At 62.7% G+C, this 46,039-nt stretch carries 38 protein-coding genes, 6 tRNA genes and 1 pseudogene; 12 read left to right on the top strand and 33 right to left on the bottom strand.

The window, feature by feature from the left end; genetic code table 11:
• The first annotated feature begins 250 nt into the window (after window positions 1-250).
• Window positions 251-796, top strand: a complete 546-nt coding sequence (locus FQ664_RS10285; protein WP_144171819.1) for a cytochrome b — start codon at window positions 251-253, stop codon at window positions 794-796.
• Here FQ664_RS10285 and FQ664_RS10280 read toward each other — a convergent pair.
• The 3 genes from FQ664_RS10280 to FQ664_RS28230 form a co-directional block, all read right to left on the bottom strand.
• Window positions 787-1,677 (bottom strand): 1-aminocyclopropane-1-carboxylate deaminase/D-cysteine desulfhydrase, encoded by an 891-nt coding sequence (locus tag FQ664_RS10280; protein ID WP_144171818.1) that lies wholly within the window; start codon window positions 1,675-1,677, stop codon window positions 787-789. The two genes, FQ664_RS10285 and FQ664_RS10280, sit on opposite strands and share 10 nt — an antisense overlap.
• Window positions 1,678-1,829: 152 nt before the next feature.
• Complete coding sequence (locus FQ664_RS10275; RefSeq protein WP_144171817.1) at window positions 1,830-3,866, bottom strand: NADPH-dependent 2,4-dienoyl-CoA reductase; 2,037 nt, start codon at window positions 3,864-3,866, stop codon at window positions 1,830-1,832.
• An 81-nt stretch (window positions 3,867-3,947) separates the two neighbouring features.
• A complete protein-coding gene (locus FQ664_RS28230) occupies window positions 3,948-4,331 on the bottom strand; it encodes a hypothetical protein (RefSeq protein ID WP_178090978.1) in 384 nt (127 codons plus the stop codon).
• Window positions 4,332-4,385: 54 nt separating this feature from the next.
• Between FQ664_RS28230 and FQ664_RS10265 the strand changes: the two are divergent.
• The 3 genes and pseudogenes from FQ664_RS10265 to FQ664_RS10255 all read left to right on the top strand — a co-directional run.
• A pseudogene (locus tag FQ664_RS10265) lies at window positions 4,386-4,535 on the top strand (helix-turn-helix domain-containing protein); the annotation flags it as partial.
• A gap of 168 nt (window positions 4,536-4,703) precedes the next feature.
• Window positions 4,704-5,822, top strand: a complete 1,119-nt coding sequence (locus tag FQ664_RS10260; RefSeq protein WP_144171816.1) for a nitrilase-related carbon-nitrogen hydrolase — start codon at window positions 4,704-4,706, stop codon at window positions 5,820-5,822.
• A gap of 4 nt (window positions 5,823-5,826) precedes the next feature.
• Window positions 5,827-6,867: an AraC family transcriptional regulator gene (locus FQ664_RS10255; RefSeq protein ID WP_144171815.1), complete on the top strand. Its 1,041-nt coding sequence runs from the start codon at window positions 5,827-5,829 to the stop codon at window positions 6,865-6,867.
• 298 nt (window positions 6,868-7,165) lie between these two features.
• Here FQ664_RS10255 and FQ664_RS10250 read toward each other — a convergent pair whose 3' ends face one another.
• Both FQ664_RS10250 and FQ664_RS10245 read right to left on the bottom strand, forming a co-directional pair.
• Window positions 7,166-8,068, bottom strand: a complete 903-nt coding sequence (locus FQ664_RS10250) for a carbohydrate kinase family protein (RefSeq protein WP_144171814.1) — start codon at window positions 8,066-8,068, stop codon at window positions 7,166-7,168.
• 132 nt (window positions 8,069-8,200) lie between these two features.
• Entirely contained in the window at window positions 8,201-9,763 is a 1,563-nt protein-coding gene (locus FQ664_RS10245) for a carbohydrate porin (protein ID WP_144171813.1), read from the bottom strand.
• Between the two features lie 166 nt (window positions 9,764-9,929).
• Here FQ664_RS10245 and FQ664_RS10240 point away from each other — a divergent pair, with 166 nt between their 5' ends.
• The 6 genes from FQ664_RS10240 to FQ664_RS10215 all read left to right on the top strand — a co-directional run bounded on the left by FQ664_RS10240 (window position 9,930) and on the right by FQ664_RS10215 (window position 16,767).
• Complete coding sequence (locus tag FQ664_RS10240) at window positions 9,930-11,204, top strand: ABC transporter substrate-binding protein (RefSeq protein WP_144171821.1); 1,275 nt, start codon at window positions 9,930-9,932, stop codon at window positions 11,202-11,204.
• A 21-nt stretch (window positions 11,205-11,225) separates the two neighbouring features.
• Entirely contained in the window at window positions 11,226-12,188 is a 963-nt protein-coding gene (locus FQ664_RS10235; protein WP_144171812.1) for a carbohydrate ABC transporter permease, read from the top strand.
• Window positions 12,185-13,027, top strand: a complete 843-nt coding sequence (locus FQ664_RS10230) for a carbohydrate ABC transporter permease (RefSeq protein ID WP_144171811.1) — start codon at window positions 12,185-12,187, stop codon at window positions 13,025-13,027. Before FQ664_RS10235 ends, FQ664_RS10230 begins: the two co-directional genes overlap by 4 nt.
• A 27-nt stretch (window positions 13,028-13,054) precedes the next feature.
• On the top strand, window positions 13,055-14,200 hold the full coding sequence (locus FQ664_RS10225; protein ID WP_144171810.1) for an ABC transporter ATP-binding protein: 1,146 nt from the start codon (window positions 13,055-13,057) through the stop codon (window positions 14,198-14,200).
• A complete protein-coding gene (locus FQ664_RS10220) occupies window positions 14,197-15,699 on the top strand; it encodes a glycoside hydrolase family 32 protein (protein ID WP_178090977.1) in 1,503 nt (500 codons plus the stop codon). The genes FQ664_RS10225 and FQ664_RS10220 overlap by 4 nt, the downstream gene beginning before the upstream one ends.
• 75 nt (window positions 15,700-15,774) lie before the next feature.
• The gene (locus FQ664_RS10215) at window positions 15,775-16,767 is read left to right on the top strand and encodes a LacI family DNA-binding transcriptional regulator (RefSeq protein ID WP_144171809.1); all 993 of its coding nucleotides are present in this window, start codon (window positions 15,775-15,777) and stop codon (window positions 16,765-16,767) included.
• A gap of 393 nt (window positions 16,768-17,160) precedes the next feature.
• Here the strand turns inward: FQ664_RS10215 and FQ664_RS10210 are convergent, their stop codons facing one another.
• The 21 genes from FQ664_RS10210 to leuC all read right to left on the bottom strand — a co-directional run bounded on the left by FQ664_RS10210 (window position 17,161) and on the right by leuC (window position 37,600).
• Window positions 17,161-17,985 (bottom strand): DUF2242 domain-containing protein, encoded by an 825-nt coding sequence (locus FQ664_RS10210; protein ID WP_144171808.1) that lies wholly within the window; start codon window positions 17,983-17,985, stop codon window positions 17,161-17,163.
• 280 nt (window positions 17,986-18,265) lie between these two features.
• Window positions 18,266-18,339, bottom strand: a tRNA-Asp gene (locus FQ664_RS10200).
• A gap of 220 nt (window positions 18,340-18,559) precedes the next feature.
• A tRNA-Asp gene (locus FQ664_RS10190) sits at window positions 18,560-18,633 on the bottom strand.
• A gap of 178 nt (window positions 18,634-18,811) precedes the next feature.
• Window positions 18,812-18,885: transfer RNA gene (locus FQ664_RS10180), tRNA-Asp, on the bottom strand.
• 66 nt (window positions 18,886-18,951) lie between these two features.
• A tRNA-Val gene (locus FQ664_RS10175) sits at window positions 18,952-19,027 on the bottom strand.
• Between the two features lie 240 nt (window positions 19,028-19,267).
• Window positions 19,268-20,041, bottom strand: coding sequence for an SDR family oxidoreductase (locus tag FQ664_RS10170; RefSeq protein WP_144171807.1), 774 nt, complete (start codon window positions 20,039-20,041; stop codon window positions 19,268-19,270).
• Window positions 20,038-21,249 carry an O-succinylhomoserine sulfhydrylase gene (locus FQ664_RS10165; RefSeq protein WP_144171806.1) on the bottom strand — a complete coding sequence of 404 codons (1,212 nt, stop codon included), beginning with the start codon at window positions 21,247-21,249 and terminating at the stop codon, window positions 20,038-20,040. The genes FQ664_RS10170 and FQ664_RS10165 overlap by 4 nt, the downstream gene beginning before the upstream one ends.
• A gap of 16 nt (window positions 21,250-21,265) precedes the next feature.
• Window positions 21,266-22,771: an amidophosphoribosyltransferase gene (gene purF / locus FQ664_RS10160; RefSeq protein ID WP_144171805.1), complete on the bottom strand. Its 1,506-nt coding sequence runs from the start codon at window positions 22,769-22,771 to the stop codon at window positions 21,266-21,268.
• A 42-nt stretch (window positions 22,772-22,813) separates the two neighbouring features.
• On the bottom strand, window positions 22,814-23,371 hold the full coding sequence (locus FQ664_RS10155; protein ID WP_013971612.1) for a CvpA family protein: 558 nt from the start codon (window positions 23,369-23,371) through the stop codon (window positions 22,814-22,816).
• A gap of 200 nt (window positions 23,372-23,571) precedes the next feature.
• Window positions 23,572-24,225 (bottom strand): SPOR domain-containing protein, encoded by a 654-nt coding sequence (locus tag FQ664_RS10150; protein WP_144171804.1) that lies wholly within the window; start codon window positions 24,223-24,225, stop codon window positions 23,572-23,574.
• A complete protein-coding gene (gene folC, locus FQ664_RS10145; protein ID WP_144171803.1) occupies window positions 24,209-25,516 on the bottom strand; it encodes a bifunctional tetrahydrofolate synthase/dihydrofolate synthase in 1,308 nt (435 codons plus the stop codon). Before folC ends, FQ664_RS10150 begins: the two co-directional genes overlap by 17 nt.
• The gene (gene accD, locus FQ664_RS10140) at window positions 25,516-26,409 is read right to left on the bottom strand and encodes an acetyl-CoA carboxylase, carboxyltransferase subunit beta (protein ID WP_144171802.1); all 894 of its coding nucleotides are present in this window, start codon (window positions 26,407-26,409) and stop codon (window positions 25,516-25,518) included. Before accD ends, folC begins: the two co-directional genes overlap by 1 nt.
• A gap of 216 nt (window positions 26,410-26,625) precedes the next feature.
• Entirely contained in the window at window positions 26,626-27,246 is a 621-nt protein-coding gene (locus FQ664_RS10135) for a phosphoribosylanthranilate isomerase (protein WP_144171801.1), read from the bottom strand.
• A 61-nt stretch (window positions 27,247-27,307) separates the two neighbouring features.
• The gene (truA, locus tag FQ664_RS10130) at window positions 27,308-28,165 is read right to left on the bottom strand and encodes a tRNA pseudouridine(38-40) synthase TruA (RefSeq protein ID WP_144171800.1); all 858 of its coding nucleotides are present in this window, start codon (window positions 28,163-28,165) and stop codon (window positions 27,308-27,310) included.
• A gap of 194 nt (window positions 28,166-28,359) precedes the next feature.
• On the bottom strand, window positions 28,360-31,008 hold the full coding sequence (locus FQ664_RS10125; RefSeq protein WP_144171799.1) for a motility hub landmark protein FimV: 2,649 nt from the start codon (window positions 31,006-31,008) through the stop codon (window positions 28,360-28,362).
• A 71-nt stretch (window positions 31,009-31,079) separates the two neighbouring features.
• On the bottom strand, window positions 31,080-32,084 hold the full coding sequence (locus FQ664_RS10120; protein WP_144171798.1) for an aspartate-semialdehyde dehydrogenase: 1,005 nt from the start codon (window positions 32,082-32,084) through the stop codon (window positions 31,080-31,082).
• A gap of 215 nt (window positions 32,085-32,299) precedes the next feature.
• Entirely contained in the window at window positions 32,300-33,412 is a 1,113-nt protein-coding gene (gene asd / locus FQ664_RS10115) for an aspartate-semialdehyde dehydrogenase (protein ID WP_003260268.1), read from the bottom strand.
• A 63-nt stretch (window positions 33,413-33,475) separates the two neighbouring features.
• Complete coding sequence (leuB, locus tag FQ664_RS10110; RefSeq protein ID WP_144171797.1) at window positions 33,476-34,558, bottom strand: 3-isopropylmalate dehydrogenase; 1,083 nt, start codon at window positions 34,556-34,558, stop codon at window positions 33,476-33,478.
• Window positions 34,559-34,612: 54 nt separating this feature from the next.
• On the bottom strand, window positions 34,613-35,377 hold the full coding sequence (locus FQ664_RS10105; RefSeq protein ID WP_144171796.1) for a class I SAM-dependent methyltransferase: 765 nt from the start codon (window positions 35,375-35,377) through the stop codon (window positions 34,613-34,615).
• Between the two features lie 148 nt (window positions 35,378-35,525).
• A complete protein-coding gene (leuD, locus tag FQ664_RS10100; RefSeq protein ID WP_054901139.1) occupies window positions 35,526-36,170 on the bottom strand; it encodes a 3-isopropylmalate dehydratase small subunit in 645 nt (214 codons plus the stop codon).
• Window positions 36,167-37,600: a 3-isopropylmalate dehydratase large subunit gene (gene leuC / locus FQ664_RS10095; protein ID WP_144171795.1), complete on the bottom strand. Its 1,434-nt coding sequence runs from the start codon at window positions 37,598-37,600 to the stop codon at window positions 36,167-36,169. The genes leuD and leuC overlap by 4 nt, the downstream gene beginning before the upstream one ends.
• Window positions 37,601-37,730: 130 nt before the next feature.
• Here leuC and FQ664_RS10090 point away from each other — a divergent pair, with 130 nt between their 5' ends.
• The gene (locus FQ664_RS10090) at window positions 37,731-38,609 is read left to right on the top strand and encodes a LysR family transcriptional regulator (RefSeq protein ID WP_144171794.1); all 879 of its coding nucleotides are present in this window, start codon (window positions 37,731-37,733) and stop codon (window positions 38,607-38,609) included.
• Between the two features lie 62 nt (window positions 38,610-38,671).
• The gene (locus FQ664_RS10085; protein WP_144171793.1) at window positions 38,672-41,968 is read left to right on the top strand and encodes a bifunctional diguanylate cyclase/phosphodiesterase; all 3,297 of its coding nucleotides are present in this window, start codon (window positions 38,672-38,674) and stop codon (window positions 41,966-41,968) included.
• 94 nt (window positions 41,969-42,062) lie between these two features.
• Here FQ664_RS10085 and FQ664_RS10080 read toward each other — a convergent pair whose 3' ends face one another.
• The 7 genes from FQ664_RS10080 to FQ664_RS10050 form a co-directional block, all read right to left on the bottom strand.
• Complete coding sequence (locus tag FQ664_RS10080; RefSeq protein WP_063913790.1) at window positions 42,063-42,506, bottom strand: Hsp20 family protein; 444 nt, start codon at window positions 42,504-42,506, stop codon at window positions 42,063-42,065.
• 234 nt (window positions 42,507-42,740) lie between these two features.
• Window positions 42,741-43,712 carry a tRNA dihydrouridine synthase gene (locus FQ664_RS10075; RefSeq protein ID WP_144171792.1) on the bottom strand — a complete coding sequence of 324 codons (972 nt, stop codon included), beginning with the start codon at window positions 43,710-43,712 and terminating at the stop codon, window positions 42,741-42,743.
• Between the two features lie 51 nt (window positions 43,713-43,763).
• On the bottom strand, window positions 43,764-44,198 hold the full coding sequence (locus FQ664_RS10070) for an acyl-CoA thioesterase (protein WP_144171791.1): 435 nt from the start codon (window positions 44,196-44,198) through the stop codon (window positions 43,764-43,766).
• Between the two features lie 82 nt (window positions 44,199-44,280).
• Window positions 44,281-45,114 carry an alpha/beta fold hydrolase gene (locus FQ664_RS10065; protein WP_144171790.1) on the bottom strand — a complete coding sequence of 278 codons (834 nt, stop codon included), beginning with the start codon at window positions 45,112-45,114 and terminating at the stop codon, window positions 44,281-44,283.
• 15 nt (window positions 45,115-45,129) lie between these two features.
• Complete coding sequence (locus FQ664_RS10060; protein ID WP_144171789.1) at window positions 45,130-45,669, bottom strand: TetR/AcrR family transcriptional regulator; 540 nt, start codon at window positions 45,667-45,669, stop codon at window positions 45,130-45,132.
• 176 nt (window positions 45,670-45,845) lie between these two features.
• A tRNA-Glu gene (locus FQ664_RS10055) sits at window positions 45,846-45,921 on the bottom strand.
• Between the two features lie 42 nt (window positions 45,922-45,963).
• A tRNA-Ala gene (locus tag FQ664_RS10050) sits at window positions 45,964-46,039 on the bottom strand.

Genomic DNA, 46,039 nt, shown 5'->3' with positions numbered 1-46,039 from the left:
GCCCTGATGAAAAATCAGGACGAATATGTCACCAAAGGCGGGAAACTGGCTTGCTGAAAACCATAGAATCTCCCACAGGTTCCACGCAGCACTGAAGGCTGTGCAGTCCCTGCGGGTTTACCCGCGAAGAGGCCATGCAGACAACACAATTTTCACAGACCCAGCGCAAAGATTCGTTCCCCGGTAGCCAATACAGTACTACCTGAGCGCCAGCAAGAGCGCCATTCCGACCTGATGACGAGGACCGATCATGGTTTCATCCACCCCCGCGACCCATTACGCGCGCCTGTCCATCGCCCTGCACTGGCTGATGCTGGTGCTACTGGCCGCTGTCTATGCCCTTATCGAACTGCGTGGCCTGTTCCCCAAGGACAGCGTCGAACGCAACCTGATGAAGGACCTGCACTTCATGCTCGGGCTCAGCGTGTTCGTACTGGTCTGGCTGCGCCTGGCCATCCGCCTGAGCCGCCCGACCCCTCCCATCGTGCCCAAACCTGCGGCCTGGCAGACCGGCTTCGCGCACCTGATGCACCTGGCGCTGTACCTGCTAATGATCATCCTGCCGCTGGCCGGCTGGCTGATCCTCAGCGCCGCCGACAAACCGGTGCCGTTCTTCGGCCTGGAGCTGCCGCACCTGATCGGCCCGAACCCGGACCAGGCCAAGTTCATCAAAGGCTGGCATGAACGCATCGGCAGCTGGGGCTACTGGCTGATCGGCCTGCATGCACTGGCCGGGCTGTATCACCACTATGTAAAACGCGACAACACGCTGCTGCGCATGCTGCCCTACAAGTAACCGCGCCGGCCCTGCAGGCCGCCACTGTGCACGACGATCAGGCGGGTGCCGGGCGCGAACAGCCCGGCCTCGACCTGCTCACGCAGAGCTAGCAGGGCCTTGCCGGTGTACAGGGCTTCGAGCGGCACGCCGGTGTGCCGCTCGCAGTCGGCGATGAACGCCAGCAGCTCGTCATCGAATTTGCCGAAACCGCCACGGCAGGCTTCGTGAAGCTGGTAGCCGCGCGTACCCACCAGTTCCGTTACCGCTTGCGCTACCCCGTGAGCACCCGGGACGGCCAATGCGCCATGTACGACATGCCCACCCTCCTCGGCCACCACCAGGCCGGCCAAGGTAGTCCCCGTTCCGGCGGCCAGCCACCAGGCGTCGTAGTCGCCCCAGCCAAGTGCTGCGATTTGTGCGCGAGCCTGCTCCATGATCAGGGCGCAGCCTTGCGCACCGGCCAGCCCGCCGCCGCCTTCGGGAATACAGTGCCAACCCGGGTAGCGCGCCTGCCAGGGCTCCCAGAAACCTGGCTGGTTGCGCGCGCGGTAGCGGCCATAGCCCAGCCAGTGCAGCTCCATGCCCATTGCCTGCAGGTCACGCACGGTTGGCGTGTCCTGGGCATGGCCACGCAGCAGGCCGGCGGTGGCGAAGCCGAAGCGCTTGCCGGCGGCGGCCAGGGCGTGCAGGTGGTTGGAATGGTTGCCGCCGAGACTAATCAGGCCCGCGGCGTTGCTGGCCTTGGCGTGCTGCAGGTGATGGCGCAGCTTGAACCACTTGTTGCCGCTGATCAGCGGGTCGATCAGGTCCAGGCGCAGGATGGCGGCTTCGACCTGGGCTTGTTGCAGCCAGGGCAGGTTCAGGGGTTGCAGCGGGGCTTGAGGGAGGTCAAAGAACATGGTGCGAGTTTACCAGTGAACCCCTGGGGCTGCTTTGCAGCCCATCGCCGGCAAGCCGGGCTCCCACAAGTACAGCGTAATGCTTGAGGTTTGCGCTGTACCTGTGGGAGCCCGGCTTGCCGGCGATGGGCCGCACAGCGGCCCCGGTGACCTCAGAGCTCAGCCGCCAATCTCGAACCCTGGTTGATCGCCCGCTTGGCATCCAGCTCCGCCGCCACATCGGCCCCACCAATCAGGTGCACCGACTGCCCCGCCGCCACCAGCCCGTCCTGCAGCTCACGCAGCGGCTCCTGCCCGGCGCAGATCACCACGTTGTCCACCGCCAGCACCTGCGGCTCGCCATCGGCCACGCGAATGTGCAGGCCAGCATCGTCGATGCCCAGGTACTCGACGCTGTTGAGCATCTGCACCCGCTTGTTCTTCAACCCGGTACGGTGAATCCAGCCGGTAGTCTTGCCCAGGCCGTCACCCACCTTGGATTTCTTGCGCTGCAACAGGTACACCTGCCGCGCCGGGGCATGCGGCTCAGCCTTGATCCCGGCCACGCCACCACGTGCTCGCAGATGGGTATCGATGCCCCACTCCTGCCAGAACGCCTCACGGTCCTGGCTGGTGGCCACGCCCTGATGCACCAGGTACTCGGAAACGTCAAAACCGATGCCACCCGCGCCTATCACTGCGACAGCCTTGCCTACCGGCTTGCGCTCGAGCAGCACGTCCAGGTAGCTGAGCACCTTGGCATGCTCGACACCGGGGATGGCAGGTGTGCGCGGGGCGATACCGGTGGCCAGGATGATCTCGTCGTAGCCACCGTCCAACAGGGCCTGCACATCGACCCAGGTGTTCAGGCGCAGGTTCACCCCCGTGCTTTTGACCTTGTTGCGGAAGTAACGCAGGGTTTCATGGAACTCTTCCTTGCCTGGCACCCGCTTGGCCACATTGAACTGCCCGCCGATCTCGCTGGCGGCATCGAACAGGGTCACCGTGTGGCCGCGCTCTGCTGCAACCGTGGCAGCGGCCAGACCGGCCGGGCCGGCACCGACCACGGCTATGCGTTTCACGGCACGCACGGGCAGGTAGTTGAGCTCGGTCTCGTGACAGGCGCGCGGGTTGACCAGGCAACTGGTCAGCTTGCCGCCGAAGGTATGGTCCAGGCAGGCCTGGTTGCAGCCGATGCAGGTGTTGATCTCGTCGCCGCGGCCGGCAGCGGCCTTGTTGACGAAGTCCGGGTCGGCGAGGAACGGCCGGGCCATCGAGACCATGTCGGCATCGCCCTCGGCCAGCACCGCCTCGGCCACTTCCGGGGTGTTGATGCGGTTGGTGGTGATCAGTGGAATGTTCACCACGCCACGCAGCTTGGCGGTGACCTTGCTGAACGCCGCGCGCGGCACCTTGGTGGCAATGGTCGGGATACGCGCTTCGTGCCAGCCGATGCCGGTGTTGATCAGGGTCGCACCGGCCTGCTCGATGGCCTTGGCCAGCAGCTCGATTTCGTCCCAGCTGCTGCCGCCCTCGACCAGATCGAGCATCGACAGGCGGAAGATGATGATGAAGTTCGGCCCTACCGCGCCACGTACCCGGCTGACGATTTCCACCGCCAGACGCATGCGGTTTTCGTAGCTGCCGCCCCAACGGTCGGTGCGGTGGTTGGTGTGGGCGGCGAGGAACTGGTTGATGAAGTAGCCTTCCGAACCCATGATCTCGACGCCGTCGTAACCGGCGCGCTGGGCCAGCACCGCGCAGTTGACGAAGTCGGCGATCTGCTTCTCGATACCCGCCTCATCCAGCTCCCTGGGCTTGAATGGGTTGATCGGCGCCTGGATCGCGCTGGGCGCCACCTGGCGTGGGCTGTAGGCATAGCGCCCGGCATGCAGGATCTGCAGGCAGATCTTGCCACCGGCGGCGTGTACCGCCTCGGTAACGATGCGGTGCTTGTCGGCCTCTTCCTCGGTGCTGAGTTTGGCCGCACCGGAGTACACCCCGCCTTCATCGTTTGGCGCAATGCCGCCGGTGACCATCAAGCCGACGCCACCGCGGGCGCGCTCGGCAAAGTAGGCCGCCATGCGCTCGAAACCGCCCGGGCGCTCTTCGAGGCCGGTGTGCATCGAGCCCATCAGGGTGCGGTTGCGCAAGGTGGTGAAGCCCAGGTCCAGCGGGGCGAGCAGGTGCGGGTAGCGGTCGGCGGCCATGGAAAGGTCCCCAGGTGGCATATTCACGGGATGCGGGTGCCTCACCGGTCGGCAGGCCCCGTCGTTTGTCTGCCTGCGACATTAAACAGCCGTTTGAACGGGCTCAATGATCGAAACTGACAAGTTATTGATCCTGGCGCACAGCGAGACCACCCGAGGACTCGCGAATGCTTGGCCCCGCAGGTTCCAGCTGGGCATGTTCTCCTGGGTGCGAGCGAGAAGATGCCGGTAACCGGCAGCACGAGTGAAATCGGCAAGATGCCAGAGACGCCCGTTCGCTCCCCAAGTGCCATCGGCGATGTCGACCAACTGTATCGAAGTCATCAGCATTCTCCCGTCATCCTTCCCGACGCATTGTTCGATGGCCTGGTGCAGGCCCAACACGTAGTCCTTGCGCATCTGTTCATCGAGGACGCCGGCAGGCACCTTTACCATGACGATGCAGGGAATGGCGTGGGCGTGCATGTTCACCCCGCCACATAGCCAATCACCGCTTCGCACCTCCTCGATGAGCACCTGCAGTTGCACAAGGCCAGGGCGCTGCTCGAGTCTGGCGAATTTTCGGTCGAAGCGGTCTCGGCGCAGGTCGGCTACCAGGACCCGACGGCTCTCCGGCGCTTGATGCGCCGCCTGCTGAACGCGCCCCCGCGACAGTTGCGCCAGAGCTGAGCGGGAACCGCAGCGGACGCTGCAGACCCAGATAGTGCTTTGGTATGATCAAAAACGCGAGTTTGCAAAAACAGTACAACAAGGATTCCCAAGCTGATGAACAGGGCCGCACTATGCCCCTGAGGGTCTTCATGGCAACTTCATTTTTATTCGATAGTTGAAGGCTTCATGCGAAAACTCCTGGCAAGCGCCCTGGCGCTGGTGATGATCGCCGCCCTCTGCGGCTACGGTTTCTGGACCCAGCAGCGCCCGGAAGGTCATTACCTGTCCGACCTGCGCATCGAACTGGCGCTGAACCATGGCGTGCCGGGCGAGCACGGCAACCTGCTTGGCGTCGAACCGCTGCTCTACCCAGGCGACTACCAGAACCTTCAACGCCTGCACCGCAAGCTCGCGGCCTACCTGGAACAGGCCCGTACCCAGGGTCTGGTGGGCCCGCGCACGGTGGTGGTGCTACCCGAGCACATTGGTACCTGGCTGTGGGCGCGCGGCGAAAAGAACGAGCTGTACCAGGTCACGCAAAGCCGTGAAGCCCTGCAATGGCTGGAGCTGAGCAACCCGCTGCGCTATGGCCTGGCCATGCTCAGTGCCGACGGCGACGACTGGCGCGCCGACGCGCACCTGCGCATGAAGGCCGAGCAGATGGCTGCAGACTACCAGCAACTGTTCGGTGGCCTGGCCAAGGAGTTCAACGTCACCCTGGTGGCTGGCTCCATCGTGCTGCCCGCCCCTTATGTGAAACAGGGCGTACTGCATGCCGGCAGCGGCCCACTGTTCAACAGCAGCATGGTGTTCGCCGGCGACGGCTCGCTGCTGGGCCAGCCACAGCGTCAACAGTTCCCCGACAGCGAAATGCGCCGCTATGTCCACGATGGCCGCCAGCACCCGCTGCAGGTATTGCAAACCCCTGCCGGGCGCCTGGGCGTGCTGGTGGGCAGTGACAGCTGGTACCCGGAAAACCACCAGCAACTGGCCCAACAGGCGGTACAACTGGTCGCCAACCCGGTGTTCCTCAGCGGCAAGGGCAGCTGGCAGGCGCCCTGGCGTGGCAATCGCCACCAGGACGCCAGCGCCGGGCTGGCCTTGCAGCGCGGCGAAGTCAGCGAACAGGCCGCCTGGCAACGCCTGACCGAAGCGGCCGGGGCCGGCGTCAGCAGCATGAGCGTGTTCATGCGTGGGCAGTTCTGGGAACAGGGCAGCGACGGCCAGGGCTTTGCCCACCACGCGGGTGAATTGCTGGCGGGTACCCCCAGCCCTGGCGCCCGCCTGCTGAACCTGTGGCTGTAAGCCCATGGCCCGCCCCCGCGTGCGCCTGGGCGACCTGTCGGTTGGCTTTGTCCAGCCGCTGACCGAAGCCCTGCGCGAACTGGGCCATGACCCCGAGCCGCTGCTGCGCCGCTATGGCCTGGATGCGGCGCGCCTGGGCGAAGCCGGCGCGCGCTTGTCGATCCCGCGCTACATGCACCTAGGTCACGCCGCCATCGAAATGTGCGACGAAGCCGCGCTGGGCCTGCACATTGGGCACCTGAGCCGCCTGGCGCATGCCGGACTTGCCGGGGTCACTGCGGCCCAGGCGCCCACCGTGGGCGAGGCTGCGCGCACCCTGCTGCGCTTCGAGCCGCTATATGCATCCAATTACCGTGGCCATTCCAGCTTCCACGAAGATGCCCAGGGCGCCTGGCTGCGCTTTTACTCCATCAGTCCCTACAATGCCTACAACCGCTTTGTCGTCGATTCACTGCTCGCTGGCTGGCTGGCCCAACTGGCCGACCTTGCCGGTACAACGGTGCAGGCCGAACGCCTGGAAATCGAATTTGCCGCCCCCGCCTACGCCGCGCATTACCAGCTGTTGTGCAGCGCACCCGTGCAATTTGCCGCCGAAAGCAATCAGCTGCGCCTGAGCCGCGCCACGCTGCAGTTGGCCAACCCCAGGCATTGCCCAAGCACCTGGCACCACCTGCTGCGGTTGTGCGAGGCGGAGATGCTGCAACGCACGCGGGTACGCAGCCTGGGTGAGCGCATCACCCACCTGCTGGGCCCGTTGCTCAACGGCGGCCGTGAGCCGGACCTGGAAGAAGTGGCGCTGCACCTGCAACTTCCGACCTGGACCTTGCGCCGCAAGCTGGCCGAGGAAGGCACACGTTTTCGCGACCTGCTCAACGAAACACGGCGCGACCTGGCCGAGACCTATATCCGCGATACGGAACTGGCCTTTGGCGAGATTGCCTATCTGCTGGGGTTTGCGTCGGCCGAGGCCTTCCAGCGCGCCTTCAAGCGCTGGACGGGCCTTACACCGGGGGAGTTTCGCCGCAGCCAGCGGCGGGTAGGCTAAAGCTCGGTGGCATCGTCAGCCGGTTCCGGGGTGTCCAGTTCATAAGCCTGGAATTCGAGAAGTTCTTCCTGATACTCATCCATGCCCTGCGTCCTCTTTTCTCAATGATCTTTATCAGTGTCGCCGTCAACCTAAGCCGGTGGGATGAAGGAATGATGACAAGCTAAGGATCCGCTGCGTAGCAACGGTCAGGAATGAACTGGCGCTTGATCACCCGGAACGGGGACTCGACCTTGGCGCGTGCCTGACCTGATCCATCTCGGTCATGGACAATTCCTAGCGGAACTCTTCTTCAGAGTTACCTTGACCGCGTCAGTAAACCTGCTACTTCAGCTAGTGCAGGTGCATGGGCTCCGGCATAACGGCACGATATGGATGCGCAGGCCGCTGAAAATCGCAGGCGCTCCTTCAAGTCTGCGATCCCCAGCATCTCCGCAGCCAGCCAACCTGCCATACAAGCGTCTCCTGCTCCCACTGTGTCTTCCACTTCCACGGCAATAGCTGGCTGTTCGAGTTGGCTGTCCGGGGTGTGGAGAATCATGCCGTGCTCCCCTCGGGTAAAAAGGATCTGCGCCTGAGAATTCAGAGCTCGCAGCTCATCCATTGCCTGGCATTCGGTCAGCCCTGGATAAATATGCCGGAGGTCTTCGTCGGAAAGCTTGATCCTGTCAGCAAGGGTGGTCATCGTAATGAAGGTCTGCTCCCGATAATGGCGATCCATTAACGTGCGCCAATTGGGATCATAGCTAATCCGTTTACCGGCCCCCTTGGCCTCCTGAGCGATTTTAACCAATCTGCCTGCGAGTGGTTGTCGAGCCAGACTGATGCAACTGAAGTGGCACAGCTCTGCCTGGTTGACCCATCCTTCGGGCATCTGATCCGGATCGAAAAAAAGATCGGTATCTCCCGCAAAATAGTAACGTGGAGGACGGCTCGACAGAACAATGGCGACCAAAGGATCTCGATCTACCCGTTGGATGAAGTTCATATCCAGCCCTGCAGCTTTCGACTGCGAGACTATCTCGTCACCCATTGAATCTTTGCTCACTGCCCCGGCAAAAGCGCTGCTAACCCCCAAGCGGCTTAGTGCTCGTGCAACGTTCCAAGGAGCTCCACCCGGGTAGCCCCTCCACTCGCCAGGGGTGCCTTGGACAAGGTCCGTCAGGGCTTCGCCAAATACTACTGCGCGAGGCAATACCATCGTCATTTCCTCAGTTTTTATCGTAAGGATAATTGCAGGCTGATCAGCTTTGACCAGTAAACCATTACTCAATATGCAGGGTGAAAAGCCGGGTTCAATAGGTGAAAGCGTGGTGGCCGACGCGTTTAAATATTAGAACCAGGTTTCCATCTGTATGCCGTATTGCCATACACCGCCGGCGTTGAAGTCCGTCTTGCCGAAGTTGTCTGTGGCGCTGTATCTGTCCAGATCCGAAGACCAGTTCATAAAACTTGCGAACACTCGCAATTCGGGACGTGTGAGAAGGTCTCCAACGTCAGGTTTGAATGTCGGGGCAACGGTGAATTTCCAGAAATTACCGTCGACCGCATTGCGTTGCATATAGCCCTTGGGATCGAGGTCCATGGTTTGCCAGCTCATTTCGTAGGCCATCTCGAAATTGCTGTTGATTTCATTGGCCAAGCGAACGTTCAGGGTCATCCAACGGTAGTCGTCACCCTTGACGTACCTGTCCTTGCTCTGTTCAGCCAGCACGCTGGGACCGATGCGCCAGCCAGATGCAATGGGTGTCTCGCCGTAAAGCGCCAGACGCAAAGCGCGGGCCTCATCGATTAGTTCACCATCCGAGCCGATGTTCTTGACCTCTGCCCCCAGACCTTGCCCATAGAGCAGTGCCGTTTTGAAGAAGCCTTCCCTGCCGAGAAAGTTTTTCTGGTGGTTGGCCAGCATACTGTGCAAACCTGAATCCGCAGGCGTCAAACCCGCTTCATTGCTGCGGATGCCAATATCATTTTTCTTTGAGCCAATGGCATTGAACATCCACTGCCACTGACCATTATCAAAGAACTGGTTAGAGGTCAGGATGTAGCTTTCCACATCGGCGTTGATACCGCCTTCACTGAAATCACCGTAGTTACGCCCGATCAAGGAATAATTCGAGCGCCAATTCTTGTTCATCTGCATGTCGTAGACGCCGCCCCCGGTGCCAGCCAGATAGACGACGTCCGAGTCCAGCCAGTGAATGTCGAAGTTATCCCTGTCGAATCGCTTGCCGGCCCACAGGGTGGCGTTCTCAAACACTGAATTACCCTTGAACGCAGCGAGATGGTCGAGTTCGGTAAATACCTGACGCACGTTCAGGTTACTTTCATCGGCCGTCCAGTCGTTGGAGCTTTCCACGCCATCGGCAATGGAAACCGTGAATTTGGAACGGGTGCCGTTTTGCGCATAGGCTTCTTTCGAGAGGTCTATGCGCATGTAGGTGTCGTCTTCGTTACCAAGTCGCCCGACGGCCCCGCCAACCGAACCGGCAGGGGTTGTATAAGGGCCACCACGACCGCCGCCAAGTCCATCGTTGATCAGCAGTCCGGAACGGGCGTAGCCCTTGAAGCTGAAGCCGTCAGTGAAGTGCCCGCTGCTGCGCTGCTTCTCCATGCTTTGCTGACGGGCTTCTAGTGTTGCCAGCCGGGCATCCAACGTGGGCGCTGCAGTCGCTGTCGAAGTAGACACAGGCTGCAAGGTGGGAGTTGCAAGTTTGAGCTGCTGCAGTTCCCTGGCGAGTGCCTGGGTCTGCTGTTCGGCTGCGGCTGCACGCCTTTCCGCTGCACTGGCACGGGCTTCAAACGCAGCCATGCGTTCTTCCAGAGTCGCGGCCTCAGAGGTCGCAGCCGATGTGCCGAGCACACCTGCAAGTAGCCAGCTTGATGCTTTCTGCATGGGGATTCCTATCTTGTTTTTATTGTTCGCTCCTGCGACCAGCCCCTTCGACGTGCGCTTCCAATTAACGCGTTCGACGAAAAAAAGGATGCCTCATCGCAAAGAGGCTGCTACATTCGACGATGTTAACGTTAACTTTTCTAAAAACAAAAATAAAGGGTCCTCAATGAAACAGCTGAAATCTCTCCTTCCAGCAGCACTCATCACCCTATGCACCGGACTGCCATCTGCCTCGATCGCAGCAAATTTGACGATTTCGTGCGGCGCGGTGGGGGCGGAGCTAGCACTGTGCAAGGAGGCTGTCGAAGCGTGGTCGAAACAGACCGGCAATAACGTCGAGGTGGTTTCCACGCCTAATTCGGCGACCGAGAGGCTGTCGTTCTACCAACAGATCCTCAGTGCGCAGTCCACCGACATCGACATCATCCAAATCGATATGGTGTGGCCGGGGATGCTGGCCAAACACCTGGTGGATCTGCGCGAGGTGCTTCCTGCTAACGCTACCCAAGGCTACTTCCAGGCACAGGTGGATAGCGCCACGGTGAACGGGCGGCTGGTGACGATGCCATGGTTCACCGACTCGGGCCTGCTGTATTACCGCAAAGACTTGCTCGAGAAATACAACCAGCAGGTTCCCCAGACCTGGGAGGAAATGACCGCTACCGCCCGGTATATTCAACAGGCCGAGCGTACTGCCGGAAACGCCAATGCCTGGGGTTACATCTTTCAGGGACGCGCCTACGAGGGCCTGACGTGTAACGCGCTGGAGTGGATCAGCAGCCAACCGGAAGGCGGACTGGTCAACCCTCGCGGTGACATCGTGGTCAACACTCAGGCCTCAAGGGCGGCTTTGAGCCTGGCAAAAAGCTGGGTGGGGGACATCTCCCCGCGAGGCGTACTCAACTACACCGAGGAAGAAGGACGTGGCGTATTCCAATCGGGAAATGCGTTGTTCATGCGTAACTGGCCTTATGTCTGGGCCTTGGTACAAAGCCCGGACAGCGCCGTTAAAGACAAGGTCGGGGTCGCCCCCCTGCCCCGTGGCGGCATAACCGGCACCCATGCCTCCACGCTCGGTGGGTGGGGCCTGGCAGTATCGCGTTACAGCGCCAATCCAAAACTTGCCGCAGAGTTGGTGAGCTACTTGAGCAGTGCCCAGCAGCAGAAACATCGTGCTCTGGTCGGCGCCTACAACCCGGTTATCGAGTCGCTGTATCAAGATCCCGACCTGCTCGCGGCAATGCCTTATTACAGTCAGTTGCACAGCATTCTCAACGATGGGGTGATGCGCCCCGCCTCGATAACTGCCGCTCGCTATCCACGGGTCTCCAATGCGTTCTTCGATCGAGTGCATGGCGTGCTGGCGGGTGAGCAGCCTGTCGATCAGGCGCTGACCGAACTGGAAAGTGAACTCACTCGTATCAAGCGTCGGAGCTGGTAAGCCACAAGGAAGGAAATCACCATGCCTGTCTCTACTACCCATGCCCCCCGTGAACAGCACCTGTTCACCCGGGAAACGCCTGTACAGCGCCGCCGAATACGCGCCGCCTGGCTGTTCCTGACACCGATGTTGCTGTGCCTGGCCCTGGTGGCGGCCTGGCCGCTACTGCGCACATTCTGGTTCAGCCTGACTGACGCCAATCTGGCGGACACCAGTGACGGTTCCTTCGTAGGCCTGAGCAATTATCTGTTCCACAACGGCTCCAACTGGTCCGGCATCCTGGTTGATCCCCAATGGTGGAACGCTGTTCGCAACACCTTGCACTTCACCGTGGTCTCGGTAGGACTGGAAGTCATCCTGGGGCTACTGGTGGCGTTGCTGTTGAACATCAAGTTCAGCGGCCGTTCCTTGGTGCGTGCGTTGATTCTGATTCCTTGGGCGATTCCTACCATTGTCTCGGCAAAGATCTGGTCGTGGATGCTCAACGACCAGTTCGGCATCATCAATCACCTGATGCTGAGCGTCGGCCTGATTGACGCCCCCCTGGCCTGGACGGCCGATGCAGATCTGTCGATGTGGGCGGTGATCATCGTCGATGTCTGGAAGACCGTCCCGTTCGTCACGCTGCTGATGCTGGCGGCATTGCAGATGTTGCCAAGCGATTGCTACGAAGCAGCCAGGGTCGATGGCATTCACCCGCTGAAGGTGTTCTGGCGAGTCACGCTGCCTCTGTTGATGCCTGCATTGTTGGTGGCAGCGATCTTCCGCATCCTCGATTCCCTGCGAGTGTTCGACGTGATCTATGTGCTGACCTCGAATTCTTCGAGCACCATGAGCATGTCAGTCTATGCCCGCCAACACCTGGTGGAGTTCCAGGATGTCGGTTATGGCAGCGCGGCCTCGACCCTGCTGTTTCTGGTCGTTGCGGTAATCGCCATGCTTTATCTCTACCTCGGACGCCGTCAAATGGAGGTGCGGTCATGAGCCTGCGCCTACTCAAGAAAACGCTGCTACGTCTCGGGTTCTGGTGCCTGATCGGGGTTTTGCTGCTGTATGCGGTCTTCCCTTTCTACTACGCCATCGTGACTTCGCTTAAGCCGTCTGGTGCCTTGTTCGAGGTGAGCTACTGGCTCGAAAGCCCCGACTTCTCCAATTACGCAGCGATACTCCACCAAGCCTCATTCCTGCGAGCGATCGGTAACTCGCTGGTGGTTGCGCTGTGCGTGGTGACCCTGGCGCTGTTCCTCAGCGTGAGCGCCGCCTATGCCTTGGGAAGGGTGAAATTCCGTGGGCGTGGCACGGTATTGATGATGGTGCTCGGCGTGTCGATGTTTCCCCAGGTTGCCGTACTGTCGGGGCTGTTCGAAGTGATACGCGCCCTGGGCCTGTACAACACGTCTTGGGCATTGATCCTGAGCTACACGATTTTCACTCTACCGTTCACCGTCTGGGTGCTGACCACGTTCATGGGCCAACTGCCACATGAACTGGAAGAAGCGGCAATCATGGATGGCGCTTCGCCCTGGGTAACGCTTTCCCGGGTGCTGTTGCCGCTGCTATGGCCTGCACTGGTCACCACCGGTTTGTTGGCTTTTATTGCGGCGTGGAACGAATTCCTGTTTGCCTTGACCTTCACCCTCACTGACACGCAACGCACGGTGCCGGTCGCCATCGCCTTGATTTCCGGCGGTAGCCCCCATGAACTGCCGTGGGGGCTGTTGATGGCCGCATCGGTGCTGGTCACTGTCCCTCTGGTGATTCTGGTGCTGATCTTCCAGCGCCGAATCGTATCTGGTCTCACTGCCGGCGCGTTAAAGGGTTGATGCCCAACAAATACAAGGAAGAGCATCATGATCAAATTGAAACTGGACAACGTGAACAAACAACTGGGCGGCATGCAGATACTTCGCGACGTCAACCTGGAGATCGCTGCGGGGGAATTCGTAGTGTTCGTTGGCCCTTCGGGCTGCGGAAAGTCGACCCTGCTACGACTGATCGCCGGACTGGATGCAATCTGCGAGGGTAACCTGCTGATCGACGGGAAACGGGTCAACGACCTGGAACCGCGCGAGCGCGGCGTCGGCATGGTGTTTCAGTCTTATGCGCTGTATCCGCACATGAGCGTCTACGACAACATCAGCTTTGGCCTCAAACTGGCCAAGACAGAAAAGAGCACCCTACGCGAACGCGTGATGAAAACAGCGCAAATCCTTCAATTGGACAAACTGCTGCAACGCAAACCAAAGGAACTGTCCGGAGGACAGCGTCAGCGTGTAGCAATGGGCAGAGCCATGGCGCGGGAGCCGGACATTTTGTTGTTCGATGAGCCCCTTTCCAATCTGGATGCCTCCTTACGAGTGCAGATGCGCAACGAAATCGCCCGGCTGCATGATCGACTGGGCTCGACCATGATCTACGTCACCCACGACCAAGTGGAAGCGATGACCCTTGCCGACAAAATTGTTGTACTCAATGGCGGTCATGTAGAGCAGATCGGCTCACCACGCGAACTCTATGAACGGCCAGCGAGCCGCTTTGTCGCCGGCTTTCTCGGTTCGCCGAAAATGAACTTTCTGGCAGCACGCCTGTATACCCCGGGTGAAACCAGCCTGGTCGATACCCCCGTTCTGGGTATGATCTCCCTACCCTTCGACAGCTCACACCTGGCACCAGGCGCGCTACTGAGCGTTGGGGTTCGCCCAGAGCACGTTTCGCTCAAAGCGGCAGGAGGAGCGGTCGGGATCGTCGTGACCGGGGTCGAATACCTTGGCAGTGAAACGTATGTGCACCTGGAAACAGGCCAGGAGGAGCCACTGATCTGTCGTTGCGAGGTCAGTGCCGGATGGCAGGCGGGCGATCGGGTCGAAATGCAGCTGGACATCGACAACCTGCACCTGTTCGACATCGACGGCACAGTCCTGGAGCGTCATCCACAAGCCATTGAAAGCCTTCCGAATGAAGTCTCTCTGCGCTCAGACCGAGTACAGGCCCTATGACCTTGTCTTCGAACAACATGAGCGATCCAATGCCGTCTCCCCTTGACCTTGCGCAACAGGCACTGAGTGACGGTCTGTCTCGTGTCATCCAGGATTATCGGCCCGGTTATCATATCGCCCCCCCTGCAGGCTGGATGAATGACCCTAACGGGGTCGTGTACTTCCGTGGCGAATATCACGTTTTCTATCAGCATTACCCCTTCGAAGCGAAATGGGGCCCAATGTATTGGGGGCACGCCAAGAGCGCCGATCTGGTTCATTGGCAGCACCTGCCCATTGCACTGGCACCCGGCGATGACTTCGACCGTGATGGATGTTTTTCCGGTAGTGCTGTGGTGTACGGGGATACCCTCGCACTGATCTACACCGGACACACCTGGCTGGGGGAAGTGGGTGATGAACGTTCGATCCGCCAAGTACAGTGCCTGGCCACCAGTACCGACGGCATCCGGTTCGTCAAGCAAGGGGCCGTCATCGAGACCGCGCCGCACGACGCGATAATGCACTTTCGTGACCCCAAGGTATGGAAAGAGGATGACTATTGGTACCTCATTGCCGGCGCACGTCTGGGCGATAGGCCGCTGCTCCCACTGTACCGCTCTACAGACCTGTTCACCTGGGAGTTCCTCGATTACGTGTCCAGTGGCAGCGAGGGCGATGGCTACATGTGGGAGTGCCCGGATCTGTTCCGACTGAATGGACGCGATGTGCTGCTGTACTCCCCCCAAGGCATGCAACCCCAAGGCTATGAACGGCTCAACAAGTACCAGACCGGTTATCGAGTGGGCCGACTCAACAACGAGTGGCACTTCACTGGCGGGCCTTTTATCGAGCTGGACAACGGCCACGATTTCTATGCAGCGCAAACGTTGATAGCTGCCGATGGTCGACGACTTTTGTGGGCCTGGCTCGACATGTGGGAAAGCCCCATGCCGAGCAGACCCCATCACTGGTGCGGCATGCTCGGTTTACCGCGCGAACTTGAACTGCGCGCAGACCGTCTGTGCGTGTATCCGGCACGGGAGCTCAGCGCTCTACGCAAGGCGCCATTAGCGAGTACACCATGGTGGGATGAGTCGGGAACCCGGTGGGTGCCACAAGTGAATGGCGATATGCTCGAAATCCATGTGCACCTGGATTTGCTCGGCTGCACCGATGGGCATTTGGGAATCGCCTTGCGCTGCAGCGACGATGGCCGTGAAGAAACCCTGCTCTACTATGATGCGTCGCTACGTCGTCTGGTGCTTGACCGCAGCCACTCGGGTGCGCAGGTCACAGGTCAGCGCAGCGTGGCGATAGACGCATGGCAGGAGCGACTCGAATTGCGCGTATTCCTGGATCGCTCGTCCATTGAGGTGTTCGACGAAAGCGGGTGCTTTAGCCTCAGCAGTCGCCTTTATCCACAGCCCGACAGTCTGGGGGTGAAGCTCTTTGCAAGCGGGAACGGCGGGCGTGTCTCCATTCCCAGAGCATGGCCTCTCGCCTCTGGATGGCTATGAGCAGCATCATTCGGATCGCAAAAAGCGAAGGTCATGTGTCATGATTCTCCGTAAACCTGACCGGTCTCGCCTCGTATGACTTCAGTGAAAGACGTTGCACAACTGGCCGGTGTGTCCTTGATGACGGTTTCCAGAGCGCTCAACAATCCGGAAAAATTGAGCCCCGAAACCTATCAGCGGGTACGTCGCGCCATTGATGAACTGCAATTCGTACCGAGCCTGTCGGCGCGCAAGATTCGCGGCGACAACCTCCAGACACGAACCATCGGTGTATTCGCTCTGGACACAGCGACCACACCGTTTGCCGTCGAGCTGCTGCTGTCCATCGAACAGACTGCGCAGCAAGCCGGCTGGAATGTCTTTATCCTTAACCTGCTAAGCAACCCGCCTACCGACCAGAACATCGACCTGATGTTGTCGCACCGCCCTGACGGGTTGATTTTCAGTGCCATGGGATTGCGCCAGGTGTGCATTCCCGACCGATTGAAGAGCAAACCCTTGGTACTCGCCAATTGCCTGGCGGATGACAGTCACCTGACCAGCTATGTGCCTGACGACGAAACCGGCCAGTATCGAGCCGTACATCACGCCTTGAGCCAAGGCTATCAGCGTCCCCTGTTTATCAATCTGCCACAAAAGAGTCTGGCCTGGGGGCTACGGCAAAAAGGCACGCAGCGTGCTTGTCAGGCATTCGGACTGGCGCCTGACGCACTCCTGCAGTACGACCTGTCCGATCATGATGCCTATGGTGAAACCGCAGCCATCCTCGACCGGCACATCACTGATGGTCGCCCCCAATTCGACATCCTGATCTGTGGCAACGACCGCATTGCTTTGTGTGCCTATCAGGTGTTGTTGGGCCGCGGTCTGAAAATTCCAGGCGATGTCGCCGTGCTCGGCTACGACAACATGATCGGTATTGCCGAGCTGTTCATCCCGCCGCTGACCACGGTGCAACTGCCGTACTACGAGATCGGTCGCAAGGCTGCCCGGCACTTGATCGACACCCTCGAGGAACCGGGAGCTCAGCCAGTGGATTGTCCATTGGTGATCAGGGCATCATTATAAGAATGAGGTAACAGTACGCTCGCTTGCTTTCGGTTTTGCGCTTGGTTAAGTGCAATAGCCATTCGTTACTGGATCAACTTGGCGCTGATCCAGCATAACCCCCTATTGCCAAGCGAGATGCCCGCCCTCATAGAACTGCACATAACTCGTTGAATTAGCAGGGCCCCTGTGGGAGCGGCTTTAGCCGCGAACACCGGCGCAGCCGGTGCCATGCACCGCGTTGGATTCTTCGCGGCTAAAGCCGCTCCCACAGGATGCACGGACCGCTTGCGAATTCAGTTCTCTATGCGACAGCGCAGCCCAAAGGGCTGGGCCAGCTCCCACAGGATTTCCATAGACTCTGAAGTTGCGAAACACCTGCGAAAGCGCTAAGAGGCCAGTAAAGGCAACCCGTCAAAGAGAGGGGGGCGCAACCTCAACAGGCTGGACTTCCTGCTGCACCTCGATCGGCGCAGCCTCCGCTGGCGGCGCCAGCGGCTGCGAACCCTGGCTGTCATCCACCACCGGCGCGGCTACCGCCTCGCTGGCCGGGGCAACGGCCGCTGGCGCTGGCGCAACCTCAGCCACAGGCGCAGCTGCCGGTGCCACCGGCGCCACCGCGGCCTGCTCCGGCAGCCCCAAGGCAGCCGCCGGCGCTTCAACCTTTGGCGCAGGCTCCTCGACCTTGACCTTGCTCTCCTGCTTCGGCTTGGGCTTTGGCAGGTAGCTCTCCACCAGGGCGAAATAGCGGTCATAGAACTGCGCCGCCGTCACCGTCTCGCTGGCCACCTTGACCATCGAGTCGTCGCTGGAGCCGATCGGCATCGACACCGACCCCAGCACACCCACGCCCAGGCTGGCGGAGGTGTTGGACTTTTTCAGCGCATAGCGGTCCTGCAGGGCGTTGGCGAACATGGTCGAGCGCTGCTCGTCGCTCACATCTGGCGCGCAGGTGACGTTGAAGCTGATCTGCAGGTGGTTCTCGCTGTTCTGCTGGAAGCTCTTGTTGCCCACCACCTGGTTGGCGCCGCTGCTGGTGATGATGTAGCCCTGGCTGAGCAAGGCACGCCGGGCGGCCTCGCAGGAGCCGGCATCGCTCACCGGGAAGCTGCGCGAGAAAGTACCCGAGTCATCGAAGTTCTCGTGCTCGTAGACGGCAGCTTTTTTCGAGGAACAACCGGTCACGCCCGCCAGCACCAGGGCCAGCCCGAGCGCACCAAAGACGGAAGATCTGGTCATTGCGAATTCCGGGTAAGTCGAGAAGGTGCCTATTGTGCAACACAGCAGGCAGGCACAGGAACCGTTGATCGGTGAAGAGTCTGTCAGGTTCGTGTAAATCTGGGTCAAGGCCGGCAATTGCCAGGCGCAAAAAACGAAAAAAGCGACCCTAAGGTCGCTTTCTCGTGGCTTCGAAGCGTTCAAGGGGCCTCGAAGCAAATATGGCGCAGCGGACGGGACTCGAACCCGCGACCCCCGGCGTGACAGGCCGGTATTCTAACCGACTGAACTACCGCTGNGGCGCAGCGGACGGGACTCGAACCCGCGACCCCCGGCGTGACAGGCCGGTATTCTAACCGACTGAACTACCGCTGCGTATCATTCAGGCTTACGCCCGATTGAAACCTGGGTCTACCCTTGCGGCGCGGTGGCCTCAGGACAGGCACAAAAAAAGCGATAACATGATCGCTTCTCTTGTGTTTGCTTCAAGGTGTTCATGGGACCTTGAAACGAAGATGGCGCAGCGGACGGGACTCGAACCCGCGACCCCCGGCGTGACAGGCCGGTATTCTAACCGACTGAACTACCGCTGNGGCGCAGCGGACGGGACTCGAACCCGCGACCCCCGGCGTGACAGGCCGGTATTCTAACCGACTGAACTACCGCTGCGTATCGTTCAGGCTTGCGCCCGATTGAAACTGGGATCAGCCCAAGGCGTTTTGCCTTGTGGCTTCAGACCGGTGCCAGGCACCCATCTGTCATTGAAAATGGCGCAGCGGACGGGACTCGAACCCGCGACCCCCGGCGTGACAGGCCGGTATTCTAACCGACTGAACTACCGCTGNGGCGCAGCGGACGGGACTCGAACCCGCGACCCCCGGCGTGACAGGCCGGTATTCTAACCGACTGAACTACCGCTGCGCAGTGCGTTCCTCTCTGGCTATCGGCTTCTTGCGAAACCTGATGCACCAGGAACATCTCAAGAAGTGGTGGGTGATGACGGGATCGAACCGCCGACCCTCTGCTTGTAAGGCAGATGCTCTCCCGGCTGAGCTAATCACCCTCGCGATGTTGCTTGTTGCGTTTGCTTCGCTGAGGCCGCGAAATTTACGCAGGTGGCGATGCTAAGTCAATAGCCCCATTGAATTTTTTTCAAAAAAGACAAAATTTGCCGTGCTGGCCCGTGTCGGCCTCTTCGCGGGTAAACCCGCTCCCACAGGGACCGCACAGTTATCAAATGCTGCGCAATTACTGTGGGAGCGGGTTTACCCGAGAAGAGGCCGCTGCAGGATAAGCAAGGTGCTCAGGTATAGATCATCTTGCGGGTCATGCCGCCATCGACCACGAACTCCTGGCCGGTGACGAACGCCGCCTGACGCGACAACAGCCAGGCGACCATGGCCGCCACGTCTTCCACCGTCCCTACCCTGCCCGTCGGGTGCTGGGCATGGTCCGCCTCGGTCAACGGTTCGGCACGGCGCTGCGACGGGTCACGGGCATCGATCCAGCCCGGGCTCACCGCATTGACGCGGATCTCCGGGCCCAGGCTCATGGCCAGGGCATGGGTCAAGGCCACCAGGCCGCCCTTGCTCGCCGCGTAGGCCTCGGTATCGGGCTCGGACTGCCGCGCCCGGGTGGAGGTGAGATTGACGATCGCCCCGTTGTGCGCACGCAGGTACGGCGCACAATGCTTGGCCAGCAACATCGGGCCGTTGAGGTTGACCGCCAGCACCCGATTCCACTGCACCAGGCTCAGGCTTTCCAGGGTCTGGTTATGCGGGTTGGCGATAGCCGCGTTGCACACCAGCGCGTCCAGGCGACCAAACTGCCCCAGCACCTCGGACACCCCGGCGCTGACCTGGCCCTCGTCGGCAACGTCCATGGTGATGAACCAGGCATTGTCACCCAGGGCCTTGGCCGCCCTGGCGCCGCGCTGGCGGTCGAGGTCGCTGAGCACTACCTGCCAGCCTTCGCAGATCAACCAGGCGGCAATGCCCAGGCCGATGCCGCGCGCGGCACCGGTCACCAGGGCTACCCGGCCGTTGTGGCCGGGCGTACCACCGCCGATTTCGATCACAGTGCCGCCAACCCGCGCGCCAGGTCGGCCTGCAGATCGGCTACATCTTCCAGGCCCACGGCAACGCGGATCAGGCTGTCGCGGATACCCGCGGCTTCACGCTCCTGCGGCGTCAGACGGCCGTGGGAGGTGGTGGCCGGGTGGGCGATGGTGGTCTTGCTGTCACCCAGGTTGGTGGTGATGGAAATCACCCGGGTGGCGTCGATGAAGCGCCACGCGCCTTCTTTGCCACCCTTGACCTCGAAGCTGACCACCGCACCGAAGCCACTCATCTGGCGCTTGGCCAGTTCGTGCTGCGGATGGCTCGGCAGACCGGCGTAATGCACCTTCTCCACGCCCTCCTGCTGCTCCAGCCACTCGGCCAGTACCTGGGCGCTTTCGCAATGCGCACGCATGCGCAGGCGCAGGGTTTCCAGGCCCTTGGTGAAGATCCAGGCGTTGAACGGGCTGAGGGTCGGGCCTGCGGTACGCAGGAAGCCCACCACTTCTTTCATCTGCTCGGCACGGCCGGCAACCACGCCCCCCATGCAGCGGCCCTGGCCGTCGATGAACTTGGTGGCCGAGTGGAACACGATGTCGGCACCCAGCCTCAGCGGCTGCTGCAACGCCGGGGTGCTGAAGCAGTTGTCCACCACCAGCATGGCACCGCGGGCATGGGCGATTTCGCTGAGAGCGGTGATATCGACCAGCTCGGCCAGCGGGTTGGACGGCGATTCGACGATCAACAGCCTGGTGTTGGCCTTGATGGCCTTTTCCCAGCCGGCGAGGTCGACCAGTGGCACGTAGTCCACCTGCACGCCAAAGCGCTTGAAGTACTTCTCGAACAGGCTGATGGTCGAGCCGAACACGCTCTGCGACACCAGCACATGGTCACCGGCACTGCACAGCGACATCACCACGGCGAGGATCGCCGCCATGCCGGTGGAGGTGCCCACGGCCTGCTCGGCGCCTTCCATGGCGGCCAGGCGCTCCTCGAAGGCACGCACCGACGGGTTGGTGTAGCGCGAATAGACGTTGCCCGGCGTTTCGCCAGCAAAGCGTGCGGCCGCGTCGGCAGCCGTGCGGAACACATAGCTGGAGGTCAGGAACAGCGCTTCGCTGTGCTCGGCCTCCGGTGTACGGTTTTGACCGGCGCGCACCGCCAGGGTGTCGAAACCGACACCCTCGAGGTCACTGTCCAGTCGCCCGGCATCCCATTGATCCGTCATGCCGTCGCTCCCGAAATCAGTTGTTGTAGAGGTCGATGATCGCGCTGACCGCCTGGTTCTTGACCTTGGCCAGGTCGTTACGAGCCTGCTCGATGCGCTCAAGGTAGGCTTCGTCGATATCGCCGGTGACGTACTCACCGTTGAATACCGCGCAATCGAAGTGGTCGATCTTGATCTTGCCGCCACCGACCGAATCGATCAGGTCCGGCAGGTCCTGGTAGACCAGCCAGTCGGCACCAATCAACTCGGCCACTTGTTCGGTGGTACGGTTGTGGGCGATCAGTTCGTGGACACTCGGCATGTCGATGCCGTAGACGTTGGGGTAACGCACCGCAGGGGCTGCGGAGCAGAAGTAGACATTCTTGGCGCCGGCTTCGCGGGCCATCTGGATGATCTGCTTGCAGGTGGTGCCGCGCACGATCGAGTCGTCTACCAGCATCACGTTCTTGCCGCGGAACTCCAGCTCGATGGCGTTGAGCTTCTGGCGTACCGATTTCTTGCGCGCGGCCTGGCCGGGCATGATGAAGGTACGGCCGATGTAACGGTTCTTGACGAAACCTTCGCGGAACTTCACACCCAGGCGGTTGGCCAGCTCCAGGGCCGCGGTGCGGCTGGTATCCGGGATCGGGATGACCACGTCGATGTCGTGTTCAGGGCGCTCGCGCATGATCTTGTCGGCCAGTTTTTCACCCATGCGCAGACGGGCCTTGTACACCGACACGCCATCCATGATCGAGTCCGGGCGGGCCAGGTAGACATGCTCGAAGATGCACGGTTGCAGCTTCGGTGCTTCGGCGCACTGCTTGGTGTACAGCTGGCCTTCTTCGGTGATGTACACCGCTTCGCCCGGCGCCAGGTCGCGGATCAGGGTGAAGCCGAGCACGTCCAGGGCGACGCTTTCCGAGGCGATCATGTATTCCACGCCTTCGTCAGTGTGACGCTGGCCGAACACCACCGGGCGGATGCCGTTGGGGTCACGGAAGCCGACGATGCCATAGCCGGTGATCATCGCCACCACGGCGTAACCGCCGACGCAGCGGCTGTGTACGTGGGAAACCGCGGCGAACACGTCTTCTTCGGTCGGCTGCAGCTTGCCACGCACCGCCAGTTCATGGGCGAACACGTTCAGCAGCACTTCCGAGTCGGAGTTGGTGTTGACGTGGCGCAGGTCGGACTCGTAGATCTCCTTGGCCAGCTGCTCGACGTTGGTCAGGTTGCCGTTGTGTGCCAGGGTGATGCCGTACGGCGAGTTGACGTAGAACGGCTGGGCCTCGGCCGAGGTCGAGCTGCCCGCGGTCGGGTAGCGCACGTGGCCAATGCCGATGTTACCGACCAGGCGCTGCATGTGGCGCTGCTGGAAGACATCGCGCACCAGGCCATTATCCTTGCGCAGGAACAACCGGCCGTCATGGCTGGTCACGATACCGGCAGCGTCCTGGCCGCGGTGCTGGAGGACCGTAAGCGCGTCATACAGCGCCTGATTGACGTTCGACTTACCGACGATACCGACGATGCCACACATGCGACGCAACCCCTACTTTGACGAAACTTGAGTGAATAGCGCTCAGGGCTTTGCCGGCCCGAGCAACTGTTCCTTGAACGGAAGATCAGCCGGAGTGCCGATCAGCCCACTGGGCGTCCACTGGCCGGTAAAACCCAGGATCAGGTTTTTCGACCAGTCGGCGACCAAGAGAAATTGTGGTATCAGGCGTGATTCCTGCCACCAGGTGTCTTGTTGAACCGGCCCCAGGCTGATCAGCCCGATGGCCACCACCACCAGCAAGGCCCCGCGCGCAGCACCAAAGGCCATGCCCAGGAAACGATCGGTGCCGGACAGCCCGGTCACGCGGATCAGCTCGCCGATGAGGAAGTTGATCATGGCCCCCACCAGCAAGGTGGCGACGAAAAGAATGGCGCAGCCGGCGATGACGCGCATCGACGGTGTCTGGATGTAGCTTTCAAGATACACCGAGAGCGAACCGCCGAACATCCAGGCAACCGCACCGGCAATGATCCAGATGAGCAAGGACAAGGCTTCCTTGACGAAGCCGCGCTTGAGACTGATCAGTGTGGAGACGGCGATGATCGCGATGATCGCCCAATCAACCAAGGTAAATGCCACGGTGCTGCCTGCAGACGTTTGAGGCGGCGCATTTTACCAGAGCGGCAGGGGCTTGGGTAAGCGGAATGTCAGACGGATTTGGTGTTGGCTTCATCGCCGGCAAGCCGGCTCCCACAGGACTGCACAGGCCTTGAGAGCAGTGCGGTCGAGGTGGGAGCGGGCTTGCCGGCGATGGGCGGCAAAGCCGCCTCCCTGCAATCTCAGCTACGTTCGGGCTGGAAGCGCACCACAAAGCCCTTGAGGCTGTTCTGGCGATTGATGGCGTCACGCACGCGCTCGGCCTCGGTGCGCTCGATCAGCGGCCCGACGTACACCCGGTTCATGCCACCCGCCGAGCGGATATAGGCGTTGTAACCCTGGCTACGCAGCGTTTGCTGGAGCTTTTCGGCACCGGCACGGTTGGACAGGCTGGCCAGCTGGATCGACCAACTGACCGGCAGGCCGTTGACGTCGATCTTCGACGGCGATGCTGGAGCAGTCGGCTTGGCCACCGGCGCGGCCGGCGCTGGCGTAGCGACAGGCTTGGGCTCGACCTTGGCCACGGGCGCCTGCGGCTGGGTCTGCGGCGACGGTGTAATCGGCTGGCTGGGCGCGCTCGCCGGCGCAGTGGACTCGTCCACTACCACTGGTGGCTGTTGCGGCTCTTGCGCAATGGCCTGCGGCTCCGGCACGGCGACCGGCTCCACCTTCACTTCCGGCAGGCTTGGCATGGCCGGCGCCTGCGGGGCCTCGACGTGCACCTGGCGCATCTCGTCCTGGCGGGTGAACAGCATCGGCAGGAAAATCACCGCCAGCGCCACCAGCACCAACGCACCCACCATGCGCTGTTTCATCCCTTTATCCAGCACTGCCATCTACTCCACCCTCCTGGGCGTGCCGCTCCAGCCATTCCAGTGCCTGGGCAACACAGAAAAACGAACCGAACAGCACGATCTGGTCATCCGCCGTCGCCTGCGCGCATTGCCCTTCAAGAGCGGCGTCAACGCTGGCATAAGACTTCACCGCGGCGCCAACGTTCGTCAAGGCCGTGGCCAGCTCCGCAGCCGGGCGGCTACGCGGGGTATCCAGGGGTGCCACCGCCCAGTCGTCGACCAGGCCCTGCAGCGGCGCGACAACGCCGTCCAGGTCCTTGTCGGCGAGCAGGCCGAACACCGCCAGGCGGCGCCCCTTGAGTGGCCGGGCCGCCAGGCGCCGGGCCAGGTACTCCGCGGCATGCGGGTTGTGCCCGACATCCAGCAACAGCTCCACCGGCTTGCCCTGCCAGCTCAGCAGGCGACGGTCGAGACGGCCGGTGATGCGAGTATCCAGCAACGCCTGGCGAATCTGCCCGGCGTCCCAGGGCAGGCCCATCAGCAGGTAGGCCTGCAGGGCCAGCGTGGCGTTTTCCATGGGCAGGTCGAGCAAAGGCAGGTCACGCAGCTCGACCTGCGCACCATCAGCCGCAGTACCCCGCCAGCTCCAGTGGCCATCGGCACTGGCCAGGTCGAAGTCACGCCCACGCAGGAACAGCGGCGCAGCCAGTTCGGCGGCCTTGTCCAGCAGCGGCCGGGGCGGATCCAGGTCACCGCACAGTGCCGGCTTGCCCTGACGGAAGATGCCGGCCTTCTCGAAGGCCACCAACTCGCGGGTATCACCCAGGTAATCGACATGGTCGACACCGATGCTGGTCACCAGGGCCAGGTCGGCATCCACCACGTTCACGGTGTCCAGGCGCCCCCCAAGGCCCACTTCCAGTACCACGGCATCCAGTTGCGACTGGTAGAACAACCAGAACGCAGCCAGGGTGCCCATCTCGAAATAGGTCAGGGAGATTTCGCCCCGCGCCGCCTCGACGGCGGCGAAGGCTGCACACAGGCGCTCATCGCTGGCCTCCTGACCATCGAGCAGCACCCGCTCGTTGTAACGCAACAGGTGCGGCGAGCTGTACACGCCCACCTTGAGCCCCTGGGCACGCAGCAGCGAGGCCACGAAGGCGCAGGTCGAGCCCTTGCCGTTAGTGCCGGTCACCGTCACCACGCGTGGCGCCAGCTTGCCCAGCGCCAGCCGGGCAAGCACCTTCTGCGACCGCTCCAGGCCCATGTCGATGGCCGAGGGGTGCAACTGCTCGAGGTAGGCGAGCCATTCGCCCAGGGATCGTTGTTTCATCACGCGACGGCAGCCGCCTCACGCGCTTGCTCCGGGGTTTCCTGGCCAGTCATCTGCGCCAGCAGGCGGGCCAGACGCGGGCGCAGTTCGCCACGGGAGATGATCAGGTCGATGGCGCCGTGCTCCAGCAGGAACTCGCTGCGCTGGAAGCCTTCTGGCAGCTTCTCGCGCACGGTCTGCTCGATCACGCGCGGACCGGCGAAACCGATCAGTGCCTTCGGCTCGCCGACGATCACGTCACCGAGCATGGCCAGGCTGGCGGAAACACCACCGTACACCGGGTCGGTCAGTACCGAGATGAACGGGATGCCTTCTTCGCGCAAGCGTGCCAGCACGGCCGAGGTCTTGGCCATCTGCATCAGCGAAATCAGCGCTTCCTGCATGCGCGCACCGCCAGAAGCGGAGAAGCACACCATTGGGCAGCGGTGTTCCAGGGCATAGTTGGCCGCGCGCACGAAGCGCTCGCCGACGATGGCGCCCATGGAACCGCCCATGAACGAGAACTCGAAGGCGCTGACCACGATCGGCATGCCCATCAGGGTGCCGCTCATGGAGATCAGGGCGTCCTTCTCGCCGGTCTGCTTCTGCGCGCCGGTCAGGCGGTCCTTGTACTTCTTGCCATCACGGAACTTCAGGCGGTCGACCGGCTCCAGGTCGACACCCAGTTCGGCACGGCCGTCGGCGTCGAGGAAGATGTCGATGCGCGCACGTGCGCCGATGCGCATGTGGTGGTTGCACTTGGGACAGACATCCAGGGTCTTTTCCAGCTCCGGACGATACAGCACGGCCTCGCAGGCCGGGCATTTGTGCCACAGGCCTTCAGGCACCGAGCTCTTCTTCACCTCGGAACGCATGATCGAAGGGATCAGTTTGTCGACTAACCAGTTGCTCATGCTTTCTTTCTCCAGTATCGGCAGACGGGGGCCGGTGTCGCCGGCCCTACCCTGCCCTTGAGCTCAAAATCTTTTATGAAACGATGATGGACCGGCCGCCGGGACTTCCGGCGCGCCAGCCCACCGCTAATGTGTTGTTCTGCCGCCACAGGCGGCGGCCCCACAGGGCTGCGAAAGCTATGGACGATGGCGCGCAGCCTGCCGTCACATCTGCCATCACGCCTGTTTCACCGCACGTATGAAGGCCTCGATCTTCGCCGCGTCCTTGATGCCCTTGGCTTGCTCCACGCCGCCACTGACATCCACCGCGTATGGCCGCACCTGGGCGATGGCCTGGCCGACATTGTCGGCAGACAACCCGCCCGCCAGAATGATCGGCTTGCTCAGGCGCGCCGGCACCAGCGACCAGTCGAACGCTTCACCGGTGCCTCCGGGCACGCCCGGCACATAGGTGTCCAGCAGGATGCCGCGGGCACCAGCGTAAAGCTGGCAGGCCGCCTCCAGGTCGTCGCCCGGGCGCACCCGCAGGGCCTTGATCCAGGGGCGCTGGTAGCCTTCGCAGTCCGGCGGGGTTTCGTCGCCGTGGAACTGTAGCAGGTCCAGCGGAACCACTTCGAGGATCTCGTTCAGCTCGCAGCGCGAAGCGTTGACGAACAGCCCGACCGTGGTCACGAACGGCGGCAGCTCGGCAATGATCGCTCGCGCCTGGCGCACGTCCACGGCGCGCGGGCTCTTGGCATAGAAGACCAGGCCAATGGCATCGGCACCCGCTTCGGCAGCGGCCAGTGCGTCTTCGATGCGGGTAATCCCGCAGATCTTGCTGCGAACATTGCTCATGGACAGCGAACCCTGCTTGTTACGATGAAAGGCCGGATGTTAGCAAATGACTTTTCGCCCGTCAGTCTGCCAATGCCTCGTAACCGGTCAAAAAGTGTGGGCCGATGTAACGCTTGGGCAGCGCGTACTCCTCGGGGTACTCCACCTGCACCAGGTAGAGCCCGTACGGGTGCGCCGTGACGCCGCCTGCGCGACGGTTGCGCCCTTCCAGCACCTCACGCGCCCAGGTGACCGGGCGCTCGCCGGCACCAATGGTCATCAGTACACCGGCAATGTTACGCACCATGTGGTGCAGGAAGGCAGTGGCACGCACGTCCAGCACGATCATCTGACCATGGCGGGTGACGCGCAGGTGGTAGATGTGCTTGATCGGCGACTTGGCCTGGCACTGGCTGGCGCGGAAGGCACTGAAGTCATGGGTACCGAGCAGGCATTGCGCAGCTTCGGCCATGCGTTCGACATCCAGCGGGCGGTGGTTCCAGGTAACTTCCTCGGCCAGGTGGGCCGGGCGGATCGGGTCGTTGTAGATGACGTAGCGGTAACGCCGCGCGCAGGCCTTGAAACGGGCATGGAAGTCGGCCGGCATCGGCCGCGACCAGACCACGCTGATGTCATGGGGCAGGTTGAAGTTGGTGCCCATGGTCCAGGCGCGCTCGTCGCGCACGGCGCGGGTGTCAAAGTGCACGACCTGCCCGCAGCCATGCACGCCGGCGTCGGTGCGCCCGGCGCAGATTACCGAGATCGGCTCGTTGGCCACCTTGGACAGCGCCTGCTCCAGGGCCTGCTGGACACTGGGCACGCCACTGGCCTGGCGCTGCCAGCCACGGTAGCGCGCACCTTTGTATTCCACGCCCAGGGCGATGCGGGAGTAGCCTTCGGCCGCGGACTCGGCGGCGGTGTCGATGATGTCCAAGAGCATGAAACCTGTGGGGTGTACGGAATGGCGGGGATTATAACGACAACGGCAGCCGTGTAGGGCTGCCGTTGAATGTGCGCTAGATTTGCTGGCCTCTTCGCGGGTAAACCCGCTCCCACAGGTGAGCCACAGGATCTGCAATCTGTGGGACTCCTGTGGGAGCGGGTTTACCCGCGAAGAGACCTGTGCAGGCAACCTCAAACCAGTCGGGAAAGCATGTCCTCGGCTTCCTGACGCTGGCTGTCGTCGCCATCCTTGACCACTTCATCGAGGATGTCGCGTGCGCCCTGGTTGTCGCCCATGTCGATATAGGCGCGGGCCAGGTCAAGCTTGGTGGCCACTTCGTCGCTGCCGGAGAAGAAGTCGAAGTCCAGGTCGTCCAGTGGCTCGGGCTGGGCAGCCGCGTCTTCGCTGGTAAAGTGCGGCTCCAGCGACGGCGATTCGAGGCTCTGCGACAGCTTGTCCAGTTCGGCGTTGACGTCGCTCAGCTCCGAAGCAAAGCTCTTGGCCGCCGGCGAATCGTCTTCCAGCGACAACGACAGGTCGAAGTCGGACGGCAGGTCGAACTCGGAAAGCGGGTCGAACGCTGGCTCGCTGTCGAAGGCAGCCAGCTCCGCAGCGACATCCACCGGGGTTTCGTCGACCGCAGCCGGGGCAACCGGTTCGCTGATATCGAGGTCGAAATCGGACAGGTCCACCGCGGGCTGTGGCTCGGCCTGGGCCAGCATGACCTCGAAATCGGCATCGGCGTCGGCCTGTAGCTCGGCATCCACGGCAAACGGCTCTTCTTCCGGCTGAGCGGCTTGCAGCACAGGCTCATCCAGTACCGGCTCGTCGAGTACAGATTGCTGCGTCACTGGTTCGTCCAGCAGCGGCGCTGCCAGCGGGTCTTCCTCGGGCAGGTCTTCCCCCAGGCTCAAGTCGAAGGCACTGTCCAGGCCCTGCTCGTCCAGGCCCGGTGCATCGAGGGTCGGCACATCGTCGAAGGCATCCAGCTCAATTTCAGGCTCAAGTGCCGCCTCAGGCTCCGCTTGCGCGACCGCCACTGGCTCAACCGCCACCTCCGGCTCAAACGCCGGCACATGCTCGGGCGCCACATCGGCGACCACTGGCGCTTCCGGCTGATCCTGCAGCAGCTCCTGCACGTACTGCTCATCCATCTGGGCAGCCAGGGCCGTCGCCCCCAGGCCGGCAGCGGCCAGGCCGAGCATGGCCGGGTAGCGCTCTTTCAGCCCGGCCACCGCTGCGCTGTTCTGCTCGCTGGCGGGTAGCTTGCGCTCCTGCTCGATGAACGCGCTCTGGTCACCCTGGCGGGCGTACACATCCATCAGTTTCAGGCGCAGGTCGTCACGCTGTGGCGCGGTGGCCACGGCAGGCTCCAGCAGGTCGGTAGCGCGGTTCAGGCGCCCCTCGGCCAGGCATTGCTCGACCTCCGCCAGCAGCGCGGCATGCGGGTCGGCTTGCGGTTCAGGCTGCGCGTCGACTGCCGGTTTTTCCGCGGCGGCGGCGGCAGCAGCCGAAGCGGCGACCACGGCCGGCGACAGGGTCACACTCGCTGCCGAGGCCTCAACGCCATCGAGGCTTGCGCCATCGCTGTCGAAGCCTGCGCCCTGCTCTTCTTCCAGCGCCCGCGCCATGCGCAGGTGCTTTTCAGCCTCCTGCTGAGCCTTGCGCTTGCGCGCCAGAAGCAACAGCAGAAGCAGCAGGACAAGGAAGGCGCTACCGGCGATCAGCCCAAGCAGCAGCGGGTTGCCCATGATTTCGTCGACCACGCTGCCGGCAGGTGCGGTATCGACGGCAGCGGGCGCAGGCTTGACTACCGGCTGGGCCGGGGCGGCCGCCCCTTGGGCTTCAAGGCGGGCCAGTTGGCTGTTCTTCAGCTCGATCAGACGCTGCAGCTTGTCCAGCTGGCTCTGCAGGTCGGCCATGCGGCTCTTGAGTTCTTCGTTATCGCGACGGCTGGTGTCCAGGCTTTCCTGGGCCACCGCCAGTTTGTCGTTGAGGGCCTTGGCCTGATCGGCACCGGCCTGGTTGCCCGGGCTGACCAGGCGCAAGTTGTCGCCCTGGGCGATACGCGCCGGCGCTGCCTCGGCGGCACCACGACGGGTAGCGTCCAACTGGCGGGCCCGCGGGCCCAGGCGGCGACCTTCACGCCAGGCGGCATACTGCTCGGCCACCTCAGCGGTCGCCTCGCCCTGCGGGATATTCTGGATCTGCTGCTGGTCGGGCAGGCGCAGCACCTGGCCAACCTTCAGCTGGTTGATGTTGTTGCCGATGAAGGCGTCCGGGTTCAGCGCCTGGATCGCGATCATGGTCTGCTGGATCGAGCCACCCTGGGTGTTGCGCGCGGCGATCTGCCACAAGGTGTCGCGGCGCTGGGTGGTGTAGCTGCCGGCACCGGTCACCGCCGGCGCGACATTACCCGCCGCCGGCTGGTCGCCCTGGGCCTTGGCCTGGTCGAGCAGCACGCTGTAGTCACGCAGCAGGCGGCCCTGCGGCCACATCACCTGGACCAGGAACTTTACCACCGGCCCCGGCAGCGGCTGGCTGGAGGTAACCCGCAGCACGCTCTTGCCGTTGGGGTTGATCACCGGCGTGAAGGTGAGGTCTTCGAGGTAAGTCGGCAGCGCCACCCCGGCCTTGCTGAACTCTTCCGGCGGCGCCAGGCTCGGCGCCACTTCGGCGGCGGTGAGGTCGCGCACGTCGAGCAGTTCGATCTCGGCGTCCAGCGGCTGATTCTGTGCCGACTTGAGGGTCAGCTCCCCCAGGCCCAGGGCATTCGCCATACCCGACGACAGCGCCGATGCTGCAGCCATGGCCAGAACCAGTTTGCGAATTCGAAGCATGACCTCTTCCCTTGTATAAAGCGTCCTGAAACCTGCATGCGGAGCAGGACAATAGTGCTCGCCAGTATCTTTTACGGCATGTGTTTAATCAACAATTGCGCCACTTGCACGGCATTGAGCGCGGCACCCTTGCGCACATTGTCGGTGGTCAGCCAGAGGTTGAGCTGCTGGTCTTCATCAACTCCGTGTCGTACACGACCAACATAGACCACGTCTTGGCCCACTGCGTCACCTACCGGGGTCGGATAATCATCGCGCTCCACCAGTTCGACGCTGTCGGCCGCCTCGAGGGCCTGCTTGACCGCGTCCAGGTCTACCGGGCGACGGCTCTGCACCGCCACACTGAAGCTATCGCCGAAAAACACCGGGACTTGAACGCAGCTCACGGAAATCTTCAGTTCAGGCAGGCCCAGCAGCACACGCAGCTCGCTGACCAGGCGGCGCTCCAGCGCCGTGTGGCCGTGCTCATCGGCGGCGCCGACCTGGGCCAACAGATTGAACGCTACCTGGCGGTCGAAGAAGCGCGGCTCCAGCGGTCGGGCATTGAGCAGCTCGGCGGTTTGCCGGGCCAGTTCGTTGACCGCCTCACGGCCTTGTGCGGACACCGCCAGCGCGGCCATTACCTGCACCCGCTCGATATCCAGCAGACCCTTGAGCGGTGCCAGCGCAACGGCCAAGGCAACCGCCGCCGAGCACGGGCTGACGATACGCGCAGGCAACGGCAAGCCGGCCAGGCGCTCGGCATTGGCCTCGGGCACCAGGGCCAATGCGTCGTCCAGGCCAGCGGACAGGTCGATTACCGTGCAGCCCGCGTGCAGCGCCTTGCTGGCAAAGCTGCGGCTGACCGCGGCGCCGGCGGCGAAGAAAGCCAGCTTGACCTGGGCGAAGTCGAAGCTGTCCACTTCGCGCACTTTCAGCTTCTTGCCGGCGAACATCACGCTGCTGCCCGCCGATTCCATGCTGGCCAGCAGGTGCAGGGTGGCGACCGGGAAGGCCAGTTCTTCGAGGATCTGCACCAGGGCTTCACCGACGCTGCCGGTGGCGCCGACGACGGCGATGTCCAAGGGGTTTGTCATGGAAGGAATCCTTTTGCTGAAAACGGCGGGGGCGGCACTTTACTTGGATTGTCGGTGTTTGTCTTTGCTGGCCTTATCTTCGCCGGGTAAGGTTCTACAGTAGGTTACGTGTTGGCTGACGGGGGCTTGTCGCAGCATTTGCAGCCAAAACGCTTCTCCAGACCAAAAAAAACCCGCGCTGCAGGCAGCGCGGGTTTTCGGTCACACCAGAACGATCAACGCTCCAGCAGAATCCGCAGCATGCGGCGCAGCGGTTCGGCCGCGCCCCACAGCAACTGGTCACCGACGGTGAACGCACCCAGGTACTGCGAACCCATGTTCAGCTTGCGCAGGCGGCCAACCGGGATGTTCAGGGTACCGGTAACCTTGGTCGGGCTCAGCTCCTGCATGCTGATTTCACGCTGGTTCGGCACCAGCTTCACCCAAGGGTTGTGCTGGCTAATCATGCCTTCGATGTCGGCCAGCGGCACATCCTTGTTCAGCTTGATGGTCAGCGCCTGGCTGTGGCAACGCATGGCGCCGATGCGCACGCAGATGCCGTCGACCGGGATCGGGCTCTTGAAGCGGCCAAGGATCTTGTTGGTCTCGGCCTGGGCCTTCCACTCTTCACGGCTCTGGCCGTTCGGCAGTTCCTTGTCGATCCACGGGATCAGGCTGCCAGCCAGCGGCACGCCGAAGTTCTCGGTCGGGAACGCTTCGCTGCGCATGGTCTCGGCAACCTTGCGATCGATGTCGAGGATGGCGCTGGCCGGGTTGGCCAGGTCATCGGCAACCGCAGCATGGGTGGCCCCCATCTGCTTGATCAGCTCACGCATGTTCTGCGCGCCGGCACCCGAGGCCGCCTGGTAGGTCATGGCGCTCATCCACTCGACCAGGCCGGCTTCGAACAGACCACCCAGGCCCATCAGCATCAGGCTGACGGTGCAGTTGCCACCGATGTAGTTCTTGGTACCTGCGTCCAGCTGCTGGTCGATGACCTTGCGGTTGACCGGGTCGAGGATGATTACCGCGTCATCCTGCATGCGCAGGGACGAAGCGGCGTCGATCCAGTAACCCTGCCAGCCGGCTTCACGCAGCTTGGGGAAGACCTCGTTGGTGTAGTCGCCGCCCTGACAGGTCAGGATCACGTCGAGGGTCTTGAGTTCTTCAATCGAATAAGCGTCCTTGAGCGGAGCTGTATCCTTGCCCACGTTCGGGCCCTGGCCGCCAACATTGGAGGTGGTGAAGAACACCGGCTCGATAAGGTCGAAATCCTGCTCCTCCAGCATCCGCTGCATGAGCACGGAACCGACCATACCGCGCCAACCGATCAGACCTACACGTTTCATCGCAACTACACCTTTGCTAAAAGTGGGCCGCCACCGGGAATTTTGCGGGGCGGGCCAGAGAGATTACAGATTCCGCAGCGCTGCGACTACTGCGTCGCCCATTTCCTGCGTACCAACTTTGCGGCAGCCTTCCGAGAAGATGTCGCCGGTGCGCAGGCCCTGGTCCAGGACCAGGCTCACGGCCTTCTCGATTGCCTCGGCGGCAACCGACTGATTGAAGCTGTAACGCAGCATCATCGACACCGACAGGATGGTCGCCAGCGGGTTGGCGATGCCAAGGCCTGCGATGTCCGGCGCCGAGCCGTGGCACGGCTCGTACATGCCCTTGTTGTCGGCATCCAGCGACGCCGAAGGCAGCATGCCGATGGAACCGGTCAGCATGGAAGCTTCATCCGACAGAATGTCACCGAACATGTTGTCGGTCACCATCACATCGAACTGCTTGGGCGCGCGCACCAGCTGCATGGCGGCGTTGTCGACGTACATGTGGCTCAGCTCCACATCCGGGTAGTCCTTGGCCACGCCCTCGACCACTTCACGCCACAGCTGGCTGGAAGCCAGGACGTTGGCCTTGTCCACCGAGCACAGCTTCTTGCCACGCACGCGTGCCATGTCGAAGCCGACACGGGCAATGCGGCGCACTTCGCTTTCGCTGTACGGCAGGGTGTCGTAGGCCTGGCGCTCGCCACCTTCCAGCTCGCGCTGGCCACGCGGGGCACCGAAGTAGATACCGCCGGTCAGCTCACGGACGATGAGGATGTCCAGGCCGGAAACGATCTCTGGCTTGAGCGACGAGGCATCGGCCAGTTGCGGGTAGAGGATGGCCGGGCGCAGGTTGGCGAACAGACCCAGCTGCGAACGGATTTTCAGCAGGCCGCGCTCCGGGCGGATGTCACGCTCGATCTTGTCCCACTTCGGTCCGCCCACGGCGCCAAGCAGCACGGCGTCGGCCTTGCGCGCACGCTCCAGGGTCTCGTCGGCCAGCGGCACGCCGTGCTTGTCGATGGCAGCGCCACCGATCACGTCGTGCTCCAGGTTGAAACCGAGCTGGAACTTGTCGTTGGCCAGCTCCAGCACCTTGACCGCCTCGGCCATGATTTCCGGACCGATACCGTCACCTGGGAGAATCAGAATCTGCTTGCTCATGCTTTCCTCTATCCATTCACGCGGTGCGGCCAAGCGGGCCCCACCGAAAAGTTCTTAACGCTCGGCCCACAACACCAGCACATCGGTGCTGAACGAACCATCGGACTCGATCTGGTAATACTGCCGCACTTCTTCGCCCATGGCTTGCTGCAATTGGCGGATGGCCACGCGCATCGGCTCGGGGGTACGCATGCGCTCGACCCAACTGCCGAACTCCAGACGCAGTGGCTGGCGGGTGTGGCTGCGCACGTGCAGGCCGGCTTCGCTGACCTGGCGTTGCCATTCGGCGGCGGAGTAGTCGCGCACGTGGCTGGTGTCGCGCAGCACTTCGACCGTTTGCAGGTAGGTATCGAGCAGCGGGCTACCCGGCGACATGACGTCGATGAACGCAGCCACGCCACCCGGCTTGAGCACCCGGCGCACCTCGCGCAAGGCCAGGCCCAGGTCGCTCCAGTGGTGGGCCGAGTAGCGGCTGAAGACGAAATCGAACGAGGCGTCGGCGAACGGCAGGCGTTCGGCGGCACCGCGTTCGGTGGTGATATTGGCCAGACCGCGCTCGGTGGCGGCACTGACGACCACGTCGAGCATGGCTTGCGAGAGGTCGTAGGCGACCACTTCGGCGACCAGCGGGGCAACGTGGAAGCTGACATGACCGGCACCGCAACCCAGGTCCAGCACCCGGGCCTGGCCCTGCCCCGCCAGCGCGGCCTGGAGCAGGGCGAATTCACTGCCTTGGGCGTGCACGGCGCTGCTGAGATAGGCGCTGGCCTGTTCGCCGAACTGGCGTTGGACCACATCGGTGTGGTGGGTACTGGTCATGTCTCGATCCTGTTGGTTTCTTGCTGCCTGTACTGGTCCTTTCGCGGGTGAACCCGCTCCCACAGGACCTCTACAGGTTTCGAATCCTGCGCCGTACCTGTGGGAGCGGGTTTACCCGCGAAGAGGCCGGTACTGTCACCTACATATTTCAGGCATCACGGAACAGCCAAGGCTGCCCGGCGCGGTGCTTGCCTTCGAAGGCCTTGATCGCATCGCTGTCCTGCAGGGTCAGGCCGATGTCGTCAAGGCCGTTGAGCAGGCAGTGCTTGCGGAACGCATCGATCTCGAAGTGCAGTACCTTGCCATCCGGGCGGGTCACCGCCTGCGCCTGCAGGTCGATGGTCAGCTGGTAGCCCGGGTTGGCTTCGACCTGCTTGAACAACTCGTCGACCTCCTCGTCACTGAGGATGATCGGCAGCAAGCCGTTCTTGAAGCTGTTGTTGAAGAAGATGTCGGCAAAGCTCGGCGCGATCACGCTGCGGAAGCCGTACTCGTCCAGCGCCCAAGGGGCGTGCTCACGGCTGGAACCGCAACCGAAGTTCTCCCGCGCCAGCAACACGCTGGCCCCCTGGTAGCGTTCGTGGTTGAGCACGAACTCCTTGTTCAGCGGGCGCTTGCTGTTGTCCTGGTATGGCTGGCCCACGTCCAGGTAACGCCACTCGTCGAACAGGTTGGGGCCGAAGCCGGTGCGCTTGATCGACTTCAGAAACTGCTTGGGGATGATCTGGTCGGTGTCGACGTTGGCACGGTCCAACGGCGCGACGAGGCCAGTGTGCTGGGTAAAGGCTTTCATGCTGCGCTCCCTTGAATCAACTCGCGGACATCGATGAAGTGGCCGGTCACCGCTGCCGCGGCGGCCATGGCCGGGCTGACCAGGTGGGTACGACCACCGGCGCCCTGACGGCCTTCAAAGTTGCGGTTGGAAGTGGACGCGCAGTGCTCGCCGCTCTCCAGGCGGTCCGGGTTCATCGCCAGGCACATCGAGCAGCCTGGTTCCCGCCATTCGAAACCAGCTTCGAGGAAGATCTTGTCCAGGCCTTCACGCTCGGCCTGGGCCTTGACCAGGCCTGAGCCAGGTACCACCAGCACCTGCTTGACGTTGGCAGCGACCTTGCGACCCTTGGCGATTTCGGCGGCAGCGCGCAGGTCTTCGATGCGCGAGTTGGTGCACGAGCCGATGAATACGCGGTCGAGCTTGATATCGGTGATCGCCTGATTGGCGGCCAGGCCCATGTACTTGAGGGCACGCTCGATCGAACCACGCTTGATCAGGTCAGGCTCGGCAGCCGGGTCCGGCACGCGTTGGTCGACAGCAAGGACCATCTCCGGCGAGGTGCCCCAGCTGACCTGTGGCTTGATTTGCGCAGCGTCGAGCTCGACTACGGTATCGAACACCGCGTCAGCGTCGGAAACCAGGCCTTTCCAGGCCTCGACCGCGTGCTTCCACTGCTCGCCCTTCGGCGCGTACGGGCGGCCTTCGACATAGGCAACGGTAGTGTCGTCCACCGCCACCAGGCCAACGCGGGCACCGGCTTCGATGGACATGTTGCAGATGGTCATGCGGCCTTCCATCGACAATGCGCGGATGGCGCTGCCAGCAAATTCCATGGCGTGGCCGTTACCACCGGCGGTGCCGATCTTGCCGATCACGGCCAGCACGATGTCCTTGGCGGTAACGCCGGCAGGCAACTGACCTTCCACACGCACCAGCATGTTCTTCATCTTCTTGGCGACCAGGCACTGGGTAGCGAGCACATGCTCTACCTCGGAGGTGCCAATGCCATGGGCCAAGGCACCGAAAGCGCCGTGGGTGGAGGTATGCGAGTCACCGCAGACCACGGTCATGCCCGGCAAGGTGGCACCCTGCTCCGGGCTGATGACGTGGACGATACCCTGACGCTCGTCATTCATCTTGAATTCGACGATGCCATATTCGTCACAGTTCTCGTCGAGGGTCTGCACCTGCAGGCGCGACACCTGGTCGACGATGGCCTCGATACCGCCCTTGCGCTCTGGCGTGGTCGGCACGTTGTGGTCCGGCGTGGCGATATTGGCGTCGATGCGCCAGGGTTTGCGGTTGGCCAGGCGCAGGCCTTCAAAGGCCTGGGGCGACGTCACTTCGTGGATGATGTGGCGGTCGATGTAGATCAAGGACGAGCCGTCATCACGGCGCTTGACCTCATGGGCTTCCCAGAGTTTGTCGTAGAGCGTTTTGCCAGCCATCAGACTGTTCCTCATCAGCGTCTTTCTATGCCAAAGACCCCTTGGCTTGTACGGACGATGCTATGGCGATAGATTGAATAACTCAAATTCATAATTTTCATGCTTTGCATAACCATCAGGAATTCATGCAATGGACCTGGCCAACCTCAGCGCCTTCATCGCCATCGCCGAAACCGGCAGCTTCTCTGGCGCCGGCGAACGCCTGCACCTGACCCAGCCGGCCATCAGCAAACGCATCGCCGGCCTGGAGCAGCAGCTGGACGTGCGCCTGTTCGACCGCCTGGGCCGTGAGGTGACTCTCACCGAAGCCGGGCGCGCCTTGTTGCCACGGGCCTACCAGATTCTCAATGTGCTCGATGATACCCGCCGGGCGCTGACCAATCTGACCGGGGAAGTGAGCGGTCGCCTGACCCTGGCCACCAGCCACCACATCGGCCTGCACCGCCTGCCCCCGCTGCTGCGGGCCTTCACCCGTCAGTATCCGGCCGTGGCGCTGGACATTCAGTTCATGGATTCGGAACAAGCCTACGACGAGATTCTGCATGGCCGCGCCGAAATCGCCGTGATCACCCTGGCGCCCGAGCCGCACCAGCTGGTCAAGGCCGTGCCGGTGTGGGACGACGCCCTGGACTTCGTCGCCGCCCCCGAACACCCGCTGGCCTACAACCATACGGTCAGCCTGGCCGACGTCGCCCGCCACCCGGCCGTGTTCCCCGGCGGCAACACCTTTACCCACCATATTGTCCAGCGCCTGTTCGAAAGCCAAGGCCTGACGCCGAATATCGCCATGAGCACCAATTATCTGGAAACCATCAAGATGATGGTGTCGATCGGCCTGGCCTGGAGCGTGCTGCCGCGCACCATGCTCGACGAACAGGTTGCACCCATCGCCTTGCCGGGCATACAGCTGTCGCGCCAGCTAGGCTACATTTTGCACACGGAGCGTACGCTATCGAACGCAGCCAGGGCATTCATGGCCCTGCTCGACAGCCACGCGGGGCCCGCCTGACCGGTCGTCAGCCCGGTATTGCCACCTCCAAGGACGCGTCATACGCCAAAGGTCTGGTACCGATGCCCAAATCAGCTAACCGCTTTTTGCGCCTGCCGCGTATACCTGCGGCCGACCCCCAGGAGTCGGAACAGGCCTGGCAGAACGCCCCGCAACTGCTGGCCGCACTCAACGGCGCGCGGCTGGGTGCCTGGCTATGGGATATCGACAGCGGCCGGGTCAGCTGGTCACGGGGCACCCAGGCCCTGTTCGGCTTCGACCCGCAGCGCCCGCTACCCGCGGATATCGACTACCTCGACCTGCTGCCTGAGGAAGACCGCGCACGCACGCGCCAGGTATTCCAGGCGGTGTTCAACGGCGAACCGGTGGAACAGGCCATGCGCCACCGCATCCGCTGGCCGGACGGCAGCCTGCACTGGCTGGAGATCAACGGTAGCCTGACCCACGACCCGCACGGCCGGCCACAGATGATCGGGGTGATCCGCGAAATCACGCGTCAGCGCGAGCGGGAAACGGCGCTGATCAATTCGGAAAAACGCTTCGCCACCCTGTTCCACCTCAGCCCCAATGCCATTTTGCTCACTCGTCGCCACGACGGCATGATCTTCGAGGTCAACCAGCACTTCGAAGATATGTTTGGCTGGCCCGGTAGCCAGGTGATCGGCAAGACCAGCCTGGAGCTTGGCCTGTGGGTCAACCCCGAACAGCGCCACCAGTTGCTGGAGTCGACCCGGAGCAACAACGGCCCGCTGATCCTGGAAGTGCAGTTCCGCGCCACCAGCGGCAAGGTGCATGACGGCATCCTCTGCACCCAGGGGATCGAGATGGAGGGCGTGACCTTCCTCCTCAGCACCTTTATCGACACCACCGAACGCAAACGCGCCGAGCAAGCCTTGAAGGACAGCCAGGAGCGCCTGGACCTGGCCCTGGACTCGGCACAGCTGGGCACCTGGGATTGGCATATCCCCAGCGGCATGCTCTACGGCTCGGCCCGTGCCGCGCAGTTGCACGGCCTGCCGCCCATCCCCTTTCACGAATCGTTCGACGCGTTTTTCGAAGGCGTCCCGGAGCAAGAGCGCAACTCGATGCGCCAGGCCTACCGCAGCCTGCGCGAAGGGCCTGCCGGCAACTACCAGATCACCTACCGGGTGCAGCTGGAAAACGGCATCTCGCGCTACATCGAAAGCCGCGCCCGGCTGTACCGCGACGAGCAAGGCAACCCGCTGCGCATGGCCGGTACCTTGCTCGACATCACCGACCAGGTGGAGCGCGAACAGCGCCTGAGCGCCTCGGAAGAGAAGTTCGCCAGCCTGTTCCAGGTCAGCCCCGACCCGATCTGCGTCACCCGCCAGGACAGCGGCCAGTTCATCGAGATCAACCCGGCGTTCACCCAGACCTTCGGCTGGGACACCGACCAGGTGATCGGCCGCACCGCCGAGGAAATCGGCCTGTGGGCGGAGTCCATCGAGCGCGCGCAACGCATCGAGCGGGTAATCCGCGAGCAGGCCCTGAGCAATGTCGCCGTAGTGGTCAACCACCGCAATGGCGCACCGCTGACCTGCGTGATTTCCAGCCGCCTCATCACCGTCGACGACCAGCCCTGCAGCGTCACCACCCTGCGCGACATCACCCAGCAGCAGCGCGCCGAGGCGGCGCTCAAGTCCAGTGAGGAGAAGTTTGCCAAGGCCTTCCACTCCAGCCCCGACGCCATCACCATCACCGAACGTCACAGCGGTCGTTACCTGGAAATCAACGACGGCTTCTGCCGTCTGACCGGCTACAACGCCGCCGAAGTGGTCGGCCACACCGTGTACGAAATAGGCATCTGGGCCGACGACAAGCAGCGCGCCGCCCTGCTGACCGAGCTGCGCGAGCGTGGCCGGGTGCACCACCGCGAGATGCTCGGGCGCAACAAGCGTGGCGATATCCTCACTGTGGAGGTGTCGGTGGAGCCGATCACCCTCAATGAGGTGGACTGCCTGCTGCTGACCGCCCGCGATGTCAGCCAGCTGAAGAACGCGCAGGCGCAGATTCGCCACCTGGCCTACCACGACCCGCTGACCAACCTGCCCAACCGTGCCCTGCTGATGGACCGCCTGAGCCAGCAGATCGCCCTGCTCAAGCGCCACAACCTGCGCGGCGCCCTGCTGTTCCTCGACCTCGACCACTTCAAACACATCAACGACTCACTGGGCCACCCGGTGGGCGACACGGTGCTGAAGATCATCACTGCGCGCCTGGAAGCCAGCGTGCGCCTGGAAGACACCGTGGCGCGCCTGGGTGGCGACGAGTTCGTGGTATTGCTCAGCGGCCTGGAAGGCAGCCGCGAAATGGTCGAAGAAAAAGTCCGCGGGCTGGCCGACACCCTGCGCGAACTGCTGGCCGAACCGATGTCGCTGGACGGCCAGCGCCTGCAGGTAACACCCAGCATCGGCGTCGCGCTGATCCCTGACCACGGCGCCACCCCGGCCGACCTGCTCAAGCGTGCCGATATCGCCCTGTACCGGGCCAAGGATTCCGGGCGCAACACCACTCAGCTGTTCCACACCACGATGCAGAAGGCCGCCAGCGAGCGCCTGCGCATGGAAAACGACCTGCGCCTGGCCCTGGCCCGCGGCGAGCTGGCGCTGCACTTCCAGCCACAGGTGGATGCCCGCGACAACCGTATCGTCGGCGCCGAGGTGCTACTGCGCTGGCATCACCCGCAACTGGGCCAGCAGCCGCCCGCGCAATTCATTCAGGTGCTGGAAGAAAGCGGCCTGATCCTGGAAGTTGGCAGCTGGATTCTCGATGAAGCTTGCGATGCCTGCGCGCGCATGCTCGGCGACGGGCTGATCGACGCCGACGATTTCAGCCTGTGCGTGAACATCAGCCCACGACAGTTCCGCCAGAACGACTTTGTCGGGCGGGTGCTGCGCAGCCTGGACGATTACCGCCTGCCGCGGCAGATGCTGAAGCTGGAAATTACCGAAGGTATCGTCATCCAGAACCTGGAAGACACCATCAGCAAGATGCGCGAGCTGAAGCGCCACGGGGTGAGCTTTGCCATGGATGACTTCGGCACCGGCTACTCCTCGCTGACCTACCTGAAGCGCCTGCCGGTGGATACGCTGAAGATCGACCAGACCTTCGTGCGCGATGCGCCGGAGGACCCAAACGACGCCGAAATCGTCCGCGCCATCGTCGCCATGGCCCGTAGCCTGGACCTGACGGTGATTGCCGAAGGGGTGGAGCTGACCGAACAGCTGGAGTTCCTGGAGCGGCTGGGGTGCCACCTGTACCAGGGGTACTTGCACAGCCGGCCGCTGCCGTTGCCGGAGTTTCGGCAGATGTTGCTGGAGGCGCCGGCGGATTATTGAAAGCGATGCGGATCGCTGCCCCTGTGGCATCGCAGCCTCAAGCGACCACAACAAAAAAGGGCACCCGAAGGTGCCCATTTTCACATCTACATGATCAGTTCAGTGCTGGCTTGTCGCCATTGATCGGAATGCGCTTGGCCTTGGCTTCTTCAGGCACGATGCGCAGCAGGTCGATGCTGAGCAGGCCATTGGCCAGGCCGGCGGCCTTGACTTCGATATGGTCGGCCAGCCGGAACGACAGCTTGAAGGCGCGCTGCGCGATACCCTGATGCAGGTAGGTCACTTCAGCCGCGCCATTGTCACGCTTGCCACCGGTCACGGTCAGGACACCCTTTTCAACCTGCAGGTCGAGGTCGTCCTCCTGGAAACCGGCTGCTGCAACCACGATGCGATAGTGGTCATCGCCATGCTTTTCCACGTTGTAGGGCGGGTAGCTGCTACCGGCCTCGTTACGTGCCGCGGATTCGAACAGGTCGTTGAAACGGTCGAAACCAACGGAATGGCGGAACAGTGGTGCGAGAGAGAAAGCGGTGGTCATGGTCATGAACTCCTGAGATTCAGCAAGTAAGTCATTACGCGACCCGACTTCGGCATCGCGTACTCAAGAGATATGGCCGAGGGAAATGCTTTCAAGGGGCAAGCAGAAAAAATCTGGATTCCTGCATTGGGTTTGATGGCCTCTTCGCGGGTAAACCCGCTCCCACAGGGACCTCACACATTACAAAACCTGTGCCGAACCTGTGGGAGCGGGTTCACCCGCGAAAGGGCCGGATCAGGCAACACAAGCCTCCAAGGAAACCGCCTCAACCCCCAGCAACCGGCTGATCCGCGCACAGTCATCCTCGCGCCGCAACTCGGCAAACAGCACAACCGCTTCCGGATAACTGCGGGTCAGCATCGCCAGCCACTGCTTCATCCGCCCCGGCGCATAACGCGGCGACAACTTGGCCTGGGCCTGGCGCCAGAACTCGCGCAGCAACGGCAGCAGGTCGTCCCAGCTCATCGGCTGGTACTCCCGCCCGTCACGCGCCGCAGCAATCTGCAGACCCAGGTCGGGGCGTGAGACCAGCCCACGGCCCAACATGATGTCCTCGGCGCCACTGACCTCACGACAGCGCCGCCAGTCGTCCACGGTCCAGATCTCGCCATTGGCGAACACCGGCACCTTGACCACATCCTGCACGCGCGCCACCCACTCCCAGTGGGCCGGCGGCTTGTAGCCCTCGACCTTGGTCCGCGCATGCACCACCAGGTGCGCCGAGCCGCCTTCGGCCAGCGCCGTGGCACACTCCAGGGCACCATCGGGGTTGTCGAAGCCCAGGCGCATCTTCGAAGTGACCGGGATATCCGCCGGTACGGCACGGCGCACTTCGCGGACAATGGCGTGCAGCAGCTCCGGCTCCTTGAGCAGCACCGCTCCGCCACGCGACTTGTTCACGGTCTTGGCCGGGCAACCGAAGTTCAGGTCGATCACCGGCGCCCCCAGCTCGCAGGCCAGCGCGGCGTTTTCCGCCAGGCACACAGGGTCCGAGCCCAACAGTTGCACGCGCATGGGCACCCCGGCGGCGGTCCGCGCGCCATTGCGCAACTCGGGCGCCAGCTTGTCGAACGAGGAAGGCGGCAGCAGGCGGTCGCACACGCGAATGAACTCGGTGACGCACCAGTCGATACCGCCCACGCGGGTCAGCACGTCGCGCAGAATGTTGTCGACCAGCCCCTCCATGGGGGCCAGGGCAATTTGCATGTCGGGGTCTCGGCGGAAAAAGCCGGCAGTCTAACAAAAATTGCCGGTGTTTCAGGCGCCGATCAGCGCCGGGCCGTAACCGTCGAGGAACTCCGCCGGCATGCGCTTGGGCTTGCCGCTGGACAGCTCGATGCAGGCGAAAGTGGTCTGGGCGCGCAACAAGGTCACGCCGTCGCGCGGGCGCTTGAGCTGGAAGCGCCGGGTCATGCGCAAGCGCTGGTCCCAGTCGATGATCCAGGTGGCCAGCTGCAGCTCGTCGTCCTCGTAGGCGGCGGCCAGGTAGTCGATTTCGTGGCGCACCACGGCCATGGCCCGGTCCAGCCGGCGGTACTCGGCCAGGTCCAGGCCCAGACGCTGGGAGTGGCGCCAGGCGCAGCGCTCCAGCCAGGTGACGTAAACCGCATTGTTGGCGTGGCCGAGGCCATCGATGTCCTCGCTGCCGACGCACAGATCGATGACGAAGGGTGTTGCCAGGTCCCAGCTCATGTTCGCTTCCTTGGAAGAAAACTGGATTTAGCAGGGCCCTGCAGAAAAAAGTCCAGCCTTCTTAGAGGATTCACCGGCCTCATCAGGCGCTTTGCCGCGCTGGTGCACCAGCCCGGGTCAGCAGCTCCAGCACCGCTTCACTCAGGCGCGGATCGGACAGCACCCGCTGATGGCCACCCGCCTCCAGCAGCATCAGACGGCTATCGAACCAGGCCTTGTGGATAACCTGGGCCTCATCGGCTGCCACCAAGCCATCATCGGCGGCATGCACCACCAGCCCCGGCAACTCCAGCTGATAACCGGTCACATCCAGCCGCGCAATCTGCATGCCCACATCCCGCTCCACCTGGCGAATGAACGCCGCCCGCGCCCGCGCTGGCAGCCCCAGACGATGGGCAAAGCCACGCAGTACGCCCAACAGTCTTGCCGGGGCTGCAATGCTGACCGCCGCCTCTGTGCGCAGCCCCATCTGCAGGGCCAGCAATACACTAGCACCGCCCATGGAATGCCCAATCACCGCACGCAGTGGCGGCAGCTCGGCGGCAGCCTCCAGCAGCGCTCGGGCAAACAGCACCACATTTGCCTGCTCGCCGGGCGAACGCCCATGCCCCGGCCCCTCCAGCGACACCACCGTGTGCCCGGCCTGAACCAAGGTTTCAATCAGCGCGGCAAACTGGGTCGGGCGCCCTTCCCAGCCGTGCATCAGCAGCACGGTCGGTCCCTTGCCCCAGCGCAGGGCCGACAAGCCGAAGCGCAGGGTGATGCGCTCGGCGCTGGCCAGCACGGGCAGTTCCCAATCCCGCGGCGGCAGGTTGCGCGGGGTCATGAAGGCACGGCGCATCTTGCCCGCGACGTGCTCGGGGGCCAGGTGGCCCAGGGTGCCATTGACACCGCGAATCCAGCTCAGGGTAGTCATCGCCATGCTCCAGGGTTAAAGCACCGCCGATTTGGCGGCGCGCAGGATACGATCAGACAGCTCGCTGGTGCCCAGGGCACGGGCCAGCGCCAGGCCGCCAACCATCAGGGCCAGGTCGGCCAAGGCTTTGTCGGCGTCCTCGGGGCAGTCGACCATGGCGGCAGCCATCAACTCGATGTGCTCGGCCAGCACCTCACGGAAGGCCTCTGGCAGGCGCTGCAGCTCGCCCAGCGAGTTAGGCAGCGGGCAGGCGTGCACTTCGGCATCACGGTGCTTGCGCGACAGGTAGAAGGCACTGGTCAGCGCCCGCCGCCCTGCGCCATCGAGGCTGGGGTCGATCTGGGCGAGCAAGGCGCGGCGCTCGCCGAGCAACTGGCGGAACGCTTCGAGCATCAACTCGTCCTTGCTATCGAAGTGGGCATAGAAGCCGCCGACGGTCAGCCCCGCCGCACCCATGACCTGACTGACGCTAGGCTCGGCCGGGCCGTGCTGGATCAGCGCACTTCGCGCCGCCTCGAGAATGCGTTCGCGGGTTCTGCTCTTCTTGTCGCTCATCAGGCCATTCGCCGATCAAAATATGATGATAGAAATATTATTCGTATAATATTTCTTGGCAAGCAAAACTTGCAGCCGTCTGTCGGTCGCAGGATTTTTTTGAGGAAGGGAGAAAAACAAAAGGCCCATTCAATAATCGAATGAGCCTTCAAAGTCCCGCAAAACGCGGGTAAACATGGCGTCCCCTAGGGGACTCGAACCCCTGTTACCGCCGTGAAAGGGCGGTGTCCTAGGCCACTAGACGAAGGGGACGTAACCTTCGTGCCAGTCCGCTAACGCGAACTGTGGCAAAATTGGTGGAGCTAAGCGGGATCGAACCGCTGACCTCCTGCATGCCATGCAGGCGCTCTCCCAGCTGAGCTATAGCCCC

The organism is Pseudomonas persica (genome assembly GCF_900291015.1).
Classification (GTDB): Bacteria; Pseudomonadota; Gammaproteobacteria; order Pseudomonadales; family Pseudomonadaceae; genus Aquipseudomonas.
This window is presented reverse-complemented; position numbering and strand designations above follow the sequence as displayed.

Coding starts and splice junctions, on each gene's coding strand:
- FQ664_RS10285 (WP_144171819.1), top strand. CDS start 251: ATGGTTTCATCCACCCCCGCGACCCATTACGCGCGCCTGTCCATCGCC.
- FQ664_RS10280 (WP_144171818.1), bottom strand. CDS start 1,677: ATGTTCTTTGACCTCCCTCAAGCCCCGCTGCAACCCCTGAACCTGCCC.
- FQ664_RS10275 (WP_144171817.1), bottom strand. CDS start 3,866: ATGGCCGCCGACCGCTACCCGCACCTGCTCGCCCCGCTGGACCTGGGC.
- FQ664_RS28230 (WP_178090978.1), bottom strand. CDS start 4,331: ATGCACGCCCACGCCATTCCCTGCATCGTCATGGTAAAGGTGCCTGCC.
- FQ664_RS10260 (WP_144171816.1), top strand. CDS start 4,704: ATGCGAAAACTCCTGGCAAGCGCCCTGGCGCTGGTGATGATCGCCGCC.
- FQ664_RS10255 (WP_144171815.1), top strand. CDS start 5,827: ATGGCCCGCCCCCGCGTGCGCCTGGGCGACCTGTCGGTTGGCTTTGTC.
- FQ664_RS10250 (WP_144171814.1), bottom strand. CDS start 8,068: ATGGTATTGCCTCGCGCAGTAGTATTTGGCGAAGCCCTGACGGACCTT.
- FQ664_RS10245 (WP_144171813.1), bottom strand. CDS start 9,763: ATGCAGAAAGCATCAAGCTGGCTACTTGCAGGTGTGCTCGGCACATCG.
- FQ664_RS10240 (WP_144171821.1), top strand. CDS start 9,930: ATGAAACAGCTGAAATCTCTCCTTCCAGCAGCACTCATCACCCTATGC.
- FQ664_RS10235 (WP_144171812.1), top strand. CDS start 11,226: ATGCCTGTCTCTACTACCCATGCCCCCCGTGAACAGCACCTGTTCACC.
- FQ664_RS10230 (WP_144171811.1), top strand. CDS start 12,185: ATGAGCCTGCGCCTACTCAAGAAAACGCTGCTACGTCTCGGGTTCTGG.
- FQ664_RS10225 (WP_144171810.1), top strand. CDS start 13,055: ATGATCAAATTGAAACTGGACAACGTGAACAAACAACTGGGCGGCATG.
- FQ664_RS10220 (WP_178090977.1), top strand. CDS start 14,197: ATGACCTTGTCTTCGAACAACATGAGCGATCCAATGCCGTCTCCCCTT.
- FQ664_RS10215 (WP_144171809.1), top strand. CDS start 15,775: ATGACTTCAGTGAAAGACGTTGCACAACTGGCCGGTGTGTCCTTGATG.
- FQ664_RS10210 (WP_144171808.1), bottom strand. CDS start 17,985: ATGACCAGATCTTCCGTCTTTGGTGCGCTCGGGCTGGCCCTGGTGCTG.
- FQ664_RS10165 (WP_144171806.1), bottom strand. CDS start 21,249: ATGACGGATCAATGGGATGCCGGGCGACTGGACAGTGACCTCGAGGGT.
- purF (WP_144171805.1), bottom strand. CDS start 22,771: ATGTGTGGCATCGTCGGTATCGTCGGTAAGTCGAACGTCAATCAGGCG.
- FQ664_RS10150 (WP_144171804.1), bottom strand. CDS start 24,225: ATGGCAGTGCTGGATAAAGGGATGAAACAGCGCATGGTGGGTGCGTTG.
- folC (WP_144171803.1), bottom strand. CDS start 25,516: ATGAAACAACGATCCCTGGGCGAATGGCTCGCCTACCTCGAGCAGTTG.
- accD (WP_144171802.1), bottom strand. CDS start 26,409: ATGAGCAACTGGTTAGTCGACAAACTGATCCCTTCGATCATGCGTTCC.
- FQ664_RS10135 (WP_144171801.1), bottom strand. CDS start 27,246: ATGAGCAATGTTCGCAGCAAGATCTGCGGGATTACCCGCATCGAAGAC.
- truA (WP_144171800.1), bottom strand. CDS start 28,165: ATGCTCTTGGACATCATCGACACCGCCGCCGAGTCCGCGGCCGAAGGC.
- FQ664_RS10125 (WP_144171799.1), bottom strand. CDS start 31,008: ATGCTTCGAATTCGCAAACTGGTTCTGGCCATGGCTGCAGCATCGGCG.
- FQ664_RS10120 (WP_144171798.1), bottom strand. CDS start 32,084: ATGACAAACCCCTTGGACATCGCCGTCGTCGGCGCCACCGGCAGCGTC.
- asd (WP_003260268.1), bottom strand. CDS start 33,412: ATGAAACGTGTAGGTCTGATCGGTTGGCGCGGTATGGTCGGTTCCGTG.
- leuB (WP_144171797.1), bottom strand. CDS start 34,558: ATGAGCAAGCAGATTCTGATTCTCCCAGGTGACGGTATCGGTCCGGAA.
- FQ664_RS10105 (WP_144171796.1), bottom strand. CDS start 35,377: ATGACCAGTACCCACCACACCGATGTGGTCCAACGCCAGTTCGGCGAA.
- leuD (WP_054901139.1), bottom strand. CDS start 36,170: ATGAAAGCCTTTACCCAGCACACTGGCCTCGTCGCGCCGTTGGACCGT.
- leuC (WP_144171795.1), bottom strand. CDS start 37,600: ATGGCTGGCAAAACGCTCTACGACAAACTCTGGGAAGCCCATGAGGTC.
- FQ664_RS10090 (WP_144171794.1), top strand. CDS start 37,731: ATGGACCTGGCCAACCTCAGCGCCTTCATCGCCATCGCCGAAACCGGC.
- FQ664_RS10085 (WP_144171793.1), top strand. CDS start 38,672: ATGCCCAAATCAGCTAACCGCTTTTTGCGCCTGCCGCGTATACCTGCG.
- FQ664_RS10080 (WP_063913790.1), bottom strand. CDS start 42,506: ATGACCACCGCTTTCTCTCTCGCACCACTGTTCCGCCATTCCGTTGGT.
- FQ664_RS10075 (WP_144171792.1), bottom strand. CDS start 43,712: ATGCAAATTGCCCTGGCCCCCATGGAGGGGCTGGTCGACAACATTCTG.
- FQ664_RS10070 (WP_144171791.1), bottom strand. CDS start 44,198: ATGAGCTGGGACCTGGCAACACCCTTCGTCATCGATCTGTGCGTCGGC.
- FQ664_RS10065 (WP_144171790.1), bottom strand. CDS start 45,114: ATGACTACCCTGAGCTGGATTCGCGGTGTCAATGGCACCCTGGGCCAC.
- FQ664_RS10060 (WP_144171789.1), bottom strand. CDS start 45,669: ATGAGCGACAAGAAGAGCAGAACCCGCGAACGCATTCTCGAGGCGGCG.